Annotated in this window: 56 protein-coding genes and 2 tRNA genes (1 of these 58 cut by a window edge); 27 read left to right on the plus strand and 31 right to left on the minus strand. The window is 70.8% G+C overall.

The genetic code is table 11. The features are described from left to right. Positions 1–457, plus strand: a 457-nt coding sequence (locus MR1_RS02570) for a sensor histidine kinase (RefSeq protein ID WP_409366236.1), incomplete at its 5' end; no start/stop codon positions are given. A 38-nt stretch (positions 458–495) separates the two neighbouring features. Continuing rightward, positions 496–1,164, plus strand: a complete 669-nt coding sequence (locus MR1_RS02575) for a response regulator transcription factor (RefSeq protein ID WP_174522501.1) — start codon at positions 496–498, stop codon at positions 1,162–1,164. Positions 1,165–1,236: 72 nt separating this feature from the next. Here the strand turns inward: MR1_RS02575 and MR1_RS02580 are convergent, their stop codons facing one another. Next, the gene (locus tag MR1_RS02580; protein ID WP_067243128.1) at positions 1,237–1,722 is read right to left on the minus strand and encodes a Dps family protein; all 486 of its coding nucleotides are present in this window, start codon (positions 1,720–1,722) and stop codon (positions 1,237–1,239) included. A gap of 195 nt (positions 1,723–1,917) precedes the next feature. Here MR1_RS02580 and MR1_RS02585 point away from each other — a divergent pair, with 195 nt between their 5' ends. The 3 genes from MR1_RS02585 (at position 1,918) to MR1_RS02595 (ending at position 4,703) form a co-directional block, all read left to right on the plus strand. Continuing rightward, on the plus strand, positions 1,918–4,041 hold the full coding sequence (locus tag MR1_RS02585) for an acyltransferase family protein (protein WP_255218074.1): 2,124 nt from the start codon (positions 1,918–1,920) through the stop codon (positions 4,039–4,041). Then, on the plus strand, positions 4,038–4,583 hold the full coding sequence (locus tag MR1_RS02590) for a gamma carbonic anhydrase family protein (RefSeq protein ID WP_067243129.1): 546 nt from the start codon (positions 4,038–4,040) through the stop codon (positions 4,581–4,583). The genes MR1_RS02585 and MR1_RS02590 overlap by 4 nt, the downstream gene beginning before the upstream one ends. Positions 4,584–4,629: 46 nt before the next feature. Further along, a tRNA-Ile gene (locus MR1_RS02595) sits at positions 4,630–4,703 on the plus strand. A gap of 38 nt (positions 4,704–4,741) precedes the next feature. Here the strand turns inward: MR1_RS02595 and MR1_RS02600 are convergent. The 6 genes from MR1_RS02600 to MR1_RS02625 form a co-directional block, all read right to left on the minus strand. Next, entirely contained in the window at positions 4,742–5,713 is a 972-nt protein-coding gene (locus MR1_RS02600; RefSeq protein WP_067243130.1) for a CorA family divalent cation transporter, read from the minus strand. Between the two features lie 8 nt (positions 5,714–5,721). Next, complete coding sequence (locus tag MR1_RS02605) at positions 5,722–6,030, minus strand: hypothetical protein (protein ID WP_067243131.1); 309 nt, start codon at positions 6,028–6,030, stop codon at positions 5,722–5,724. Beyond that, positions 6,027–6,905: an SDR family oxidoreductase gene (locus MR1_RS02610; protein WP_231820965.1), complete on the minus strand. Its 879-nt coding sequence runs from the start codon at positions 6,903–6,905 to the stop codon at positions 6,027–6,029. The genes MR1_RS02605 and MR1_RS02610 overlap by 4 nt, the downstream gene beginning before the upstream one ends. Before the next feature lie 67 nt (positions 6,906–6,972). Beyond that, a complete protein-coding gene (locus MR1_RS02615) occupies positions 6,973–8,622 on the minus strand; it encodes an alpha-amylase family protein (protein ID WP_067243133.1) in 1,650 nt (549 codons plus the stop codon). Beyond that, positions 8,619–9,575, minus strand: coding sequence for a TIGR03557 family F420-dependent LLM class oxidoreductase (locus tag MR1_RS02620; RefSeq protein ID WP_067243134.1), 957 nt, complete (start codon positions 9,573–9,575; stop codon positions 8,619–8,621). Before MR1_RS02620 ends, MR1_RS02615 begins: the two co-directional genes overlap by 4 nt. After that, the gene (locus MR1_RS02625) at positions 9,572–11,077 is read right to left on the minus strand and encodes an FAD-dependent oxidoreductase (RefSeq protein WP_217996168.1); all 1,506 of its coding nucleotides are present in this window, start codon (positions 11,075–11,077) and stop codon (positions 9,572–9,574) included. The genes MR1_RS02620 and MR1_RS02625 overlap by 4 nt, the downstream gene beginning before the upstream one ends. A 181-nt stretch (positions 11,078–11,258) precedes the next feature. On the opposite strand from MR1_RS02625, the gene MR1_RS02630 reads away from it, so the two are divergent. After that, positions 11,259–11,744 (plus strand): DUF4383 domain-containing protein, encoded by a 486-nt coding sequence (locus MR1_RS02630; RefSeq protein ID WP_231820961.1) that lies wholly within the window; start codon positions 11,259–11,261, stop codon positions 11,742–11,744. A 2-nt stretch (positions 11,745–11,746) separates the two neighbouring features. Here the strand turns inward: MR1_RS02630 and MR1_RS02635 are convergent, their stop codons facing one another. The 3 genes from MR1_RS02635 to MR1_RS19650 are packed head-to-tail and all read right to left on the minus strand — an operon-like array spanning position 11,747 to position 12,774. Continuing rightward, complete coding sequence (locus MR1_RS02635) at positions 11,747–12,424, minus strand: DUF6766 family protein (protein ID WP_067243135.1); 678 nt, start codon at positions 12,422–12,424, stop codon at positions 11,747–11,749. Between the two features lies 1 nt (position 12,425). After that, positions 12,426–12,563: a hypothetical protein gene (locus MR1_RS19645; RefSeq protein WP_157517871.1), complete on the minus strand. Its 138-nt coding sequence runs from the start codon at positions 12,561–12,563 to the stop codon at positions 12,426–12,428. Beyond that, entirely contained in the window at positions 12,544–12,774 is a 231-nt protein-coding gene (locus tag MR1_RS19650; protein ID WP_157517872.1) for a hypothetical protein, read from the minus strand. Before MR1_RS19650 ends, MR1_RS19645 begins: the two co-directional genes overlap by 20 nt. 178 nt (positions 12,775–12,952) lie before the next feature. Between MR1_RS19650 and MR1_RS02645 the strand changes: the two genes are divergently transcribed. Further along, positions 12,953–13,420, plus strand: a complete 468-nt coding sequence (locus MR1_RS02645) for an SRPBCC family protein (protein ID WP_067243137.1) — start codon at positions 12,953–12,955, stop codon at positions 13,418–13,420. A gap of 108 nt (positions 13,421–13,528) precedes the next feature. Further along, positions 13,529–13,888 (plus strand): DUF7882 family protein, encoded by a 360-nt coding sequence (locus MR1_RS02650; RefSeq protein WP_067243138.1) that lies wholly within the window; start codon positions 13,529–13,531, stop codon positions 13,886–13,888. Positions 13,889–13,927: 39 nt separating this feature from the next. On the opposite strand, the gene MR1_RS02655 is transcribed toward MR1_RS02650, so the two are convergent. Next, a complete protein-coding gene (locus MR1_RS02655; RefSeq protein WP_067243139.1) occupies positions 13,928–15,010 on the minus strand; it encodes a carboxylate-amine ligase in 1,083 nt (360 codons plus the stop codon). A 180-nt stretch (positions 15,011–15,190) separates the two neighbouring features. Here MR1_RS02655 and MR1_RS02660 point away from each other — a divergent pair, with 180 nt between their 5' ends. Together MR1_RS02660 and MR1_RS02665 are read left to right on the plus strand one after the other, a co-directional pair. Then, positions 15,191–15,394 (plus strand): hypothetical protein, encoded by a 204-nt coding sequence (locus MR1_RS02660; protein WP_067243140.1) that lies wholly within the window; start codon positions 15,191–15,193, stop codon positions 15,392–15,394. A gap of 36 nt (positions 15,395–15,430) precedes the next feature. Further along, on the plus strand, positions 15,431–15,697 hold the full coding sequence (locus tag MR1_RS02665) for a DUF7218 family protein (RefSeq protein ID WP_067243141.1): 267 nt from the start codon (positions 15,431–15,433) through the stop codon (positions 15,695–15,697). 54 nt (positions 15,698–15,751) lie between these two features. On the opposite strand, the gene MR1_RS02670 is transcribed toward MR1_RS02665, so the two are convergent. The 3 genes from MR1_RS02670 to MR1_RS02680 all read right to left on the minus strand — a co-directional run bounded on the left by MR1_RS02670 (position 15,752) and on the right by MR1_RS02680 (position 19,630). After that, complete coding sequence (locus MR1_RS02670) at positions 15,752–16,267, minus strand: FHA domain-containing protein (protein WP_067243142.1); 516 nt, start codon at positions 16,265–16,267, stop codon at positions 15,752–15,754. Between the two features lie 112 nt (positions 16,268–16,379). Beyond that, entirely contained in the window at positions 16,380–17,636 is a 1,257-nt protein-coding gene (locus MR1_RS02675; RefSeq protein ID WP_067243143.1) for an alpha/beta fold hydrolase, read from the minus strand. Then, complete coding sequence (locus MR1_RS02680) at positions 17,636–19,630, minus strand: DUF262 domain-containing protein (RefSeq protein ID WP_255218075.1); 1,995 nt, start codon at positions 19,628–19,630, stop codon at positions 17,636–17,638. The genes MR1_RS02675 and MR1_RS02680 overlap by 1 nt, the downstream gene beginning before the upstream one ends. Positions 19,631–19,870: 240 nt before the next feature. Between MR1_RS02680 and MR1_RS02685 the strand changes: the two genes are divergently transcribed. Further along, positions 19,871–20,644: a hypothetical protein gene (locus MR1_RS02685; protein ID WP_067243191.1), complete on the plus strand. Its 774-nt coding sequence runs from the start codon at positions 19,871–19,873 to the stop codon at positions 20,642–20,644. Between the two features lie 238 nt (positions 20,645–20,882). Next, the gene (locus MR1_RS02690; protein WP_067243145.1) at positions 20,883–21,386 is read left to right on the plus strand and encodes a DUF3145 domain-containing protein; all 504 of its coding nucleotides are present in this window, start codon (positions 20,883–20,885) and stop codon (positions 21,384–21,386) included. Positions 21,387–21,564: 178 nt separating this feature from the next. On the opposite strand, the gene MR1_RS02695 is transcribed toward MR1_RS02690, so the two are convergent. The 7 genes from MR1_RS02695 to MR1_RS02725 all read right to left on the minus strand — a co-directional run bounded on the left by MR1_RS02695 (position 21,565) and on the right by MR1_RS02725 (position 30,150). Beyond that, positions 21,565–22,806, minus strand: coding sequence for a beta-ketoacyl-[acyl-carrier-protein] synthase family protein (locus tag MR1_RS02695; RefSeq protein ID WP_067243146.1), 1,242 nt, complete (start codon positions 22,804–22,806; stop codon positions 21,565–21,567). A 120-nt stretch (positions 22,807–22,926) separates the two neighbouring features. Then, positions 22,927–23,175, minus strand: a complete 249-nt coding sequence (locus MR1_RS02700) for an acyl carrier protein (RefSeq protein WP_067243147.1) — start codon at positions 23,173–23,175, stop codon at positions 22,927–22,929. A 64-nt stretch (positions 23,176–23,239) separates the two neighbouring features. Then, the gene (locus MR1_RS02705) at positions 23,240–24,238 is read right to left on the minus strand and encodes a beta-ketoacyl-ACP synthase III (RefSeq protein ID WP_067243148.1); all 999 of its coding nucleotides are present in this window, start codon (positions 24,236–24,238) and stop codon (positions 23,240–23,242) included. Beyond that, a complete protein-coding gene (locus MR1_RS02710) occupies positions 24,235–25,155 on the minus strand; it encodes an ACP S-malonyltransferase (RefSeq protein ID WP_067243149.1) in 921 nt (306 codons plus the stop codon). The genes MR1_RS02705 and MR1_RS02710 overlap by 4 nt, the downstream gene beginning before the upstream one ends. Before the next feature lie 88 nt (positions 25,156–25,243). Continuing rightward, positions 25,244–26,452, minus strand: a complete 1,209-nt coding sequence (locus tag MR1_RS02715; protein WP_067243150.1) for a PucR family transcriptional regulator — start codon at positions 26,450–26,452, stop codon at positions 25,244–25,246. A gap of 28 nt (positions 26,453–26,480) precedes the next feature. Next, positions 26,481–29,207, minus strand: coding sequence for a pyruvate dehydrogenase (acetyl-transferring), homodimeric type (gene aceE / locus MR1_RS02720; RefSeq protein WP_067243151.1), 2,727 nt, complete (start codon positions 29,205–29,207; stop codon positions 26,481–26,483). 97 nt (positions 29,208–29,304) lie between these two features. Then, positions 29,305–30,150 (minus strand): methyltransferase family protein, encoded by an 846-nt coding sequence (locus tag MR1_RS02725; protein ID WP_255218076.1) that lies wholly within the window; start codon positions 30,148–30,150, stop codon positions 29,305–29,307. 227 nt (positions 30,151–30,377) lie between these two features. Here MR1_RS02725 and MR1_RS02730 point away from each other — a divergent pair. Both MR1_RS02730 and MR1_RS02735 read left to right on the plus strand, forming a co-directional pair. Then, a tRNA-Val gene (locus MR1_RS02730) sits at positions 30,378–30,450 on the plus strand. A 66-nt stretch (positions 30,451–30,516) separates the two neighbouring features. Continuing rightward, positions 30,517–31,077 carry a dihydrofolate reductase family protein gene (locus tag MR1_RS02735; protein ID WP_067243152.1) on the plus strand — a complete coding sequence of 187 codons (561 nt, stop codon included), beginning with the start codon at positions 30,517–30,519 and terminating at the stop codon, positions 31,075–31,077. A gap of 128 nt (positions 31,078–31,205) precedes the next feature. Here the strand turns inward: MR1_RS02735 and MR1_RS02740 are convergent, their stop codons facing one another. The 5 genes from MR1_RS02740 to MR1_RS02760 all read right to left on the minus strand — a co-directional run bounded on the left by MR1_RS02740 (position 31,206) and on the right by MR1_RS02760 (position 36,408). Further along, entirely contained in the window at positions 31,206–31,727 is a 522-nt protein-coding gene (locus MR1_RS02740) for an SRPBCC domain-containing protein (protein ID WP_067243153.1), read from the minus strand. A 34-nt stretch (positions 31,728–31,761) separates the two neighbouring features. Further along, positions 31,762–32,691, minus strand: a complete 930-nt coding sequence (locus MR1_RS02745; protein ID WP_067243154.1) for an NAD-dependent epimerase/dehydratase family protein — start codon at positions 32,689–32,691, stop codon at positions 31,762–31,764. A 28-nt stretch (positions 32,692–32,719) separates the two neighbouring features. After that, a complete protein-coding gene (locus MR1_RS02750; protein ID WP_067243155.1) occupies positions 32,720–33,514 on the minus strand; it encodes a hypothetical protein in 795 nt (264 codons plus the stop codon). 18 nt (positions 33,515–33,532) lie between these two features. Then, entirely contained in the window at positions 33,533–35,386 is a 1,854-nt protein-coding gene (locus MR1_RS02755; RefSeq protein ID WP_067243156.1) for a flavin-containing monooxygenase, read from the minus strand. A 131-nt stretch (positions 35,387–35,517) separates the two neighbouring features. Further along, entirely contained in the window at positions 35,518–36,408 is an 891-nt protein-coding gene (locus MR1_RS02760) for a cyclase family protein (RefSeq protein ID WP_067243157.1), read from the minus strand. Positions 36,409–36,714: 306 nt separating this feature from the next. On the opposite strand from MR1_RS02760, the gene MR1_RS02765 reads away from it, so the two are divergent. Beyond that, positions 36,715–37,773 (plus strand): ferredoxin--NADP reductase, encoded by a 1,059-nt coding sequence (locus tag MR1_RS02765; RefSeq protein WP_067243158.1) that lies wholly within the window; start codon positions 36,715–36,717, stop codon positions 37,771–37,773. Positions 37,774–37,824: 51 nt separating this feature from the next. After that, positions 37,825–38,451, plus strand: coding sequence for a cysteine hydrolase family protein (locus MR1_RS02770; protein WP_067243192.1), 627 nt, complete (start codon positions 37,825–37,827; stop codon positions 38,449–38,451). A 48-nt stretch (positions 38,452–38,499) separates the two neighbouring features. On the opposite strand, the gene MR1_RS02775 is transcribed toward MR1_RS02770, so the two are convergent. Beyond that, the gene (locus MR1_RS02775) at positions 38,500–39,378 is read right to left on the minus strand and encodes an alpha/beta hydrolase (RefSeq protein ID WP_067243159.1); all 879 of its coding nucleotides are present in this window, start codon (positions 39,376–39,378) and stop codon (positions 38,500–38,502) included. After that, positions 39,375–40,178: an SDR family NAD(P)-dependent oxidoreductase gene (locus MR1_RS02780; RefSeq protein ID WP_067243160.1), complete on the minus strand. Its 804-nt coding sequence runs from the start codon at positions 40,176–40,178 to the stop codon at positions 39,375–39,377. The genes MR1_RS02775 and MR1_RS02780 overlap by 4 nt, the downstream gene beginning before the upstream one ends. Before the next feature lie 215 nt (positions 40,179–40,393). On the opposite strand from MR1_RS02780, the gene MR1_RS02785 reads away from it, so the two are divergent. From MR1_RS02785 to MR1_RS02815, 7 genes are read left to right on the plus strand one after another with little or no spacing between them, the layout of a single operon-like run. Continuing rightward, on the plus strand, positions 40,394–41,428 hold the full coding sequence (locus MR1_RS02785) for a Rieske 2Fe-2S domain-containing protein (RefSeq protein WP_169797641.1): 1,035 nt from the start codon (positions 40,394–40,396) through the stop codon (positions 41,426–41,428). Then, positions 41,428–42,585: an acyl-CoA dehydrogenase family protein gene (locus tag MR1_RS02790; protein ID WP_067243162.1), complete on the plus strand. Its 1,158-nt coding sequence runs from the start codon at positions 41,428–41,430 to the stop codon at positions 42,583–42,585. Before MR1_RS02785 ends, MR1_RS02790 begins: the two co-directional genes overlap by 1 nt. Before the next feature lie 9 nt (positions 42,586–42,594). Continuing rightward, positions 42,595–43,677: an acyl-CoA dehydrogenase family protein gene (locus MR1_RS02795; protein WP_067243163.1), complete on the plus strand. Its 1,083-nt coding sequence runs from the start codon at positions 42,595–42,597 to the stop codon at positions 43,675–43,677. Then, positions 43,674–44,480 (plus strand): enoyl-CoA hydratase, encoded by an 807-nt coding sequence (locus tag MR1_RS02800; RefSeq protein ID WP_067243193.1) that lies wholly within the window; start codon positions 43,674–43,676, stop codon positions 44,478–44,480. The genes MR1_RS02795 and MR1_RS02800 overlap by 4 nt, the downstream gene beginning before the upstream one ends. Then, positions 44,477–46,063, plus strand: coding sequence for an AMP-binding protein (locus tag MR1_RS02805; RefSeq protein ID WP_067243164.1), 1,587 nt, complete (start codon positions 44,477–44,479; stop codon positions 46,061–46,063). The genes MR1_RS02800 and MR1_RS02805 overlap by 4 nt, the downstream gene beginning before the upstream one ends. Positions 46,064–46,111: 48 nt before the next feature. Further along, positions 46,112–48,055, plus strand: a complete 1,944-nt coding sequence (locus MR1_RS02810; protein WP_067243165.1) for a flavin-containing monooxygenase — start codon at positions 46,112–46,114, stop codon at positions 48,053–48,055. Between the two features lie 13 nt (positions 48,056–48,068). Beyond that, on the plus strand, positions 48,069–49,139 hold the full coding sequence (locus MR1_RS02815) for a Zn-dependent alcohol dehydrogenase (protein ID WP_067243166.1): 1,071 nt from the start codon (positions 48,069–48,071) through the stop codon (positions 49,137–49,139). 5 nt (positions 49,140–49,144) lie between these two features. Here MR1_RS02815 and MR1_RS02820 read toward each other — a convergent pair whose 3' ends face one another. Continuing rightward, entirely contained in the window at positions 49,145–50,188 is a 1,044-nt protein-coding gene (locus tag MR1_RS02820; protein ID WP_067243167.1) for a TetR/AcrR family transcriptional regulator, read from the minus strand. A gap of 121 nt (positions 50,189–50,309) precedes the next feature. Here MR1_RS02820 and MR1_RS02825 point away from each other — a divergent pair, with 121 nt between their 5' ends. Then, positions 50,310–50,747 carry a GNAT family N-acetyltransferase gene (locus MR1_RS02825; RefSeq protein WP_067243168.1) on the plus strand — a complete coding sequence of 146 codons (438 nt, stop codon included), beginning with the start codon at positions 50,310–50,312 and terminating at the stop codon, positions 50,745–50,747. A 47-nt stretch (positions 50,748–50,794) separates the two neighbouring features. After that, the gene (locus MR1_RS02830; protein ID WP_067243169.1) at positions 50,795–51,925 is read left to right on the plus strand and encodes an aminotransferase class V-fold PLP-dependent enzyme; all 1,131 of its coding nucleotides are present in this window, start codon (positions 50,795–50,797) and stop codon (positions 51,923–51,925) included. A gap of 22 nt (positions 51,926–51,947) precedes the next feature. On the opposite strand, the gene MR1_RS02835 is transcribed toward MR1_RS02830, so the two are convergent. After that, positions 51,948–54,158, minus strand: a complete 2,211-nt coding sequence (locus tag MR1_RS02835; RefSeq protein ID WP_084344321.1) for a heavy metal translocating P-type ATPase — start codon at positions 54,156–54,158, stop codon at positions 51,948–51,950. 82 nt (positions 54,159–54,240) lie between these two features. On the opposite strand from MR1_RS02835, the gene MR1_RS02840 reads away from it, so the two are divergent. Further along, positions 54,241–54,633 carry a YchJ family protein gene (locus MR1_RS02840; RefSeq protein ID WP_067243171.1) on the plus strand — a complete coding sequence of 131 codons (393 nt, stop codon included), beginning with the start codon at positions 54,241–54,243 and terminating at the stop codon, positions 54,631–54,633. A gap of 36 nt (positions 54,634–54,669) precedes the next feature. After that, positions 54,670–55,422 carry a zinc ribbon domain-containing protein gene (locus MR1_RS02845; protein WP_067243172.1) on the plus strand — a complete coding sequence of 251 codons (753 nt, stop codon included), beginning with the start codon at positions 54,670–54,672 and terminating at the stop codon, positions 55,420–55,422. A gap of 28 nt (positions 55,423–55,450) precedes the next feature. On the opposite strand, the gene MR1_RS02850 is transcribed toward MR1_RS02845, so the two are convergent. After that, on the minus strand, positions 55,451–55,522 hold the 3' end of the coding sequence (locus MR1_RS02850; protein ID WP_067243173.1) for an aldo/keto reductase. It continues 768 nt past the right edge of the window; the window shows 72 of its 840 coding nt (coding positions 769–840); its start codon lies off the right edge, out of view; the stop codon is at positions 55,451–55,453.

Genomic DNA, 55,522 nt, shown 5'->3' on the forward strand with positions numbered 1-55,522 from the left:
CGCGCAGGAGTCGCGCGCGCATGCCCAGGCGGCGCTGGACGAGCTGCGGGCGCTCGCGGGCGGGGTCGCGCCGCCTCTGCTGCAGGACCGAGGGATCGTCGAGGCGCTGCGCGCGCTCGGGACGGCCGGCGCCCTGCCCGTCACCAGCGCGATCGACCCGCGTATCGACGGCGTGCTGACTCCCGAGACCTCGCGCAACCTCTACTTCGTCGTCGCCGAGCTGCTCACGAACGCCGCGAAGCACTCGGGGGCCGCGGGCGTGGAGCTCACCGCGACGCTGGACGGCGCGGCGGTGGAGGTCCGGGTGCGAGACGACGGACGCGGCGGGGCGCTCCCGCGTCCCGGGCACGGCCTGGAGGGGCTGCGTCAGCGCGTCCAGGGGCTCCGCGGCGACATGGAGATCGACAGCCCGACCGGCGGCCCCACCGAGATCCGGGTCCGGGTCCCGGCCGCGTGACGCCAGGATACGGACCCGCGGGTCCGTATCCTGGAGCGGTGACGATCCCCGGCCCTCCCCGCGTGATCCTGTTCGAGGACTCGGTGCTGCTCCGCGAGGGGCTGGTCCGCCTGTTCGAGGAAGCGGGGTTCGAGACCGTGGGCGCGTACGGCGACGTCGACGACGTCGTCGCACGGACCCGGGAGGCGGGCGCGGACGTCGCGGTGCTGGATGTCCGGATGCCCCCGACGTTCCGCGACGAGGGCATCCGCGCCGCCCTGTCCCTGCGCGCGGAGGCTCCGGGGATCGCGATCCTCGTGCTGAGCCAGTACGTCGAGGGGGTGTATGCGCGCGAGCTCCTCGGCTCCGGAACCGGCGGGGTCGGCTACCTGCTCAAGGACAGGGTGGCCTCGCTGGAGGAACTCTCCGAAGCGGTTCTCCGGGTCCGGGCGGGAGGCACCGTGCTGGATCCCCAGGTCGTGCAGCAGCTCGTATCGCGCGGCCCGGATCCGGTGAGCCTGCTCACGCCGCGGGAACGCGACGTGCTGGAGGAGATGGCGGCGGGTCGCAGCAACGCGTCGATCGCCGACCGCCTCGTGATCGGCGTCGGCGCGGTGGAGAAGAACATCAGCGCGATCTTCGGCAAGCTCGGGCTGGAGGACTCGGGGACCGACCACCGACGCGTCCTCGCGGTCCTCACATATCTGCAGCACGGCGCCCGCGCCTGAGCGCTTCTCGCGCGCGCAGACGACGAGACCCCGCACCGGGAGCGGAGCGGGGTCTCGTCGGGTGAGCCGTGGTCAGGCGGCGACGTGGGAGACGAGGAACCAGCGGTCCTTCTCCAGGCCGCGCTGGATCTCGATGGCCACGTCCTGGCTGGTGAGGTCGATCTCGTCGAGCCCCTCCACGGCCGCGCGCACGTCGGCGAGGATCGCGTCGATGTCCGCGATCACGTCGCGCACGAGCTCGTCCGAGCTCGTGAAGCCCGCGGGGACCTTCGTGGCGGCGGCCTTCTCCGCGACCGTGGCGACGCGCGCGTCGATCGGCAGACCGAGAGCCACGATGCGCTCCGCCGCGGTGTCGGCGAAGTCGCCGGCGTGGGCGACGATGGTGTCGAGGAGCTCGTGCACACCGACGAAGTTGGCGCCGCGGACGTGCCAGTGCGCCTGCTTGCCGTTGATGGTCAGCGCCTGGAGGCCCAGCACGACCGGGGTCAGGAACTGCGCGGCGGCGGCGGCGACGGTCGGGTCGCTCGCGGTGGTGGTGATGGTCTCTGCCTTGCTCATTCTGATCGTCCTCCGTAGATCGTTTCCGGCTTCGTCAGGGACAACGCTACTCGTCTCAGAATGTTCCGCAAGCAAGCTGAGGCATGGCTAAGACGCAGATCAGAGGCAAGTTCGGGAAGGCTCGCCTCACTCCTTTCCCGCGGTGTGAGCGCGCGCCGGACCGGGGCGTCCAGGGATCCGCGCTACCGTCGTCTGGTGGCCTCTGCTGGTGAATCCTCCCGCGTCGACCTCCGACGATCCCGTCCTCGTCCTTCCGCGGACGCCTCGACCGCTTCGTCATCCGCCTCCCGGTTCCTGCCGCACGTCCAGGGGCTGCGCGCGATCGCCGTCCTGTTCGTGGTGCTCTATCACTTCTGGCCCGCGCGGCTGAGCGGCGGCTACGTCGGCGTCGACGTGTTCTTCGTCATCTCCGGGTTCCTCATCACCTCGCACCTCGCCCGCGAGCTGACCTCGACGGGGACGGTCCGGCTCGGCCGGTTCTGGGCCCGGCGGGCTCGCCGGCTCCTGCCGGCATCGCTGCTCGTCCTGCTGTTCTGCGCGATCGTCGTGTCGACGCCCTACCTCATGCCCACCGCGGCGCTTCCGGGCGAGATCAAGGAGATCGTCGCCTCCACCTTCTACGTCGAGAACTGGTTCCTCGCCTTCGACTCCGCCGACTATCTCGCGCACTCCGGCGACCCGACGACCGTGCAGCACTACTGGTCGCTCTCGTTGGAGGAGCAGTTCTACGTGCTCTGGCCGCTCATCATGCTCCTTGCCGCATGGGTCGCGGTGAAGTGGTTCCGGGGTGCGCGGCTGCGGGCCGCCGCCATCGCGATCGGGGTCGTGTCGGTCGCGTCGTTCGTCTTCTGCGTGGTCTTCACGATCACGAACCCGGCGCCGGCATACTTCGTCACGTTCGGCCGGATGTGGCAGTTCGGCGTGGGAGCGGTCATCGCGCTGGTCCCGATGCTGCGCGTGCGCGGTGCGGCGCTGAGCTTCGTGCTCGGCTGGGCCGGCATCGTCGCCCTCCTGTACAGCGCGTTCCGCTTCGATGCGCAGACGCCCTTCCCCGGATACGCCGCGGCCCTGCCCACCCTCGGCGCGGCGGCGGTGATCGCGGCCTCGAACACGGACCGCTGGTGGTATCCGACGCGGGTGCTGTCGCTGCGTCCCATGACGTTCACGGGCGACATCTCCTACAGCCTGTACCTGTGGCACTGGCCGCTCATCATCATCGCCCCCTCGGTCCCGTTCTGGGGGCTGACGATCTACCACCGGATCGCGCTGCTGGTGATCTGCTTCGTGCTGGCGTGGCTCACCAAACGCTTCGTGGAGGACCCCGTGCGCTCCTGGAAGCCGCTGACGTCGCGCCCGCCGCGGCTGACACTGTGGGCGTCGCTCGCGGCCATGGTGGTCGTCGCCGGGTCCGCGGGCATCGGCTGGGCGGTGAACGCCCCCGCCTACGACCGGGGCGTCCAGGCGATCAAGGAGCTGCGCGAGAACCCGCCGGAGTGCTTCGGCGCCGCCGTGGTCCTGGACGAGGCGTGCGCGGGCACGGTGAGCGACACGATCCTCCCCGCGCCCGGGTTCGCTCGGGTGGACCGACCGTCCAACGCCGACGGCTGCTTCGTCCAGCTCAACGACTCCCGGCCCGTCGTGTGCGAGTACGGCTCGGACGATCCCGAGGCCCCGCAGGTGGCGCTCATCGGGGACAGCCACGCCTTCCAGGTCCTCAGCACGTTCCAGGACATCGCCGAGCGCGAGGGCTGGCACCTGGTGACGTACTTCAAGGGCGCATGCCCGTGGAACAGCACGCCGCTCGCGGCGGGCGGCGCGTTCGGCCAGGCGTGCGACGACTGGCGCGCCGGGGTGGCCGCGGACCTGGAGAAGCGGGACTTCGACGTGGCGTTCACCGCCGCGCTCTCGACCACCTCGTTCGATGCCCGGGGCTTCGACTCGGGCCACGACGCCGCTGTCGCCGGCTACAAGGACGTGTGGGGCCAGATGATCGCGCGGGGCACGCCGGTGGTGACCGTCGTGGACAACCCCGTGTGGGAGACCGACCCCAACAAGTGCCTGCGCACGCGCGACGCGGCCTCGTGCGACGGCGCGCGCTCGGAGCTGCTGACCGCCGACGACCCGCTGCGCGACGCGGCAGCGCAGACGGAGGGCGTCACCCTGCTGGACTTCACCTCGGTGTTCTGCGACGACGAGATCTGCCGCACCGTCGTGGGCGGCGCCAACGTCTATCGCGACCAGGACCACCTGACCGCCACGTTCGTGGACACCCTGGCCCCGCAGTACACGGCCGCCCTCAAGGAGGCGATGGCGCGATGAGCGGACGGGGGAGCATCCTGTCCCTGCCTGGCCGCTCTCCGCGCATCGATCCGACGGCCTTCCTGGCCGAAGGGTCCCGGATCGTGGGGGAGGTCGTCCTCGGCGAGGGCGCGAGCGTCTGGTACAACGCCGTGCTCCGCGCGGATTCCGATGCCATCACGGTCGGTGCCGGCAGCAACGTGCAGGACAACGTGTCCGTTCACGTCGACGCGGGCCATCCGGTGCGGATCGGAGCGGACGTCTCGATCGGGCACAACGCCGTGGTCCACGGCTGCACCATCGGTGACGGGTCCCTCGTGGGAATGGGCGCCGTGGTGCTGTCCGAAGCGGTCATCGGCGAGGAGTGCCTGATCGCCGGCGGAGCGGTGGTGCTCGGCGGAACCGTGGTGCCGGACGGTTCGCTCGTCGCGGGCGTCCCGGCGAAGGTGCGCCGAGCGCTCAGCGCCGAGGAACGGGCGCGCCTGCGCGAGAACGCCCACGCGTACCGTCGGCACACCACGGCCCACGCCGCCGCGGTCGACGTCCCCGCCGAGACCCGCTGACGAGCACGAACAGCGCGTCGTCACGCCCCGCTAGGCTGGAGTCTCCGGGGCAGTGGCCAAGCTGGTCAAGGCAGTGGGCTCATAACCCAACGATCGCGGGTTCGAGTCCCGCCTGCCCCACGAGCCGTCCGGCGGGCGTAGGGGCCGCCGTTGCCGGGCTACTCCTCGTCCTCCGCGGCACGGCCCTTCCGCCCCTTGCCGAGCCAGCCCCGCCGGAGGAAGAGCACGACCGCGACGACATCGACCACGACGATGGACAGTCCGATCACGAGCCAGCCGAACTGCCATTGCACCAGAGGCAGGTTCTTGAAGTTCATCCCGTAGATTCCGGCGACGACCGTCGGGATCGCCAGGAGCGCGGCGAAGGAGGAGATCGTCCGCATGTCCTGGTTCTGCCGCGTCGAGACGTTGCTCTCGTGACTGGAGACGACGGCGTCGAGGGCGACGTGCTCTGCGGCGGCGAGCCGGGCTACTCCCTCGACATCGTTCACGAGGCGGCGGAAGTACGGGCGCAGCGCCGTCTCCCCGACGGTGGCGGCCTCGATCTCCGCCCGCCCGTCGCGCACTGCCTCAGCGAGCCCCGAGGCGGCCCGGTCGATCGTCCCGATCCGCTGCCGCAGACGGTAGATCCGCCGGTAGTCCTCGTGCACGCGGCTGTCGAAGACCTCGGCCTCCACCCTTTCGAGCTCCCGCTCGATGTCCGCGCCGATCTGGACGAAGTCGGTCACCACGGCGTTGAGCACCCGGTACACCGCGGAGACGGGGGAGCGCACCGGGAGCGCGTCGGCGGCGGTGAGGAGGGCCCCGATGTCGCGCAGGTGCTCCGTCGGCCCCTGCTGGACGAGGAGGAGCCGCTCGTCGTCGAAGACGAACCGCAACTCGGCATCGGAGGCCTGACGCCCGTCCCGTGGGTCGATGTCCCACACGGTCAGGTACCGGACCTCTCCGAAGCGCTCGAGCTTCGGGTGTCGGCGGCGCTGGGTGAGGTCGACCGTGATCAGCGGGTGCAGGTCCCAGCCCTGCGTGGCCCGGGCGAGCTCGGCGGGGGTGGGGTTCGGAAGCAGGGTCCAGAACGTCCCCGCTGCGGCGGGGCGCGAGCCCGCGTGCCCGGTTGCGGTCGAGGATCTCATCGTGGCCCTCATCCGGTCGCCGGCGGGAGGTGGGGGATCGGGACCGGGCGGGTCGACCCGGGCAGCGGGTCCACGTCGCCGAGGGACTCCAGTGCCGAGAGCAGCTCGTCCAGGTCGTGGAAGCGGCGCCGCGACGGACACGGCGAGCGCAGCCAGATGACGTTCAGTGCGCCGAAGCCGTCCCGGTCGACGTAGGCGACGAGGTGCGCGGGATCATGCTCGCCCCGGGTGTCGTCGCAGATGCGCCACCCCGTCTCGCCGAGCGGTCGCAGCCGCCAGCGGGGTCTCGGTCCGGGACGTTCCCCCGAGACGTTCACAGCGGCTTCCCTCCGGTGACGGGCAGGATGGCGCCCGAGACGTACGACGCGTCGTCGGAGGCGAGGAAGACGTAGGCACCGGCGAGCTCGGCCGGCTGTCCGGCGCGCCCCAGGGGCGTGTCGCTGCCGAACTCGGCCACCTTGTCCTCGTCCCATCCTGTGCCGGGGATGAGCGGCGTCCAGATCGGACCGGGGGCCACCGCGTTCACGCGGATGCCGCGGGGCCCGGCCTCCTCCGCCAGCGCCTTCACGAACGCGACCTGCGCGGCCTTGGTCATGGCGTAGTCGATGAGGCCCGGGGACGGCTGGAAGGCCTGGATCGAGGCGGTGACGATGAGGGACGCCCCCGATTCGAGCAGCGGCAGCGCCGTGCGGGCCGAGAAGAGCAGTCCCTCCAGGTTCGTCTGGAAGACCCGGCGCATGTCCTCGGTGTCCAATTGCGCCAGCCCCTCCACATCGTGCTGGTATCCGGCATTGAGCACGACGACGTCGAGACGCCCGAAGCTGCGCCGCGCCTCCTTCACGCTCTCCTCCGCGAAGGCCTCATCGCGCACGTCACCGGCCAGGCTGAGACCGGTGCGACCGGCGTCGCGGATCAATCCGAGCGTGTCGTCCGCGTCCTCCTGCTCCTCGGGCATGTGCACGATCGCGACATCGGCGCCCTCGCGGGCGAAGGCGATCGCGACCGCCCGTCCGATGCCCGAGTCCCCGCCGGTGATGAAGGTCTTGCGGTCCGCGAGCCGTCCGTGGCCGCGGTAGGACTCCTCGCCATGATCCGGTCGGGGACGCATCCGGGACGTCTGCCCCGGCTGCTCCTGGCTCTGCGGGGCGAACTGGTCGTCGTGGAGGGTGCGGGGGTCGGCGGCACGGTTCACGGTGTCTCCTCTCGATGGCCTCGTCCGAGACTGCCGTGCGCGCGACGGCATCACGAGGGGGTTGACATCATCCCTGCCCCCGGTCGCCCAGGAACCAGCGGAAGCCGTAGGCGTCGAGGTCGATGGTCATCGTCCGCTCCTCGGCGTCGGCGGCAGGAGCACCGGTGCCCAGGATGTCGCGCAGCGGGCCGTGCGGGGGCAGGGAGCGCAGGTCCACGCGGACGCTGCAGGCGGACTCGGACAGATTGTGCACGGCGAGGAAGACGCGGTCGTCCTCGATCTGTGCGTGGCTGAAGACGGCGGGGTCGTCCGCCGGCAGCACCTCCGTCCGCCCCCACGCGATCTCGGGCGTCGCCCGGTACCGCGCGATGAGCCGGCGGATGAAGGCGAGCAGGGAGCCGGGATCGTTCTGCTGCTCCTGGACGGAGACATGACGCGGGGCGTAGCCGCCGTCCGGGAGGCGGCGGACCAGGCGCGAGCGCCGGGCCGTGGAGAAGCCTGCGGCAGGCTCCGCCGTCCACTGCATCGGCGTGCGGACGGCGAGGCGGTCGGGCGTCCGGGGGATCTCTCCCATCCCGATCTCCTCGCCGTAGAGCAGCACCGGTGCGCCGGGCGCGGAGAAGAGCAGACTGTAGGCGAGGCGGAGGCGTCGCGGGTCGCCGTCGAGCAGGGGAGCGAGCCGGCGGGTGATCCCGCGGTCGTAGACGCGCTGGCGCTCGTCCGGCGCGAACGCCGCGAACACGTCCTCCCGCTCGTCGGGCTTTCGGAGCTCGACCGTCAGCTCGTCGTGGTTGCGCAGGAACATCGCCCATCCCTGGCTCGCGTCCACGAGCGGACGGCTCCCGAGGATCGCGCGCAGCGGCTCCGCCTCGCGGCGGGCCAGGGCGAGGAACGTGGCGGTCATCGTGTCGAAGTCGAACTGCAGGTCCAGCTCCGTCCCGCGGGTGCCGAAGTACTCCACCTGGTCGGCGTGGCTGAGTCCCACCTCGCCGAGGAGCACGGCGTCCCCGCGCCGCCGCCCGATGAACCGTCGCAGCTCACGGAGGAAGGCGTGCGGATCCGCGTGGTCGGCGGCGCCGGGCGGTCCGATGAGGAAGGGCACGGCGTCGAGGCGGAAGCCGTCGACGCCCAGTTCCAGCCAGTAGCCGACGATGCGCGCGAACTCGGCCCGCACCGCGGGGTGGGCGAGGTTCAGGTCGGGCTGGAACCGGTGGAACGAGTGGTGGTAGTACTGCCCGGCCTTCTCGTCGAACGTCCAGACGTCGTCCTCCTCGCCGGGGAACACGGGATGATGCCCCGCTCGCGGAGGATCGTCGGACCAGACGTAGTAGTCGCGGAACGGGCTGTCCGGCGAGCGACGGGCCGAGCGGAACCAGGGGTGCCGGTCCGAGGTGTGGTTGAGGACGAGATCCATGATCACGCGGATGCCGCGGTCGTGCGCGATGCGTAGGAACTCCACGACGTCGCCCGCCGTGCCCAGGCGCGGGTCGACTCCGTAGTGGTCGCTGATGTCGTAGCCGTCATCGCGGTTCGGGGAGGGGTGGAACGGCAGGAGCCAGACGCAGGTCACCCCGAGCTCGACGAGGTGCTCGATCCGCCTGGACAGGCCGGGGAAGTCCCCGATGCCGTCGCCGTTCGAGTCCTGGAACGTCTCGACGTCGAGGCAGTAGACGACGGCCGTACGCCACCAGAGGTCGCTCACGTCCGCGGGCTTCATGCGGCGCTCCGCAGCGCGGGGAGCAGTTCGCTTCCCGCGCGGTCGATGAAGGCCAGCTGGTCCCTGGCCACCTGGTGGAGCTGGACTTCGTCGAACCCGCGGGCGAGGTCGAGGATCCTCTCCGCCAGTCGTCCGGCGTCGGTGTCGATGACGACGGCGGAGCGGAGGGCGTCGTCGTCCGGGGCGGGATGGGCGTCGAACTCCTCCGGCAGCGCGAGGTCCCACACGCGATCGGCGGGGACGGCGCTGTGACGCCACTGGTCCCTGGCGGCCGCCAGCGCCAGCGACTCGCTCTCGGCGAGGCAGACGTGGACCTGGAGGACTGCGCGTCCTCGTCCCGCCGCATCGCGGAACGCCGCCAGCACCCGCTCGGGCGGATCGGGCTGGGGCGCGACCGTGATCAGCCCGTCGGCCCAGCGGGCGGCCCGGGCGGCGGTCGCCGGGGAGACCGCCGCGGCGAGCAGCGGCGGAGGGGAGAGCGGCAGGCTCCACACCCGGGCACGGTCGATGCGCGGAGGATCGAGCGCGGTGACGACCTGCCCGCGGAGGAGCTCTCGGATGGAGCGGGCAGTGGCCTCCCAGGCGCGGTCGCGGTCGGGCTTCGCGGGCCAGGGGAGGGCGGTCACGTGCTCGTTGACCGCCTCGCCGCTGCCCAACGCGGCCCAGAACCGCCCGGGGAACATCAGCTCCACCGTCGCGACCGCCTGGGCGATCACCGCGGGGTGGTACCGGTAGCCCGGCGCGGTCACGACGCCCAGAGGCAGGGAGGTGGCCTGAAGGACGGCCCCGAGCCATGCCCAGGCGAATCCGGACTCGCCCTGCCGCGCGCCCCACGGGGCGAGGTGGTCCGAGCACATCGCGGCATCGAACCCGGCACGTTCCGCCGCGATCACGCAGTCCCGGAGCAGGTCCGGGCCGAACTGCTCGTGCGACGCGTGATACCCGACGATCACGGCCGCTCCTCGTCGACGCGGGGAAGATCCCGGACGGCGGGCCCTTCGAGGACGGTCCCGTCCGGCGCGAACCGCGAGCCGTGGAGCGGACAGTCCCAGCTGCGCTCCACGTCGTTCCACGTGACGATGCCCCCGAGATGCGTGCACACCGCCGACACCGCACAGCGCCCCTCCCGGGTGCGGGTCTCGGCCACGGGAGGGCCGAGACCCCGTCGCACCACCCGTGCACGCACGACGGAGTCCGGCGCGGGGCGACGGGTCGGCAGCACCCGGCCGCGCAGGGCGTTGACCGCGGTCGCCGCAGCGGCGCCCACGAGCGTGGGCGCGCTCCGCAAGCCGATCCGCGGCCGTTCGAACACCTCGGACCAGGGCGGCGAGCCGCCGTCGACGCGGGCGGCCACGGCGAGCGCTGCGGCGACGGCGTTGGTCATTCCCCACTTCGCGTAGCCGGTGGCCAGAAGGATCCGCTCGCCCGTCCGCGGACGGGCGCCGGCGAAGGGGAGCATCGTCGGAAGGGCGTAGTCCTGCGCGCCCCACCACCGCACGCGTTGCGCGACGCCGAAGCGCTCCTGCGTCCACGCGTCGAGCGCGGCCAGACGCGCGCCGGTGTCAGACACCCGCCCGGGGACGAACGGCTCTCCGCCGACGAGGAGCAGCGTCTCGCCGGATCCGTCGACCGCCGTGCGCAACGACCGGCGCGGATGGTCGACGGAGAGATGCATCCCGCGGGGCAGGGCGTCCTGATCCCGCACCCGGTAGGCGGCGACGAACTCCCGGGACGGCGACAGGAGCATGGTGAAGGACCCGTCCTCCACCGCGGGGAAGCCCGTCGCGACGACGAGGCGGGACGCACGGGTCCTTCCTCCGGTCGTGGTCACGTCGACCCCGCCGGGCAGCGGATCGGCGCCGGTGACGCGGGCGCCCATGCTGAACCCGACGCCGGCACGGAACGCCCGCTCCGACAGGATCCGCAGGACCTCCCGCGGATCGAGAGCGGCCTGGTCGCCCAGCCGCAGGACACCGAGCACCGGGAAGGGAAGCCCTGTGTCGCCGCCGGAGAGCAGCGGGACGCCGGCGATCCTGCTCGCCTCCCGTTCGCGCGACAGTGCCCGCAGCCCCTCGGGAGAGGTCGCGAACGTCACGGCGGTCTCGCCGTGCAGGGCGCCGGGATCCTCGCGCATCTCGCGGCGGAGCCAATCCGCGCCGACGCGGTTCGCGGCCGCGTATGCGCCCAGGGCCGAGCGTCCGGCGCGGCGGTGCACCTCGCCGTACCTCCCGCCCTGCAGCAGGCTCAGCTTGCCGGTGGTTCCTCCGGTCGTGCCCGCGCCGATCCGTCGCGCCTCCACGACGTGCACGCGGTGCCCGCGGCGAGCCAGTTCCAGGGCGCAGGTGAGACCGGTCAGCCCGGCTCCCGCCACCAGGACCTCGACGGCCTGGGGGAGGGGCGTCGTTGGCACCTCCACGGGGCACTCCCGCCACAGCGACTCCGCACGGATCGGCATGGGACCCTCCTCTCGGGCGCGTCGCGGTCCTCTGCGCCCGCCTCGCACCCTCGCCCCGCCTCGTCCGGACCGGCAGGGGGTTGACACCGGATCGGTCGGCGCCGGGACGTTGTCAATCCCCTCGGCGGCCCGCCATGGCCGGGCTAGCGTCGTGCGTCGGGCGACGACCGCAGGAGGAGCCATGATGACGACGGACGACCGATCCGAGGCACGGCCGGGGCAGCCGTACGCGGGCAGCGCGGTGCAGAAGGTGGCGCTCGCCGCCGGCGTGGTCTTCCTCCTCGTCGGGGTGGCCGGCTTCGTCCCGGGGCTGACCCAGGGCCTGGAGCACCTGCAGCCGCTGGGACACGGCTCGGAGGCGTACCTGCTCGGTCTCTTCCAGGTGTCCGTCCTCCACAACGCCGTGCACCTGCTGTTCGGCGTCGTCGGCGTCGTCGCGGCGATCCGCCCGGCGGCCTCCCGCCATTACCTGCTGTGGGGCGGAGTGGTCTATCTGGCGCTGTGGGTCTACGGGCTCTTCCTCGCGGGCCGGGAGGGCGATGTCGTCCCGCTCAATGCCGCCGACAACGTGCTGCACCTGGTGCTGGCCGTCCTGATGATCCTCTCCGCGCTGGTGATCGGCCGACGCGGACGCCCGCGGGCGACGGGCGTCCGCGCACTGGACTGAGGTCAGTCGGACTCCCAGGCGCTGAGCCGATACGGAACGCCCACGGGCTTGGACTCGGCTGACCCGCGCTGGCGGAGATAGATGGACAGGCCCACCATCGCACCCACCGCGAGGAACTCCGACTGCCAGTTCTGCAGCGTGCGATCCCAGAAGTCGGGGGACGCGAGGTACTGCGCCCAGGTGATCGCGGGCTGGCCGTGCTGTGCCTGCTCGGCGTTGTAGACCACCGCGCCGGCGAGGGACTGTGCGAGCCACGACAGGACGAAGACCGCCCCCATCACCAGGACGAGCGAGTTGCCGTAGAGCCAGGTCCGCCAGCCGCCGGCGCGCGCCCATCGCGGTGAGTCCGGTCGCGCGTGCGCCCCGACGAGCTGATCCTCATCGTTCCCGGGGCCCTCGTCCTCCGGCTTCTTCGACTCGGGCGAGCCGCGCTGCACGAGCCAGATGGTCGCCGTGATGAAGAGCAGGAACTGGAGGAACTCGGACTGCCAGTTCTCGGCGACGTCGACGACGAACTCGGAGGAGAGCAGGAAGCCGCCGAAGCTCTCGACGACGCCCCCGTGCTCCTGTTGCTCAGAGGCGTAGCGGGCGTACCCGGCGATCGCCTGTCCCCCGAGCGCCCCGAGGAACAGGAGGAGGAACAGCAGGCTCAGGGCATGGTCGCGGATGAGACGGCGCATGTCAGCGTCCCGTCCCAGCGATGGCCAGCATGGCGACCAGCCCGCCGCCCAGGATCGTGATCCAGGTCCAGAACACGACGGCCATGCCGATGCGAGCCCGCCGCTCCTCGGCGATCCCCTCAGGAGTCGGCGTCGTCATCGGGATCCTCGCCCTCGGCCTGGGACGGGTGGCCGGGGATCCAGGGGTCGGTGCCCTCGGGGGCATCCGGATCCTCGCCCTCGGCCTGGGAAGGGTGTCCCTGCGTTCCGCGATCGCGGGGGTCGGGACGACCGGGGTCGTGTCGTGAACTCATGGTGGCCTCCAGGGGCTGACGGACGGCGATGCGGGGCGCACGCGCCGAAGGCGTCATGCGCGCCTCGTGATGGGAGGCTAGGGCGGCGCGCGTCCCGCGGCGAGGGGGTTGCCCTGGCCGGGCGTCGCGAGTAGCGGGGTAGCGGAGCATACTCATGCCCTCCGGCGGGCGGAACCCTCCTGCGTCGGTGCGGAGAGGGACGTAATCTCGCTCTTCCGAGCGCGAGGAGACGAGCATGTACAGCACAGTGCGGGCATCCACGGTCGTCGACGTCCCGGTGCCGGTCGCCTACGACCAGTGGACCCAGTTCGAGGACTTCCCCGACTTCATGACGGCGGTGGAGAGCATCGAGCAGACGACAGCGGAGCGCACGCGGTGGCGGGTGGAGATCGGCGGCGTCAGACGCGAGTTCACCGCCACGGTGGTCGACCAGGTGCCCGATGATCACATCACCTGGCGCAGCGTCGACGAGGAGGTCCACGCCGGCACCGTCCGGTTCGCGGTGGACCCGTCGGGCGGCACACGCGTGTCCCTGGAGATGAGCTGGCGGCCGGAGACCTTCTCCGAGCGCGCGGGAGCCGCTCTGGGCATCGACGACGCCATGGTGCGCCGGGACCTGGAGAACTTCAAGCGTTTCATCGAGACGCACCACCCCACGGGCGCATGGCGCGGAGAGATCCACGGCGGGGAGCAGACGGACTGATCCGCCCTCGAACTTGCCCCCGCGGCGCGTCGATGCGAGCCTGGGATCACGGGGCGGCTTCCCCCACGGCGGACTCCGGTCCGCCGGAGTCGCGCCCGAAGGAGGAGCATGGGCACTCTCACGTACGACGGGACCGTCAAGAAGGAGTTCGACGACCGGGTGCTCGCCCACCTGCAGGTGGTGATCGGCAGCAAACTGCGCCGCGGCGAGTCGTTCTTCTTCACCTGGCGCGACGACGCCAGCGTCGGGGACGGCCGCACCAGCGTCTGGATGCACCCGCAGGTGCCGATGGTCTACAAGTACTTCGGCAGCAGACAGCCGCGTCTGAACGTCGCGTGGATCGACGCGCTCGCGTACACCGCGAACTCGCCGCACGGGCTGTACCTCGTGCCCGAGCCCGCCGAGTCCTCGTCGGCGGCGCCGAGCACCCAGTGGGAAGAGGACGACATCGACGGCGGAGGGCGCTGAGCACGCGGTCGGGCACGGGGTGCCGCGGGCACAGGGTTCTCAGGGTGCGGCGGTCATCGCGCGGCGGTACAGGGAGGCGAGGCCGGTGTCGCCCTCCTTTCCGGCACGGCGTTGGAGATCCGCTCCGGAGCGTTCGCGCGACGTCGCGTCCAGAAGGTCGTCGATGAGCACGCGCATCGATGCGGTGGCCACGGGGCGGATCGTCGCACGCAGACGGTCGAGGACGACGCCCGCCGTCTCGTGACGGCCGGACACCGGATCGAAGGCGCCGCGGGAGAGCCCGTAGCGGGCCGCGTGCCACATCTCCGCGTCGATCACGGCCGAGGGAATCGGCTCCGGCTCGACGCGGGCGTCGTCGAAGGAGCGGGCGAGTGCCACGAGGAGGGCAGCGAGCGAGACCGACGCCGCAGGGGTCAGCTGGGCGTCGCACACGCGGGTCTCGATGGTGGGCAGGTGCGCGGAGAAGCGGATCGCCCAGTTGAGCCCATCGCCCTTCCGCGTGGCGCCGACGTCGGTCAACCGCGCGTGCAGCCGGTCGTACTCGTCCGCGTCGCGGAGGAACGGGGGCACCCCGTAGGTGGTCCAGCGGCGGGTCTGGATCGCCCGCCAGCTGCGGTACCCGGTGTCCTGCCCCTCCCAGAACGGGGAGTTCGCGGACACGGCCAGCAGGAGCGGCAGCCAGGGGCGCAGGCCGTTCATCACTCGCACCCCCTGCTCCCTGTCCGGGATGCAGGTGTGCACATGCAGGCCGTTCAAGAGGTGCTCCTGCGTCAGCGCGCCGACGTCGCGGGCGATGCGGCGATAGCGGGCGGAGCGCGGCGGCGCCGTCTCCTGCGGTCGACGGTACGGGGTGCCGCTGCCGACGGCCAGGAGCCCGTGCCGGTCGGCCCAGTGCGACAGAGCCCGTCGGAAGGCGTGGAGTTCGTCCGCGAGCTCGTCCCAGCCGGAGCAGACCCGCGTGGAGTGCTCGATCTGGCAGGGGAGGAACTCGGCGGCCACATCTCCGTATCCTCGGCCGCCACGGAGCGCAGCGATGGCCGCCGGCCCCTCGTGCACGGGGGTGAGCCGCGCCGGGTCGACGAGCATGAACTCCTCCTCGACCCCGAACGTGTCTGCGGTCATCGCGTTCTCCTGTCGGAAGGGGCCCCTCATTCTGAGACGGACGCCGCCGACGCGACAGACTCTTGACACGGCGGCGCACTGTCACGCCGAGCGGGGATCGTCAAGGCCCTCGTCCGCTCCGCGTGACCGCGACAGCCTGGCGATGCGGGCCGACGTCCGCCGAGTCGAGAGGAGATCCGGATGGCCGAGTACGACGCGCATCGGTGGTGGCCGACGCTGTCCATGGAGGCCAAGCATCGCATCCTCCGCGACCTCGACGCCCCGTTGTCGGAGGAGGTGCGCCGCGAGATCGCGGAATCCACGGGCACCGACATCCCGGACGGAGCGAGTCTGGGCCCGGAGGACCGACAGTTCATCCGGACCCAGGGCGAACAGGTGGACTGAGGCCGCGAGAACGGATCACACGAGAGGAGCAGAGACATGCCCGGTTCGCGCAGGAACAGCGTGAAGGATGAAGAGGTCTACCAGGAGCTGCGCGAGGACGGCGCCTCCAAGCAGAAGGCCGCGCGGATCGCGAACGCCGCGGCCAGGGACGGCCGTTCCGCGGTCGGTCGCCGTGGCGGCGATGCGGAACCGTACGAGGAGTGGACGGTCGATGAACTGCGCCATCGCGCGAAGGAGATCGGTCTGCACGGCTACTCCGATCGCCGAAAGGGCGAGCTGATCGACATGCTCCGCAACAGCTGAGCTCGCGGGGGAGGACGACGGGGCGCCCGCGCGTCCCGTCGTCCTCCGCGGCCCTCAGCTGTCGTGCACCTCCAGCGGGCGCTCGTCGCCCGGCTCGTCGCGCCGGTAGTCCGGTCGCGCGGGCTGCGGAGGCTGGTCGGACAGCTCGCCGCCTTCGCGCCCGCCGTACGGGCGGCCATGATCCGCGAACTCGTCGCGCTGGAACACGAGGGTCCAGTCGGCCACGGTGAACCGGGCCCCGGTGCGGAGGATCTCGCCCCGCTCCGCGTCCGTCCCCGAGACGTCCGGGCGGGCGTTCATCTCCCCGGCGGCGTGCAGCTCCAGCACGTACTCGTCCCGGTCGTCATGCGTGATCGTCGCGTGCACAGGGTCCGCGCCGTCGAGTCGGAGCTGCGCATCCGGTGCGGAGCCGATCGCCGTGCGGTCGTCGACGAGATCGAAGACCTGGCGTTCGTCCTCCCGGGAGACGAGCAGCCGCGGATTCCCCGCGCCCCAGGCGGCGTGCGTCGTTCCGCCCCTGGTCGGCTCGGGGAGGCCGTGTGCGGGCTCTCGTGCGTCGTCGTGCGACATGTCTGCGCCTTCCGTCGGGTTCGTGGACGATGCACGCTAATGCAGGCGACGACCGATGCTCGAGGGGGTTGACGCCGGCGCCCTGCAACGGCAGAGCCCGGGCGGCGTCGGGTCAGCGCACCCGGCGACCGCGCACGATGTCCTGCAGGCGGGCGAGGACGGGGCCCGATCGCAGGCCGTTGTGCTCGTACTCGCTCGTGATCCACGGGGTCACGCCCGGCAGGAGCGCGGCGGTCTCCAGGGAGAACTCCAGCGGGACGTAGACGTCGTTGACGTACACGGCGGCGGCACCCCGCGCGCCGGACGAGGCGAGGGCCTCGGCGTCGTAGATCCGCGGCCACGGGTGCTCGGCGAGGGCACGGGCGACGGCCGCCCAGGGGCGGAACGCAGGTACGGTCTCGGTCCACTCGCTGCGGATGTGCTCGCCGGTGAACAGGGTGACGTCCTCGCGGAAGTCGTCCGGCTCGACCCGTTCGGCGGACCACGAGGTGGTGTGGCCGCTCGCGTAACTGGACTCGTGGAACACGTAGTAGAGCGGGTTGCGTCCGTCGAACGGCATCGCGCGGGCGAGGTCGTACCGGAAGGCGGGGGAGTCCGGATCGAGCTCGAGCAGGGACCAGATCGACTGCCAGCCGTCGTTGGTGCCGAGGGCGGAGCCGACCGAACGCAGGCGGGACGGCGAGACGACCTCGCCGTCCGGGAGCACGATGCCGCCGGACGCGGCCCGGTCGACGAGGCGGCGCATCCGGTCCCGGTGCTCGGGGAAGCGCCGGTAGTAGCGGTTCGACGCATCGCGCATCTTGTCGTAGCACAGCGCGTAGACCTCGTCCGGATGGCGGGTGACGGTGCTGAGCCCTCCGGTGATGTACACGTGGTCCAGGGCGTCGGGGAAGGCACTGAGGTAGGCGAGCGTGGTGAAACCGCCGAACGACTGGCCGAGCAGGTTCCACCGGTCGGCGCCGAGATGCGCCCGCAGCGCCTCGGCGTCGCGGACGATCGCGTCCGCGCGCAGATGGGTGAGACGCTCGGCGGCCGCATCAGGGCCCGCGTCGAGATCTCGGTCCCCGACCGGCGTCGAGCGCCCGGTGCCCCGCTGGTCGAGCAGGACGACGCGGTACTCCCGGAGGGCGTCGTCCAGCCACAGCGGCCCCGTGGGGGAGTGGAAGGCCCGGGGCGCCTCGTGTCCGGGGCCGCCCTGGAGGAAGACGAGGAACGGGAGCTCCTCGCCGCCGGACCGCGACACGACCGCGGCGAAGACGTCGATGGTGCGGGTGTCGGACCGGTCCCCCCACACGAGGGGAACCGTCAGCGTGTGTTCGTGAACCGTCAGATCCTGCATCCGGCGGACGGTGGTGCGCGCCGAGGTCATCACATCACGTTCCCGATGTAGGAGTACTTGACGAAGACCTCGGGGGCGAGTCCGGACTCCTCCAGCAGACCCTGGATCGCGCCCATCATGTACTTGGAATCCCAGCCCATGTAGAGGAAGTGGTTCTCGTCCAGCTCGTCCCACTGTCCGTTCCACGCCTTCTCCCCGTAGATCGGGCCGCCCCGACGGGCGCTGTACGCGAGGACGGCGTCGCGGGTGTCGGTCCATCCCCGCCGGAACACGCGATTGAAGAGGTACTTGACGTCGTAGACCTCCCAGTGCTCGCCGCGGTACTCCACGTACTCGAACTCGCGGTCCCAGCCCTGGGGCCATCCGCGCCGGCGCACGGCGTCCAGGATCGGGGTCAGTCCGTCGTCGTCGATGTCGGTGACCGCCGGGCGCTTCCACACCGACACGAACGTCTCGGTCAGCTCCACCGTCCGCGCGGCGATGGCGGAGGTGCCCCAGGCGTCGCGCGTCGCGAGCACGCGGGTGCCCGCGGCACGGCTGCGCGCATAGGTGTCGCGCTTGTCGGGGAAGGAGGCCCCGAACACCCGCTCTGCCAGCGGCGCCTCCAGCAGCGTGAGGTTCCCCAGGGTCGGCGCGAGCGCGCGGTGACTGTTCTGCTCGTCCTCCGTGTACTCGCTCCACGGGCGCTCGCCGTCACCGGACCAGGACTCATGCGGCGCCAGCGGGACGATGTGCTCGACGTCGAAGGCCTCCGGATCGTCGATCCCCTCGAGCCGGCCCAGGACGTAGGCCGCGTGGGGGAGCTCGCTGTACTTCAGCGCGACCCGGACGCGCTCGTCGGAGGGGGTGATTCGGGCGATGGCGCGCAGGAGCTGTTCCGGGCCCTGGGCGCGGGCGCGGCAGAGCCGGGCGATCAGGCGGTCCGTCGGGACGCCCACCACGCTGCGCCGCAGCAGGAGCGACTGGACGTTCTCCAGCGTGCCGATGAGCTCGTCCTTGCCGATCAGGCCGAGCGAGTGGTCGCGGTAGGCACTGAGCAGCAGCGGGTACGTCGCGCGCCCGAACGTGTTCACGTACCGGAGCTGACGACGGATGTCGGGATCGGGCTCGCGGGAGGGGTCGAGCAGCACCCGGTAGATCTCCGAGAACTCGCGCCAGACGCCCGCCTGCGTCCGAAGCTCGTCCAGCCCGAGGTGCGGGAAGCTCTGGCGGAAGGCGCTGTACACGCCGTGCTCGCCGGCGACGGCCACTTCGCGGCCGGTCGTCATGATCAGGAAGTGACGCCAGAACGCGCCGATGAGCTCCCCGGTGTTGCGTTCGATCGGCAGCCAGAACTCCGTCTCCACCGCGAGCTGCTCGGCGTGGGACAGGCCCATCAGCACGTAGTTGTGGATCAGCTCGTGGTCGCGAAGGGGCTCTCCGGTCGAGTTCAGGCTCTCGAAGATCTGCTGGGCGTTCGCGTCCGCGCCGAGCGTGATGGACACGTGCTCCAGCTTCTGCAGCCCGCGCCAGATCCGGGGCGCCTCGTCCGCGTGGACCTGACTGCGGAAGAAGGCGTAGTTGTCGTCGAAGCGCGACTCGCGCTCGTCGGAGGGGGAGCGGCGGTCCAGCACGACGGACTCGTAGAGGTCCGCCCACGCGTGGTGCGGGCGCAGCTTCGTGCGCGTCGCGTCGTCGGCCCGCACCAGGACGCGCTCGAGCTCGGCGGCGAGCGCCGGGTCCTGCTCCCGCACCGCGTGATGCAGGGCGGCGACGAGGAGCATGAGGGTGGTGATCCGCTGCTGCCCGTCGATCAGCACGAGGTCCGCGTCGGCACCGGCGTCCTGAGCCGACAGGATCGAGCCGATGAAGTGGCGGTGCGCGTCGTCCTGAGCCGCCACCGCGCGGACGTCGGCGAGGAGCTGCTCGCAGCCGCCGATGTCCCACCGGTACTGCCTCTGATACACCGGGACCACGATGGTCGTGGAGTCGGCGGAGAGCCATTCGATCGTGTTGACTGCGGTCGCCTCGACGTTCGTGGCCATGCTCATTCTGCTGACTCGTCCCTTGCTCTGCGGTCCTCGTACGCCGGCATGCTGCGCGCTCGCCGGCCCTTCCAGCTTAGGCCGTGCCCCTCTCCGCAGCGGGCGTCCGGTGCTCCGGGCGGCCCGTCGGTTTTTCACGGCGCGGGGTCCCCGGGCACGCGCGGAGCCCGATGTTAGGCTGTCCTAAGAAGGGCCTGTAAAAACTTCGCTGGCCCCTTATGAAAGGACATGACTCAGATCATGGGATACATCAAGTCCGCCGCCCTCGAGGACAAGGGCTTCGTCGTCCTCGACAGCTACGCCCAGGAGCTCGACCCCAAGGAGTGGCTCGACATCGAGTACGTCGACTGGAAGTCCTCGGGTGACACGCGCTTCGCTCCCCTGGCCTCGGCCAAGGGCGAGATCGAGTGCAACGGGTTCTGGAACCACGTGCCGCCGCGCACCGACAAGGACGGCGTCTGGATCGACTCGCAGACGGCCAAGGCGCCGAACCTGACCCGTCGGGCGCAGGAGCCGGGTGCGAACGTCGGCCGCTGCCGCGTGATCGAGCTGCAGCCGACCACGTACGGCGAGTGCCTGTACAACCTGCACCAGGACGACAACAACCGCCTCAACCCCGACGGCACCGGCTGGGTCGTTCGCGGCTTCTTCAACCTGACCGACGACAAGGACAGCTACTTCGTCCTGCGCGAGAACCGGACCGACCCGAGCGTCGAGTACCGCATCGCCCTGCCGGCCGGCGCACAGCTGATCGTGGACACGCAGCGTCTGTGGCACGCCGCTACCCACAACGGCACCGAGCCCCGCTACTGCCTCATCACCTCGTGGACCTCGGGCCCCGAGCTCGATGCGTACATCGAGAAGTACCACGGCACGCAGGACGTCGAGAACTATGAGGTCTCGCAGGACGTCCTCGACGCCGGCTACGCCGAGCAGGCGCGGCGCGACGCCGCCCGGGCGGCCTACTACGCCGCCAAGGGCCAGCAGGAGAAGATCGCGATGAGCGAGGCCTGAGCCTCCTCGCACGGTGACCGCCCCAGGGCGGACACGTACCGCGGGCCCCGGCGCGACAGCGTCCGGGGCCCGCGTCGTCCTGTCGGCGGACGCCGTCGCCGACACGCCGGCGACGTCAAGAGTTACATGCTTGTGATTTCGCCGATCATCGGTGAGAATGGGCGCATAACCGCATAGGAACGCCGTGCTTCGCGGATCAGGTCGTAGGGGAAGACGCACCTGAGGAAACGGAGAGAACATGGCGACTGCACACGCACGCGGAGTGGTGTTCATCCACTCCGCGCCACGCGCGCTCTGCCCCCACCTGGAGTGGGCGGTGGGTCGCGCCCTCGGGCGCGCCGTCAACTTCGAGTGGGCGGACCAGCCCGTGCTGGAAGGCGCCCGCAGGGCGGAGTTCTACTGGGACGGCCCGGCCGGGACGGGAGCCGCGCTGGCGACGGCGATCCGCGGCTGGGAGCATCTCCGTTTCGAGGTGACCGAGGACCCGACGCCGCGCAGCGACGGCGGACGCTGGCTGCACACGCCGGGGCTCGGCATCCACTACGCGCAGACCGACGCCGCCGGCAACATCGTCGTCGGAGAGGACCGCATCCGTTACGCGATGGAGATCGCCGCCGGGAACGCGGTCGACCTCCAGCGCGAGCTCGACGTCGCGCTGGGAGCGGCGTGGGACGAAGAGCTCGAGCCCTTCCGGCACGCGAGCGACGACGCGCACGTGGTCTGGCTCCACAAGGTCGGCTAGCCGCGTCCGATTCCGGCGTCTCGTCGGGGTCGGGATCAGGCAGGGGCGCAGAGGCCCGACTACCGAAGACCGGAGAGCAAGGACCCGGCCGGCGGGAAAGGGAATCGGCGCCCCGGACGATACGAGGCCCCCGGGATGATCCCGGGGGCCTCGAGGTCTCGAGACGAGCGGACGGGCCTCAGCCGTCGTAGCTGCGGAACGCGGCGACCGCGTTGTGTCCGCCGAAGCCGAACGAGTTGCTGATGGCGAGCTGCGGGCCCTCTCCCAGCGGCTGCGGCTCGCCGGAGAGCCGGAACGGCACCTCGGGATCCTGCTCGGTCATGTTGATCGTGGGCGGTGCGACGCGGTCGCGCAGCGCCAGGATGGTGAACACCGCCTCCAGCGCGCCGGTGCCGCCGAGAAGGTGCCCCGTCGACGCCTTGGTGGCCGAGACGGGGATCTCGTCCAGGCGGTCGCCGAAGATGCGCTTGAGCGCGACGTACTCGTTCGGGTCGCCGACCGGGGTCGAGGTGGCGTGGGCGTTGATGTGGGTGACCTCGTCGGCGGTGGCCCCGGCCGCGGCCAGCGCCTGCTCGACCGCGCGTGCCGCACCCCATCCCTCGGGGTCGTTGCCGGTGATGTGGTAGGCGTCCGCGGTGACCCCGCCGCCCACGACGTAGGCGTAGATCTTCGCTCCGCGGGCCTTGGCGTGCTCCTCGGTCTCCATGACGACCGCGGCGCCGCCTTCGCCCATCACGAAGCCGTCGCGGTCGACGGCGCCGGGCCGCGATGCGTGCTCCGGGTCGTCGTTGCGCCGCGAGAGCGCCTGTGCGGACGCGAACGCGGCCATCGTGATCGGGTGGATCGCGGATTCCGCGCCTCCCGCGATCACGACGTCCGCGAGTCCGTCCTGCAGGTGCTCGTAGGCGTTGACGATGGACTCCGTGCTCGACGCGCACGCGCTGACCACGGAGCGGGCGTACGCCTTCGCGCCGAAGTGCAGCGAGAGGTTCCCCGCGCCGGCGTTCGGCATGAGCATCGGGACCGTCAGCGGCATCACACGCCGCGGACCCTTCTCGCGCAGGGTGTCCCAGGCATCGAGCAGCGTCCATAGTCCGCCGATGCCCGTCGCCCAGTCGACGCCGAGCCGCTCGGGCTCGACGTCGGGCGCACCGGCGTCCTCCCAGGCCTCCCGGGCGGCGATGAGGGCGAACTGGGTCGACGGGTCGAGCCGCTTGGCCTCATGGCGGGGCAGGACCTCCTCGGGCCGGACGGAGGCCTCGGCCGCGAAGGTCACGGGCAGCTCGTACTGCGCGACCCAGTCGTGCTCCAGGGTGTGGGTGCCGGACGCGCCGGCGAGGAGGTTGGCCCAGTTCTCGGGAGCCGTCCCTCCGATCCCGGAGGTCGCGCCGATGCCGGTGACGACGATGCGCTTGGTCATGTGGGGAGTCCTTGTGGGGCTGGGTGTCCGCGATCGCGGGTCATGTGTCCGTGTGGGGGAGAAGGCGCCATGAGGCGAGGACGCCACGCCCCGCGGACGCGGGGGTGGCATCCACGGGTGTCACTCCTGGCCGGCGACGATGAAGTCGACCGCGTCCTTGACGGTCTTGAGGTTCTTGACCTCGTCGTCCGGGATGGTCACGCCGAACTTCTCCTCGGCGTTGACGACGATCGTCATCATCGAGATCGAATCGATGTCGAGGTCGTCCGTGAAGGACTTCTCGAGGGCGACCTCGGAGGCGTCGATGCCCGTCTCGTCGGTGATGAGCTCGGCGAGGCCCGCGAGGACCTCATCGTTGGTGAAAGCCATGGCTTTTCCTCTTTCTTGGATGGTTTCGGAACCGGTGAACAGTCTAGGAGGCGACGACGGATCGTCAGGGGAGCACGACGACCTGCGCGGCGAACACGAGACCCGCGCCGAACCCGATCTGCAGGGCGAGGCCGCCGCTGAGCTCCGGGTGCTCCTGCATGAGACGGTGACTGGCGAGCGGGATCGAGGCCGCGGACGTGTTGCCGGTGGTCTCGATGTCGCGCGCGATCACCGTGCTCTCTGGGAGCTTCAGCTGCTTGGCGAACTCGTCGACGATCCGCATGTTCGCCTGGTGGGGGATGAAGGCGGCGAGATCCGAGGCCTCCACACCGGCCTTCTCCAGCGCCTCCCGAGCGACCTTGACCATCTCCCAGACGGCCCAGCGGAACACGGTCGGCCCCTCCTGGCGCAGGGTCGGCCACGGAGCCTTCCCGTCGCGGAAGTCGACGAGGGTGTGGTTCATGCCGACGGCGTCGGCCTTGGAGCCGTCCGAGCCCCACACCGCAGGGGAGATGCCCGGCGTGTCGCTCGGGCCCACGACCGCGGCGCCGGCGCCGTCGCCGAGCAGGAACGAGATGCTCCGGTCGGTGGGGTCGACGATGTCGGACAGCTTCTCGGCCCCGATCACGACGGCGTACCGGGCCGCTCCGGCGCGGATCAGGGCGTCTGCCTGGGCGATGCCGTACGCGTACCCCGCGCACGCGGCGTTCATGTCGTAGGCCGCGGCGGGGTTCGCGCCGATCCGGTCCGCGACGATCGCCGACACGGACGGGGTCTGCTTCGGGTTGCTGATCGTCGCCACGATCACGAGGTCGACGTCCGCCGGGTCGATGCCCGCGGTCGCGACGGCCTCCTTGGCGGCCTCGGTGGCGAGGTCGATCGCGTCCGTGCCGGCGTCCGCGCGGACCCGCGTGACGATTCCGGTGCGCTGCCGGATCCACTCGTCGCTGGAATCGATCGGACCGACGAGGTCCTCGTTGGGGACGGCGTTCTCGCCGCGTGCGGCGCCGTATGCGTAGATGCGCGTGTAGGCGGGCCCGGTGGCCTGCGTGAGCCCGGTCATGCGGCTTCTCCGTTCAGCAGCGCCACGGCCGCGTCGAGGTCTTCGGGGGTCTTCACCGCGACGGCCGGAACGCCGCGCAGCCCGCGCTTGGCCAGACCGGTGAGCGCGCCGGCGGGGGCGAGCTCGATGAGGCCGGTGATACCGTGCTCGGCGAACGACGCCATGCAGAGGTCCCAGCGCACGGGGGAGGCGACCTGGTTCACGAGGAGCTCCAGCGCCGCGGATCCGTCCGAGACCACGGATCCGTCGTGGTTCGTCCACAGCAGCGTCTGGGGGTCCTGCGCCTCGACGCCGTCGACGGCCGCACGGAGGGTCTCCACCGCGGGGGCCATGTAGGAGGTGTGGAACGCGCCGGCCACCTGCAGCGGGATGACGCGCGTGCCCCGCACCGGCTCCTCGGAGAGCGCGGCGAGGGCCGGGAGGGTCCCGGCCGCGACGATCTGGCTGCCGCCGTTGTAGTTCGCGGGGGTCAGCTCCAGTTCGGCGAGTCGGGCGAGGACCGCGTCCTCATCGCCGCCGAGCACCGCGCTCATGCCGGTGGGCGTGGCGGCGGCCGCATCGGCCATGGCTCGGCCGCGGATGCCGACCAGACGCATCGCGGTGGTTCCCGAAACGACCCCGGCGCCGGCCAGGGCGGCGAGCTCGCCGACCGAGTGGCCCGCGATCCCGTCCGGCGTTCGGCCGGCGCGCTCGCGCAGGAGCTTGCCGGCGATCATCGACGCGGCGACGATGAGCGGCTGCGCGATCCGGGTGTCCCGGATCGTATCGGCGTCCGACTCCGTGCCGTGCAGAGCGAGGTCCACCTCGGCCGCCTCGGAGAAGGAGTCCAGCAGCTCGGCGACTCCTTCGAGCTCGAGCCAGGGGGAGAGGAATCCGGGGGTCTGAGAGCCCTGTCCGGGACATGCGACGACGATCACGGGTTCCAGTCTGCCAACGAATGCGCGGTTTCGGTGGCACATCCCTCACAAGAATCGGAGGAACAGTTGTGTGTGGCGTACAGCGGGGTCACCGTGGACGGCGCGGATGGGCGCGGCGGCGCACGGGCTCGGCCGCCCCGATCGATCCGAGCACGAGCGCGGTCTGCAGGATCAGGGCCTCGCGCGGTCCGGTCGCGTCCCACCCGATCACCTCGCTCACCCGCTTCAGGCGGTAGCGCACGGTGTTCGGGTGCACGAAGAGCTCACGGGCGGTCGCCTCCAGCGATCGGCCGTTGTCGAGGTAGCTCCACAGCGTGGTGATGAGATCGGTCGAGTGCGCCTGCAGCGGGCGGTAGATCCGCTCGATGAGCGTCTGCTTGGCGAGCGGATCGCCGGCGATGGTCCGTTCGGGGAGCAGGTCGTCCGCCTCGACCGGACGGGGGGCGCCGCGCCAGGCCTTCGCGACGGCGAACCCGGCCAGCGCGGCACGGGCGCTCTGCCCCGCATCGACGAGCGCGGCGACGGCGGGGCCGACGACGACGTAGCCGGGGCCGAACGACGGCTCGAGCCGCCGCGCGATCTCGCTGAACGACAGCTGCTCCTCCTCGGCGTCGCCCTCGTCCTCGGCCTTGGACGCCGACCGCGCCCGCCCGATCACGAGGACCAGACGCGATCCCTGGACGCCGATGAGCACGTCGACCGAGAGCTTGCGAGCGGTGCGCCGCACCTGGTCGACGTCGAACTGCGGCGGCGTGGTGCCCACGATGACGCACACCTCGCCGTGGCCGTGCCAGCCGAGCGCGGCGATCCGGCTGGGCAGCTCCTCATCGGCTTCGCCGGTCAGGATCGAGTCGACGACGAGGGCTTCCAGGCGGGCGTCCCAGAGGCCGCGGGCTTCCGCAGCCCGGGCGTAGACGTCGGCCGCGGCGAACGCGACGTCCCGGGAGTACAGCAGGATCGCCTCGCGCAGATGCTCGCCCTTGCCGGCGACACGCTCCTCGGTGACCTCGACGGTCACGCGGATGAGCTGCAGCGTCTGCTGCAGGCTGACGCTGCGCAGCAGCTCACGCGGGGCCGCGGCGAAGATGTCGGCGGCGATCCACGGCGTGGACGTCGGGTCGTCGTACCACTGGATGAACGACGTGATCCCGGCCTGCGCCACCAGCCCGACGGCGGAGCGTCGGGCCGGTGGCATCTCGGCGTACCAGGGCAGCGACTCCTCGAGCCGCTGGAGCGTCGCCGTGGCCAGGTCCCCGGAGATGCGTCGCAGCCACGTGAGCGTCGACGCCTTGGTCATCGTGGGGGACGAGTCGGTCACGCGGGTGTCAGCTCTCGCCGCCCGCGTTGCCGCTGGTTCCGGCGTTGACGTCGTGCAGGCGGTACTTCTCGATCGCCTGGCCGACGAGCGCACGGTCCACCGCGCCCGCGTCCGCGAGCGCCTGCAGGGTGCGGACCACGATGGACGGGCCGTCGATCTTGAAGAACCGCCGCGCGGCGGCGCGGGTGTCGGAGAACCCGAAGCCGTCGGCTCCCAGCGTGTAGTACGGCTGGGTGACCCACGGGCGGATCTGGTCCTGGACCGCGTTCATGAAGTCGCTGACGGCCACGACCGGACCCTGCGCATCCTTCAGCTTCTCGGTCAGGTACGCGGTGCGCGGCTCCTGCTCCGGGTGGAGGAAGTTGTGCTCGTCCACCGCGAGCCCGTCGCGGCGCAGCTCGGTCCAGCTCGTCACCGACCACACGTCGGCGACGACGCCCCAGTCGTCCTTCAGGAGCTGCTGCGCCTCGTGCGCCCACGGCAGGCCCACGCCCGAGGCGAGGATCTGCGCGCGGTGCCCGTCGCCCTCGCCGACGGAGACGCGGTGGATGCCGCGGACGATGCCGTCCACGTCCACGCCCTCCGGCTCGGCCGGCTGGATCATCGGCTCGTTGTACACCGTGAGGTAGTACATGACGTTCGGGTCGGCGTGCTCGCCGCCGTACATCCGCTCCAGGCCGGAACGGACGATGTGCGCGATCTCGTAGCCGTAGGCCGGGTCGTACGACACGGTTGCCGGGTTCGTCGCCGCGAGCAGATGGGAGTGCCCGTCGGCGTGCTGCAGGCCCTCGCCGGTGAGCGTCGTGCGGCCCGCCGTGGCGCCGATGATGAACCCGCGGGTCATCTGGTCGCCGGCGGCCCACTGCGCGTCGCCGGTGCGCTGGAAGCCGAACATCGAGTAGAAGATGTAGATCGGGATCAGCGGCTCGCCGTGCGTGGCGTACGAGGTGCCCGTCGCCGTGAACGCGGCCAGGGCGCCGGCCTCGTTGATGCCGACGTGGACGATCTGTCCCTGCGGGCTCTCCTTGTAGGCGAGGAGGAGCTCGCGGTCGACCGAGGTGTAGTGCTGGCCGTTCGGGTTGTAGATCTTCGCGGTCGGGAAGTACGCGTCCATGCCGAAGGTGCGCGCCTCGTCCGGGATGATCGGCACGATCCGGTGCCCGAAGTCCTTCGAGCGCAGCAGGTCCTTCAGCAGACGCACGAACGCCATCGTGGTGGCGACCTCCTGCGTGCCCGAGCCCTTCTTGGGAAGGGCGTAGGCCTTCTCGTCCGGAAGGCTGAGACCCACGTGGGTGCTGCGACGCTCCGGGAGGAACCCGCCGAGCCCCTTGCGGCGCTCCAGCATGTACTGGATGGTCTCGTCCTGGGGTCCCGGGTTGTAGTACGGGGGCAGGTACGGGTTCTCCTCGAGCTGCGCGTCCGTGATCGGGATGTGCATCGCGTCGCGGAACGTCTTCAGGTTCTCGAGGGTCATCTTCTTCATCTGGTGCGTCGCGTTGCGCCCCTCGAAGTGCGGGCCCAGGCCGTAGCCCTTGACCGTCTTGGCGAGGATGACCGTCGGCTGGCCCTTGTGCTCGGTGGCCGCCTTGAAGGCCGCGTAGACCTTGCGGTAGTCGTGGCCGCCGCGCTTGAGGTTCCAGATCTGCTCGTCCGAGTAGTCCTTGACGAGGTTCGCCGCCCGCTCGTCCTGCCCGAAGAAGTGCTCGCGGATGAACGCGCCCGACTCGGCCTTGTACGTCTGGTAGTCGCCGTCCGGGGTCGAGTTCATGATGTTCAGCAGGGCACCGTCGGCGTCGCGGGCGAGGAGGTCGTCCCACTCCCGGCCCCAGATCACCTTGATGACGTTCCAGCCGGCGCCGCGGAAGAAGCTCTCCAGCTCCTGGATGATCTTGCCGTTTCCGCGCACCGGGCCGTCGAGGCGCTGCAGGTTGCAGTTGATCACGAAGGTGAGGTTGTCCAGGCCCTCGTTCGCGGCCACCTGGAGCTGTCCGCGGCTCTCGACCTCGTCCATCTCGCCGTCGCCGAGGAACGCCCACACGTGCGAGCCCGAGGTGTCCTTGATCCCGCGGTTCTCCAGGTACTTGTTGGACATCGCCTGGTAGATCGCGTTGATCGGTCCCAGACCCATCGACACGGTCGGGAACTGCCAGTACTCCGGCATGAGCCGCGGGTGCGGGTAGGAGGGAAGACCGTACGGGGCGGCCGAGGCCTCCTGCCGGAATCCGTCCAGGTGCTGCTCGGTGAGGCGTCCCTCAAGGAACGACCGGGCGTAGATGCCCGGAGACGCGTGCCCCTGGATGAAGATCTGGTCGGCGCCGCCGGAGGCGTCCGCGCCGTGGAAGAAGTGGTTGAAGCCGACCTCGTAGAGAGCGGCCGAGGAGGCGTACGTGGAGATGTGACCGCCGACGCCGATGCCGGGTCGCTGGGCGCGGTGGACCGTGATGGCGGCGTTCCAGCGGATCCACGCGCGGTAGCGGCGCTCGATCTCCTCGTCGCCGGGGAAGTCGGGCTCGTTCTCCGGGGCGATCGTGTTGATGTAGTCCGTCGTCGGGACCATCGGGACGCCCAGGTGCAGCTCCTTGGAGCGCTTGAGCAGACTGAGCATGATCTCTCGTCCGCGGCCGTGGCCCTTCGCCTCCACGAGTTCGTCGAGGGACTGCTGCCATTCGCTGGTCTCCTCGGGGTCGCTGTCCAGCGGGCCCTGAGAGTACGGATCCTGATCGTGAACGGTCACGGGGAGCCTTTCGTCTGTCTGGCAGGTCGTGCCAAGGAAACGGGATGAGGCATGAGGAACGCTTGTCGCATTCGTACAGCACGCCTTGTTGGATACCCTAGCCCCGTTCGCGGGGGTCGAGATGCGCATCGGGCGGTGAGGTCGCCGACCCGTGGTGCACGCGGGTCCTCTCCGCGGCGCGCGGGTGCAACCGGGGGATCCAGCAGGAGACCTCCTCCCGATAGTCGAGGAACTCCCGGCCGAAGCGGCGTTCGAGGTCGGCCTCCTCCTGCGGGCGCACCAGGGTGTTCCACACCACCGATCCGGCCAGCGCGTAGGCGACGACGAGCCAGGATCCGAGCATCAGTCCCACTGCGACCCCCTGCGCGATCCCGCCCACGGCCATGGGGTTGCGCACGAACCGGTACGGACCGGTGACGACGAGGCGGTTCGGCATGACGGACGGCAGCGGTGTCCCGCCGCCACGCAGCGAGACGGCGACGCCGGACCAGAGCGAGAGCGCGAGCGCGGGCACGAACAGGGCCGCGCCCGCGATGCGCACGGCGGGCGGCACGGGCGGGTGCAGTCCCCAACGCTGCTCGAAGAAGAGGATGACCAGGGGGACGGCCAGGAGCAGCACGCCGGAGAACACGAGAGTCTGGATCCCGGTGCGGGCGAGGTGGGTTCCGGCCGGAGCCGGGGGAGCGGACCGGAACCGGAACGGTCCGACGACGATCCACTCGACGGGCACGCGGTCGAGAAGCACGAGGATTCCGGCCCCGACCGAGGCGAGCGCGGCGACCGCCATCGCCAGGGCGCCCCATCCGCCCAGCCCGGTCACCGTCGCGTACGTCGCCATGCCGATCGAGACGAGCGCCGTCCAGGGGACCGCCACCCACACGGCGGCACGGACACCGGCGGCGACGAGGACGGAGGCGCCGACGAAGAGCGGGATGTCGAACACCGCGACGAGGACGGGATCGAGGCGTCCCAGTGTGCTGTCGCGGACGAGCGGGGCGGTGAAGACTCCGATCCACCACGCGATCCCGCGAGCGCCTGGAACGCGAAGTAGGCGCGCCCCCACCGCCGGTCGAGCAGGTCGACGAGGCTCCCGCTGCCTCCTCGTTCCGCCATGGCCGCCAGTCTAGGTCCGTCGCCGCGCGCTGTCGGGATCGGTAGACTTCCGAGCGCGGGCCTTTAGCTCAGCTGGTAGAGCGCCACGTTTACACCGTGGATGTCGTCGGTTCGATCCCGGCAGGGCCCACCGCCGCCGACGCCGGCCTCGGGCCCACCCGTGGCGGTCGTCCGATCCGAGGCCTAGGCTCGCGCCATGGGACTTCTGACGTTCTCCCTCAACCTGACGCTCGACGGGTGTGTCGACCACGAGGAGGGGATCGCCGACGACGAGACGCACGCCTACTTCACCGGCCTCATGTCCGAGGCGGGGGCGATGCTCTGGGGCCGGGTCACGTACGAGATGATGGAGGCCTTCTGGCCGGCGGTGGCGCGCGGGGACGAGCCGGCGCCTCCGGCCATGCGCGACTGGGCCGTCGCACTGGAGACGAAGCCGAAGTACGTCGTGTCCTCGACGAGGACGGACTTTCCCTGGACGAACAGTCATCACCTCGCCGGTGACGACCTGCGTGGTGCGGTGCAGAGGCTCAAGGACGAGACCTCGGACGGGGTGCTCCTCGGCAGCGGCGCCCTGGCGGTCTCGCTGGACCGCCTGGACCTCATCGACGAGTACCGCTTCCTGGTCCACCCCCGGATCGCCGGCCACGGCCCCACCCTCTATGACAAGGGCTTGCCGAGGACCCGGCGGCTCGACTTGGTCTCCGCGACACCCCTGCGCTGCGGCGCGGTAGCGATGCACTACCGCCGCGCCGACTGACGCGAGAGAGGCCGTCGGGTCAGCGCCAGGCCGTCAGCAGGCTTCCCACGAGGACGGCCAGCGGCAGGGACCCTCAGACGGGGCCCACGCTCTTGTCAGGAATGCGCGGTCCATCCCGGTGAACGGTGTCAGGCGATCTCGCCGCGGTGGAGCGCCTCGGCACGCCGTTTCAGCGCGCGACCGGTGTCGTTGAAGGCGCGGGTCACCCACGGACCCGAGAACCGCATGACATGGATGGCGTTCGGACCGAGGAACGCGTCCGTCGAGCGGTACCGGGTGAGCTCGGGGCCGACGGACTCCAGGATCTGGTCCCGCCGTGCCGCGTACGGCCACTCCTCGGTGAACGGAAGCTCCCACGACAGCAAGTGATTCGGTTCCACCGCGCAGACGAACTCGACGCCCGGGAAGAGGGCACCGCCGCCGGTGTAGTCGACCAGGCTCATGTGGACCGGCGCGCCGAGCTCGAGGGTGGACTCGGCGCGGACGCAGAACGGGTTCCATTCGCCGTAGCGCGGCATGTCCACCAGCACCTCCCACACTCGCTCGACGGGAGCGGCGATCTCGAAGAGGTCGGAGGAGACGAGCGTGGCGGTGTCGTACTCGGCGAACGGGTCGAAGGTGGTGTGCGACGGTGCGCTCTGCGCGGTCATGGCCGAAGTCCTCACTGTTGTCGTCTCTCGGGGATCAGCGGGTCGATGCGGTGAGCCGCTGCGGGTGCCGCGCGGCGACGGTCCTACGGATGCCCTCGCGCCAGTCGACCGTGCACGGGCCGGTGATCGAGAGCCTGCGGGCGTTGTCGGCGACCGAACCCCGGAGCGTGTTGTCGATCGGGGCGACCACGACCTCGGCGGCCGTCCCCATGAGCTCGGCGGCGTACGAGCACCACTCCTGGACGCTCACTGCCTCGTCGCCGCCCCAATTGACGATGGTCGCGGGAATCGTCGCCGCCTCCAGGAGCGCGGAGGTCTGGGCGTTGATGTCGTCCTCGTAGATCGGACTGTACAGACACGGATCCCAACGGGTCGTGACGGGTCTACCCTCGGCGATCGCATCGACATGGTGAGCGGGCAGACCGCCGTTCGGCCCGTACGAGGCGTTCATCCGGGCGATCGTGACCGGAATGCCGAAGGCGCGGGCCGCCAGTCGTGCTGTCGCCTCCTGGCTGATCTTCGACATCGAGTACGTCGGGCTGTGTGTGGCGTTGCAGTCGCCGAGCGGCGACTCCTCGGTGAAGACGTAGCGCGGGTCGTCCTGCGGACGGTACACGGAGTGCGTCGACATGACGAGCGCGCCCCGGGCCGTCCGGCAGTGCTGGAGCAGCAGCCCCGTGCCCTCCGCATTCGCGCGGATGGCGCCGTCGTAGTCCCAGCCCGGCGCCTGGCTTGCGGCCAGGTGGACGACGTAGGTGACGTCGCTGGGGACTCCGGTGAAGTCCCCGGCCGCGAGATCGCACGCGACCGGGGTGATCCCCGCCTCGCGGACTCGCTCTCGCGCTTGCGGATCGCTGAACCGCGCGAGCCCCCAGACGTCGTTGTCCGCGGCGAGCATGCGGGCGATCGGGAAGGCGATCTGTCCCGCGACCCCGGTCACGAGGATCTTCTCGCCGCTCAGCATGTCGGCGTCCGGTCGTCGTCGTGCACGGTCACCACAGCTCGTCCGTGTAGGTGTCCGTGCCGACGACGGTGGGAAGGAAGGGCGAGGCGAAGGTCACGGTGCCGGCCCCCGACCGTTCGATGTCCGCCGCGTAGTCGATGATCTGCGGCCAGCTCTGGACGGGCTCGTCCTCCAGGAAGAGCATCTGCAGGATGCGCTCCGCGGTGCCGCCGTCGTTGCCCATCTTCATCGGGACGGAATGGTCGGCGGGCCAGGGCTTCATCCGCCAGCTGCTGATCAGGTCGACGGCACCTTTGCTGAGCAAGGCGGCCGCGGGGCCCTTCTCGATCGCCTGGATCGCGTCGGTGCGCGACACGTCCGCTGCGGGCTCGATCATCAGGACGACGAGACCCCCGTAGCGGTGATCGTGCGCGAGCTCCAATGGCACGGAGTCCTCTCCCGCCGACACCGTCGAGTCCGGCAGGTACTGGGCGGTGTGGACGTGCGAGCGCTCCGGGAAGCCTCGTCCGGCAGCGTACAGCTCGCCGACCTGCTTCTGCGCCCACGCGTCCGCGACCTCGGCATCCGGCTCGTGCACCCAGTAGGCAGCGAGATACGAGCCCTCGTCCACGGTGCTGGCCACGGGGCCCGATGCGGGAAAGCGCAGGTCCTTCATCGCGCGGGTGGCCACCCATCGGCTGCCGGCGAACCAGCCCGGGCCGATCATGCAGCCGGAGTATCGGTGGTCCCGTTCGTACCACCGGTTGTACGCGACCTCGTGGCCGCGGTGGGGATCCACCAGGGTGAACAGCGCGTATCCGAGTCGGACGGGCGTCAGCGTCATGGTCTTCTCCTTCTCGGTTCAGCGGGTGAGCGCCAGGCCGTCGAACCGGTCGTCTTCGCGCCACTGCTGCAGCATGTCGAAGTACTCGTACCCCGGGCCGTAGAGGCCTGCCACCAGGGTGCTGCGCTTGTCGTCGAAACGGCCCTCGTTGTTGTACTGGCCTGGCGTGCAGGTCCGGTTCCAGTCCCGGCGCATCTCGGCGTGCCCGGCGATCGTCTCGTTCCACCCGGCCTCGGCCTCGGAGGTCGGCTGGATCGCCTTGATCTGTTCGGTCAGGCACTTGTCGATCATGTAGACCATGTGCCGTGCCTGATGATCGATGAGGTTCGCGATGTTCGAGACCGCCGTGGACTGGACGAAGCCGAGGAAGAAGAGGTTGGGGAAGTCCTCGCTGAGGAAGCCGTGGTACGTGCTCGCGCCGGTGGCGAACTTTTCCGACAGGATCCTGCCGTCGCGGCCGACGACGTCGTATCCGGCCCGGTCGGTCCAGGTCCGGCCGATCTGGAACCCCGTCGCGAACACGATGAGGTCCACCTCATACTCGTGGTCGCCGACCACGATGCCGCGTTCGGTGATCCGGTCGATCGGGGTCTCGGACGTGTCCACGATGGTCACCGAGTCCCGGTTGAACGCCGGGAGGAAGTCATCGCTGAACCCGGGGCGCTTGCACATGGTGCGGTAGTAGCTCTTGAGCTTCTCGGCCTTCTCCGGATCCTCGACGATCGCGTCGACCCGGTCACGGAGCATCTCGTTCCACTCGTAGTCCGAGCGCTCCATCGCGTCCATGAACTGCTCGAGAGTGGGATCCGCGCCACCCGCTTCGAAGATCGCGCCGAGCTGGTACTTCGCGAACTTGATCCAGCCGTCGTCCACCTCGCAGTCCGCGGTCGCGCGGTCCATGGCGCACTTGTCGAAGGTCGCGCGTCGCGCCTGGTGCCATCCCTCCGGCAACGAGCGGAACCACTCCAGGTCGGTCGGCGCGTTCTCCCGCGGGGCGATCTGCGTGGGGGTGCGCTGGAAGACGACGAGCGACTGCGCGTACTCGGCGAGCTGCGGGATCGCCTGCACGCCGGTGGCCCCGGTGCCGATGATCGCGACCCGCTTGTCGCGGAGCTTCTCCAGGTTCCCGGTGATGTCTCCTCCGGTGTAGCCGTAGTCCCACCGGCTCGTGTGGAAGCTGTGCCCCGCGAACGTCTCGATGCCGGGGATGCCGGGCAGCTGCGGGCGGCTGAAGGTCCCGCTCTGCGTCGAGACGAATCGTGCGCGCACCGCGTCTCCGGCGTCGGTCCGGACGATCCAGCGCGCTGCCGCCTCATCCCACTCCATCCCGGTCACGCGGGTCTGGAACAGGGCGCGCTCGTAGAGGTCGAACTGCTTCGCCAGCGACTGGCAGTAGGCGAAGATCTCGCTGCCGCGGACGTAGCGCTCGGTCGGGATGTATCCGGTGTCCTCCAGGTACGGCAGGTACACGTAGGACTCGACATCGCACCGCACGCCCGGGTATCGGTTCCAGTACCAGGTGCCGCCGAAGTCCGCCGCCACGTCGAGGATGAGGAAATCCGTCCGCCCGCGCTTGGTGAGCTCGATCCCGGCGCTCATCCCCATGAAGCCCGCGCCGATGATGAGGACGTCGACCTCCGCGGTGCACGGCGGCGCGGTGCGGGTGCCGGTCGCGTGCGGATCGGCGTCGAAAGCGGCCAGGTCTCCGTCGAAACCGACCGCCTGATAGGTGTCGGCACCAGTGTTCGGCAGCCGCTTGTCGCGCTCCTCGGCATACTTCCGGCGGAACCACTCCAGGTCTTCCACCTTGCGTTGCGGCACCCACAGGTGGGGATCGCGTGTCGTGCTTGTGGTCGTGTCGGTGAGGGTCATCATCGTCCTTTGTCGATAGGTGTGGTGCTCGGCCGGGCGGGGCGACTACCAGGGAGCGCCGGCACGAGGGGGTGCGGGGGACATGCGGCGGCTCCGTCGTCGCGGCGGTCTCGATCCGATGGGGCGTTCGCTCAGCCGATGGCCACCGGGGTGACCGGGCTCGCCGTGGCGCCGGTGACCTTCAGCGCGCCGATCGACAGCAGGAACTCATAACAGCGGTCGGCCGCGAGCTCGCTGAGGTTCATGTTCTCGACCAGGTGGATCCCGTGCTCCACGAGCAGGATGATGTGCCCGCCCAGATACACGTTCTCGTCGAAGGGGATCGGTTCGACGGCTGCGTTGTCCGAGCCCACGAGGGCGACGTCCTTCTCCGCCAGGAACCTGGCAGCCTCCCGCCCGATGCCCGGCTGCGGCATCTGCTCGCCCTGGTTCTTGAGGTAGTCCTCCATCCAGCCGGTGCGGATGAGGACCATGTCGCCCGTCTGAAGCTCGACGCCCTGCGCGTCCAGCGCCTGCTGCAGGTCGGCGGCGGTGATGACGTAGCCGGCCGGGAGGGGGTCTTGTCCCTTGGACGCGGCGACGTCGATGAGCACCCCGCGTCCGGCGATGCCGCCGACCTGGGTGATGTCGCACTTGTCGGCGCCGAGATACGGGGTCATCCCCTCGGCGGGGAATCCGTTGTAGATCTTTCCGTCCGCGTAGACGTGACAGAGCGCGTCCATGTGCGTGGAGGTGTGGGAGGGAATGATCAGCTGATCCTCGTTCGCACCGACTCCGGGCGCGCCGCCGTTGGCCCGGGCCATCGCCTCGTCGTCGTGGTTGGTCAGGGTGAGCCGCTGCGGGGCGCCTCGGTAGTCCAGGTTCGGGACGCCACTGCGCTGGATCGGGATGCTCAGGCCGTACGTCTTACCCGTCCTGGGCAGCTGCAGGGCCGCGAGGACTCGCTCCGGTGTCAGGAGGTTCAGGGCACCGCGCTCATCCGATTCGCCCCAGCGGCCCCAGTTCGACCTGTGTGTGCTCACATCATCCTCCTCGTTGAAGACGGGTGCGATCCGTGACCGCCGAGCTCTGTGCTCGACGACGATCGCATGACCTCGATCGTTTCCGGGACGGCGGCAGCGGCGCCGCCGCCCCGATGATCGATGACGATCGCACCGACTGTAGCCAGTGGCCACGTCAGCGTCAACTCGGCCGTCGCGGCGCGTCCGTGCTGGCATGCGATCGTCGATATTGACTCGACTGTGGCCACTGGCTACAGTCGAGGCGATCGCCCGTTGATCTGCGTCGCTGCCCCGCGCCCATGACGGGCAGGCCCGAAGGAGGACCCCATGGCTGAGCCGGCACGGACCGCACCGGCGGAGCTGCGCATCGTCGACGTCATTGAGGAGACGGCGGACGCACGCTCGCTCGTCTTCGGCGTCCCGCCCGAGCTGTCGCGAGTGTTCGACTACCGCCCGGGGCAGTTCCTCACGTTGCGCATCCCCAGCGAACGCACCGGTGCGGTCGCCCGCTCCTACTCGCTCTCCAGCACGCCCGGCATCGACGCGCATCTCAAGGTCACCGTGAAACGGACCGACGGCGGATACGCATCGAACTGGCTGTGCGACAGCATTCGCGTCGGGGACCTGCTCACCGTTCTTCCGCCGTCGGGATCCTTCGTGCTGAGGAGGCTCGACGCGGACCTCCTGCTCTTCGCCGGCGGCAGCGGCATCACCCCGGTGATCTCGATCCTCAAGGCGGCGCTTCGCGACGGCACGGGGCGCATCCGACTCGTGTACGCGAATCGGGATCGGGACTCGGTGATCTTCCGCGCCGAGTTGAACGCTCTGGCGGAGAAGCATCCCGACCGGCTGAGCATGCTGCACTGGTACGACGACGAGCACGGCTACCCGGACATCCCGCGGGTCGCGGACGCCGCGGCGAGCCATCCCGATGCGGACGCGTACCTGTGCGGGCCGCCGCCTTTCATGCGCACCGTCGCAGACGGTCTCCGTCACGCCGGGTTCGGCGCCGACCGGGTCCACCGCGAGGTGTTCTCCTCGCTCTCCGGCAACCCGTTCGACGAGGTGGCAGCCGTGCCCGAGGAGCCTGCCGACCAGGACGCCGGATCCGCGGGTGCTGCGAAGGGTGTCGTCCATCTCGACGGGGAGACGCACGAGGTCGCCTGGCCGCGCGATCGCACGCTGGTGGACGTGCTGCTGGCCCGCGGAATCGACGTGCCGTACTCGTGCCGCTCGGGAGAGTGTGGCTCGTGCGCCTGTCGCCTCGTCTCCGGGGAGGTGTCCATGGCTCCGACCGAGGCGATGGACCAGGAGGACATCGACGAGGGATACCTCCTCGGCTGCCAGACGCGACCGGCCTCGGACGAGGTCGAGATCGCCTTCTGACGCGTGGCGGTTCGGCTGGTCGGCGCATCGACGAAGAGCAAGGAGAAGGCGATGGACCTCAGAGAGCTCGTTTCTCGGGACCACACGGCCGTCGTGCTCATGGAGATGCAGCGCGGGGTGGTCGGCGACCTCTCCGGTCCGCTTCTCGCTCCGCTGGTCGACGCCGCGCGCGAGCGAGGGATCGTCGCCGCGCTCGCCGAGGTCGTCCGGGCGGCGCGCGAGGTCGACGTGCCGGTGGTCCATGCGGTGGTCCGCTTCCGCGCGGACGGCGTCGGCACTCCGATCAACACGCCGACGCTGGCTCGGCTGCAGCGCAGCGATCCGGACCGGCTGCGCGAGGGGGCGGCGGACACCGATGTCCTCCCCGAGTTGAGGCCGCGACCCGGCGATGTGCTCTCCTGGCGGCGTCACGGGATGTCGGCGTTCACCGGAACCGATCTCGACACCGTACTGCGTTCGCTGGGCGTGCGCACCGTGGTCCTCGGCGGCGTCTCGCTCAACGTCGGCGTGATCGGGACGGCGATCGAGGCCGTGAACCTCGGGTACAGGGTCGCCGTGGTCCGTGACGGGGTGGTCGGAGTCCCGCTCGAGTACGGCGACGACGTGCTGCGGCACTCGCTGCGGGCGCTCGGGGCCCAACCGACCGCCGCGGAGATCGCGGAGGCGTGGGCGGGCTGATGCTGCGCGCTGTCCGCCGGGGCGTCCGACCCGGCGGACAGCCCGCGCTCACCCGGTGGTGGTGCGCGCGAGGGCGTCCGCGACGATGCGGACGGCCCGAGCGGACTCCGCGCGGGCCGGATCGACCGTCGGCCAGGCGTGCGGGAGGTCGGCGAAGACCTCCGCCCGCACCGGCACCCCTGCGCGCGCGAGTCCTGCGGACATCGCGAGGGTGTCGTCGAGGAGGCACTCCGAGGAACTGGCGAGGAGGAGCGCCGGAGGGAACCCGCGGAGATCGCCGAGGACCGGCGAGGCCAACGGATCGTCGTCCGGCCAGCCCTGCAGGTATTGCGCCGCCGCTGTGCGGGCGTCTGCGTGCCCGAACAGGGGATCGGTGTCGGCGCGGGTGCGATAGCTCTCGGCGGTGCAGCGGAGATCCACCCATCCCGAGAGCAGGACGAGCGCGCGAGGACGGGGGAGCCCGAGCGCGGCCCCGGCGGCGGCGAGCGCGGCGGCCAGCCCGCCCCCTGCGGAGTCGCCGACGAGAGCGGGCGGCGTCGGCGACGATCCCGCGAGCGCGCGGTAGACGTGGATCGCGTCGTGCAGGGCTGCGGGATACGGATGCTCGGGGGCGAGGCGGTAGTCCACGGCGATCACACGCTCGCCGCTGGCGAGCGCGAGCTGTTCCGCGAAGGCTCGGAACAGTTCGGGGGACCCGAGGCGGTAGCCTCCGCCGTGGAAGTAGACGGTGGTCGGCTGCGGCCCGTCGTCCGGTCGTCGCTGCGCGGAACTGCTCAGGCAGCGCACGCCGCCGATCCGGACTTCGGTGGTCTCGACACCGGGGAGCGGAGGCGCCTCCGGCGCGGAGGCGATCCGCTGACGTCGATCCAGGAGGCTCTGCGGAGTGGCGAGGGCACAGGGGCGCTCGGCGGGGATCGCGGCGCTCATGACAGCAGGCTCTCGAAAGGGTCGATGATGCTGACGCCGCCGTCGACCGCGATCGTCTGACCGGTGACGAAGGCGGAGAGGTCGCTCGTGAGGAAGAGAGCGGCGGAAGCGACGTCGGAGGGGGAGCCGTTGCGCTTCAGGGGCGCGACCGCGGCGGCGCGCTCGCGCAGGGCGTCCGTGCCTGCGGCGAGGATCCTCGGGGTGAGGATGGAGCCCGGCGCGACCGCGTTCGCGCGGATGCCGCGAGGGCCGAGCTCGCTGGCGAGCGTCTTCACGAGCGACACCAGCCCTGCCTTCGCCGCCCCGTAGGCGGCATGGTGCACGGAGGCGGTCAGGCCGTGCAGCGATGAGATGAAGGTCATCGTCCCCGCCGTTCCCGTCTCGATCATGTGCCGGCCGATGTGCCGACTGAGCAGATGCGCGTGGCGGAGGCAGATCGAGAACTGCGCATCCCACGTCTGCGGATCCATGTCCAGCACCGCGGCCCATTCCGCCATGCCGACGATGTCGACGAAGCCGCTGAGCGGGCCGTCCAGGAGCCCGACGGCGTCGTGCACGAGCCGGGCGACCTCGTCGTCCTGCGTGACGTCGCCGGACCAGGGGATCCCGTCGACCTCCGCGGCGACCTGCCTGGCTCGATCCGCGTCGATGTCCGCGCAGACGACGCGGGCGCCGCTCTGGGCGAGGGCATGGCTGGCCTCTCGTCCCATGCCCTGGCCGGCGCCCACGACGACGAGCGTGCGCCCGTCGAGTCGCAGTCGTCCCGGATAGGTGCGGGTGGGGGGATCTGTGCGCGTCATCGTGGCCTTCCTCCGATCAGGACCCGGGCGGCGTTGCCTCAGGTTGACGCAAGTGTAGCCACTGGCTACAGTGATTGCAGTCACCACGGCGGGTGACCGCGCGAGGCCTCATGGAGGAGGTCCCGCGAAGGACCGGACCGCATCGGACGCATCGCGGGTCCCACCGTTCCGCGAGTGCCCGCCGCCAGGGTTCAAGGAGGACGACTGTGACATCGATGGCCCTTTCCATGAAGCCGACCGGCTGGTTCCAGATCGGATGGTCGAGCGATTTCGAGGTCGGCGACGTCAAACCCCTCCGGTACTTCGATCGCGATCTGGTGGCGTTTCGCACCGAGAGCGGGAAGCTCGCGGTGCTCAACGCGTACTGCGAGCATCTGGGCGCGAACATGGCGTACGGCGGCACGGTGTGCGGCGAGGACATCCAGTGTCCGTTCCACGGCTGGCGCTGGAGCATCGCGGGCAAGAACACCCTGATCCCGTATCAGGACTCGGTGAACCGGGCACGGCGGATCGGGGCCTGGCACACCGCCGAGCGGGACGGGATCGTGTACCTCTGGCACAACCACGACGGCGGTGCGCCCCTGTACGAGGTGCCGAGCGTCTTCGATCTCTTCCCCGGCAGCGGCTCCGAGGACGACTACCACGTCCCCGACGAGGGCGCGCGGTTCCAATCCGAGGCGCTGCCGATCCACCCCCAGTACGTCGCGGAGAACGGCGTCGACTTCGCGCACTTCAAGTACGTGCACCGTGCCGAGGAGATCCCGACCGTGGTGAGCCGTGAGTTCGGCGAGCACGACTTCCGTTCCGAGCTGGCGCTCGACTTCTCCGTCCGCACGGCGGACGGCGGGACCGAGACGGTCGAAGGCCGGACGTTCGCCGGTCTGCTGGGCCTCGGGCTCGGCTTCTCGTACGCCTACGGCGTCGGTGCCATCTGCAGCATCACCGCGGTCACCCCCGTGGACGACGAGACCTCGATCCTCCGCTTCACCGCCTGGGCCAGCAAGGAGGACGGCGAGAGTGAGGAGCGCGTCGCCAAGCGGCAGCGCAGCGCCATCGGGCAGTTGCGCGCCGACCTCGCGATCTGGGAGCACCAGCGGTACACCGAGCCTCCCGGGCTGGCGACGGCCGAGGCGGCCGGCTTCCGGGACATCCGCCAGTGGGCGCGTCGCTTCTACCCCACCGGCCACAAGGGCAGCGGCGCCGAGGAGCAGCGCGCGGGGACCGACGAGCTCGTGGCGGAGAACGCCTGATGCGCGGGAAACTGGGGGAGGATCTCGAACGCTGGCGTGCCGAGATCCGGGCGTTCCTCGACGCGGAGCTGCCCAAGGAGCACGCCTTCAACCCGGAGTTCGACGATGCTCCGGAGCAGTGGGCCATCGCACTGGAGTTCAGCAGGAAGGTCGCCGCGAAGGGATGGATCGGCCTCACCTGGCCGGTCGAGTACGGCGGCAAGGGACTCCCGCCCGTGGCGAACCAGATCCTGCTGGAGGAGCTGTACGCGGCGGACGCGCCCATGATCAACTCGGTCGGCATCTTCCTGGCCGCGGGCACCATCCTGGTCGGCGGCACGGAAGAACAGAAGAAGCGACTGCTGCCCGAGATCGCGAACATGCGCGTGCTCTGGGCGGAGGGGCTCACCGAGCCCGAGGCCGGGTCCGACCTCGGGTCGCTCCGGACGAAGGCCGTCCGTGACGGCGAGGAGTGGGTGATCACCGGCCAGAAGGCGTTCACCTCCTGGGGGCCGATGTCGGACGTGCTCTACGTCGCCGCGCGCACCTCCACCGATGAGGCGGCGCGCGACGCGATCAGCATCTTCGTCGTGGATCTCAAGAGCCCCGGAGTCACGCTGCACCCGATGCGCAACTACGGCGGCGGAGTGCAGTCCACGACCTACCTCGATCACGTCCGGGTGCCGGCCGACGCGCTGATCGGCGAGGAAGGCATGGGGTGGAGCTACATCATGCGCGCCTTCTACGCGTCGGGAACGGTGGAGCCGATCTACGCGATGCAGGAGGAACGGCTCCGCGCGCTCATCGCGCATTGCCGGAGCATCCCGGGCCTGCTCGACGACCCCCACGTGCGGGCCGATCTCACCGAGCTCGCCGATATCGTGCAGACCCAGCGCCTGATGGCCTACGAGATCATCGGGGACAACGCGGCGGGACGCCAGACGCCCTGGGGCGGGGGCGTGCAGCAGGTGATCGCCAAGGAGTCCGAACCGCTGTTCGCGCAGATCTACGATCGCGTGCTCGGACCCGCGAGTCAGCTCCGTCCCGGCGCGCCCGGAGCAGTGCTCGACGGGAGACCCGAGGCCTGGTACCGGCAGTCGTTCGCGAACCACGCCGGAGGGACCTCCCAACTCAAACGCATGGTGCTGGCCACGCGCGGACTCGGTCTGCCGCGATAGGAGGACAAGATGGATGTGGCATGGGGCGAGGACTACGACGTCCTCGCGGATGTCGGCAGGGCCGCGTTCTCGCGGTGCTCGCCGTTGGAGGATCGCGCGAGCAGGTTGTCCTTCGAGGAGCAGGTGGCGCAGTTCGCCGACCTGGGCTGGTTGCAGCTGGGGGACCCGACGGGCGCGGATGAAGATCGTGCGCCTCTGGGCACGATCGCGGCGATCTTCACGGAGATGGGGCGCGCACTGGTGGACGGGCCGCTCCTGGACCTGATGACGGCGCGCGACGCCTCGCTGGCAGCGGGCACGGCAGACGCCAGGGAACTGGCGGATCGCATCGGCGATGGCGCGACGATCGTCGTCCCGGTGTTCTCCTCCGCCGACTGGGGAGAGCACGTCTCCGTCCGGGACGGCGCGCTGAGCGGCACCGCGCTCGCCGTCGGCTTCGCGGACCGGGCGCATGCCTTTCTGGTCCACGCGCGAGGTGCGGAGAACGTGCTCGCACGGGTCCCGTCCGGGGACTCCGTCGAGGTCGAGGCGATGCCGAATCTGGGGGAGCGTCCGCTGTTCGCAGTGAGGTTCTCGAACACGCCGCTCGCGTCCGAGGACGTGCTGGCCCGGGGCGCGGGCGCGGATGCCGCCGTGGAGCTGGCCGACGCCCGCGCCGCGGTCCTCCGAGCGGCGCAGGTGGTCGGAGCCGGGCAGCGCCTGCTGGAGATCACCGTCCGCTATGCGCGGGAGCGGCATCAGTTCGGCGGTCCCATCGGACGGTTCCAGGCCGTGCAGTACCTCTGCACGGACATCGCCCTCGCCGTGCATCGGACCTCGGTGCACGTGCGCTCCACGGCCCGGGCCCTCGATGCCGGGGAGGACGTGCAGCCGCACCTGGGCCTTCTCCGCCGACAGGCCGCGCGCACGGCGCAGGTGATGGTGCACGGTGCCCACGAGGTGCACGCCGGCATCGGCTTCATGGTCGAGTCGTCCGTCCACCTGTTCACGAATGCCGCGAAGCGCTGGCAATTCGACTTCGGATCGGATGCCCGCAACGAGGCCGACGTCGTGTCGGCCCTCGACCGACGGTGGGCGGAGTCGGCCGCGTGAGCTACATCGACTACCGCGTGGATGACGCCGTGGCCGTCATCAGCCTCGACCGGCCGGAGAAGCACAACGCCCAGGACGAGTCGATGCTGCGCGACCTCGACGCACGATGGCAGCAGGCCGCCGCCGACGACGCGGTGAAGGTGATCGTGATCCGGGCCAACGGCGACAACTTCTCGGCCGGGCACGATCTCCGCACTCCCGCGCCGGGATACTTCCGCGACGGCAAGACCGTGATGGAGAGCGCCTACGGATGGGAGAGCGAGCACTATCTCGGCTTCTCCCAGCGCTGGCGCGACATCCCCAAGCCGTCCATCGCCGCGGTGCAGGGCGCCTGCATCGCCGGTGCACTGAACGTGATCTGGCCGTGTGATCTCATCGTCGCGGCGGAGACGGCGTCCTTCAGCGACCCGGTCGTCAAGTTCGGCGTCGGCGGGGTGGAGTACCACGCGCATCTCTGGGAGCTCGGCGCTCGCCGCGCCAAGGAGATGCTGTTCACAGCGCGCACCTTCAGCGCGGCCGAGGCGTACGACGCCGGGATGGTCAACCGCGTCGTTCCCCTGGACGAGCTGGACGCCCACACGATGGCGCTCGCCCGCGAGATCTCGGAGATGGACGCATGGGGGCTGGCCACGACCAAACGCGCCATCAACCAGGGGCTCGACGTGATGGGGCAGCGCGCCGCGATCCAGGCGGCCTTCGACATCCACTGGCACGGACACGCCAACGCGCTGCTGCGCACCGGATACCCCCTGCTCACCCCGGATCCGCTGCGATCCGCGTCGGACACCAAGGAGGACTCGTGAGCCCGACGGTCACGCCCCGAGACGTCTCGACAGCCGATGCCGTCTCCCTCTGGCACCTGCTGAGTCTCCGGGCCGCTGCCACCGGAGCTGCGGTGGCGCTTCGCGACGAACACGGCCGGACGGAGACGTTCGCGGACGTGGCCGGCCGCGCCGAGCGGGTCGCCGCCGGACTGAGGGATCTCGGCATCGGGCCAGGAGCCGTGGTGAGCTGGCAGCTCCCCACGAGGATCGACACGATCGTGCTGAGCCTGGCCCTGTCGAGGCTCGGCGCCGTGCAGAACCCGATCATCCCGCTGTACCGGGAGCGGGAGGTCACCGCGATGGTCGCGCAGTGCGGCACCGAGTGGCTGATCACGATCCCCGAGTTCCGCGGTTTCGACCACGCCGCCATGGCGCACGGCGTCCGCGCCGCCACCGGTGACCGGGTCGAGGTGATCGTGCTCGGCGAGACCCTGCCCGACGGCGACCCCGCGTCGCTGCCGCCCGCGCCGGAAGGACGTGACGAGGTGCGGTGGATCTACACGACGTCGGGCACCACCTCGGCGCCCAAGGGCGTCTGCCACGCGGACGGCACGCTGATCGCCGGCGGAAGCGCGCTGGCTGCGGCGATCGAGGCGACGGCGAGCGACGTCGCGACGGTGCTGTTCCCGTACGCGCACATCGGCGGCCCGGACATGCTCGTGGCGTCGCTCGTGAGCGGCATGTCGCTCGTGCTCATGGAGGTCTATGAGCCGGCAGCCGCGGTCGCGCTGATGCGGGACGCCGGCGTGACGGTGACGGGCGGATCGACGCCGCACTACGCGCTGCTGCTCGAACAGCAGCGCAAGGCACCCGGCACCGTGCTCGTGCCCACTCTGCGGATCCTGGCGGGCGGAGGCGCGCCGATGCCGGAGAGCCTGTTCCGCGACGTGCTCGCCGAGATGGGAGTGCCGGTGCTGCACGCATACGGGATGACCGAATGCCCGATGATCACCTCCGCACGCGTGGGCGACAGCGTCGAACACCTCGCGACGACCTCCGGGCGTCCGGTGCAGGGGTGCGAGGTGGAGATCCGGTCGGAGGAGGGCGACGCCCTGGCGGCCGGGGAGGCCGGCCGGGTCTGGCTGCGCGGGGAGATGCGCTTTCTCCACTACCTCGTGGACGGTCAGCCGGTCGCGCCGTTCGACGCGGAGGGGTGGCTGTTCACCGGCGACGTCGGGCGTCTCGACCCGGACGGACATCTCGTCCTCGTCGGGCGCGAGAAGGACCTCATCATCCGGAAGGGGGAGACGATCAGCCCCGCGGAGATCGAGGACGTCCTGGCGGCTCACCCCGGCATCGCCGACGTGGCGGTGCTCGGCCTTCCGGACGAACGGACCGGGGAGCGGATCTGCGCGGTGCTCGTGGCGGCACCAGGAGGCGAGGCGCCGGATCTGGCCGCGGTGCGCGAGCACTGTCGCGCCTCGGGCATCTCACCGGCGAAGTTCCCCGAGCAGGTCGTCCTCGTGGACGAGATGCCCAAGACCCCGACCATGAAGATCCGCAAGCAGGTCCTCCGCGAGTCCGTGTCGGACGCGGCCCTCGCGGTCCCGACGGCCGGCTGACGCAGTCCCCGGCGGCCCAGGCCGCCCATCGAGCATTGGAACCTAGACATGCCTGAACGGAGCTTCGTCGAGCGCGCGGTCGCGCACGCCGACGTCAACGCCTTGCGGCTCTCCCTGTACCAGATCACCCGGGACCCCGAGATCGCCTCGATCGTGCCGCGTCGGGTGTACGGCGCCGTCGCCGACACGGTCTCGTTCGCGGTCGAGGACGAGGAGCTGATCCGGCGCAAGGCCGTCGATCTGCTGCTGACCGGCGCCCCCGCAGAGGAGGAGCTGCCCGAGCCCACGGCTTCTGAGATCGACGAGCTGATCCAGATGCTCGAAGGGCGCCGGCTCGAACCTCCCGAGCTGACGCTGCGGCGTCAGATCCCGAGCTTCGGCGACATGCCGTTCCAGGCGCGCTGGACGGCGGACCCCTCGGTCCCGGACGGGTACCACGTGGCGATCGTGGGCGCGGGCATCGCCGGGATCGCGATGGGGGTCCAGCTCGCCCAGCTCGGCATCCCGTTCACCGTCTACGAACGTCGGTCCGAGGTCGGCGGCGTCTGGAGCATCAACACCTATCCGGATGCCGGGGTGGACACACTCAGCGCCACGTACGAGTACGGGTTCGAGAAGAAGTACCCCTGGCCCGCGTACTTCGCCCGCCAGGCGGACGTCCGGGCGTACGTCGAGCACGTGGCGCGGCGGCACGGGGTGTTCGATCGGGTCTCGTTCGGCAGCGACGTCCGCGTCGCACGATTCGACGACCGGAGCCAGGACTGGACGCTGACGGTCTCCCGGGAAGGGCAGCCCGACCAGATCGTCCGCGCCGATGTCGTCGTCGCGGCGAGCGGCATCTTCGCGACGCCGCGCGATCTGCCGATCGAGGGCGCGGAGGGGTTCGCCGGTGATGTGGTGCACACCGCGCGGTGGCACGACGGAGTGGACTGCACCGGCAAGAGGGTGGCGGTCATCGGCAACGGGTCGACGGGGGTGCAGCTCCTGTCGAAGGTCGCCGAGACCGCCGAGTCGGTGACGGTGTACCAGCGCACCCCGCAGTGGATCTCGCCGCGCGCCAACTACGGGGTCCCGATCCCCGACGAGCTCCAGTGGCTCATCGGCGCTCTGCCGTTCTACTGGAACTGGAACAAGTACGTCGCCGCGATGGGCACGATCGAGCTGCGCAACGTCCTCACGACCGATGCGCGATGGATCGAGGACGGGGGCGCGGTCAGCGAGCGCAATGACGACCTGCGCGCGCTCCTGACCCGCTACATCGAGCGTCAGGTCGGCGGCCGGCGCGACCTGGTGGATCAGCTCGTGCCCGACTACGCGCCGATGACGCGGCGCCCCGTGGTCGACAACAACTGGTATGCGTCACTGACGCGACCGAACGTCGAGCTCGTGTCGACCGCGATCGATCGCATCGAGGAGACCGCGATCGTGACCGCGGACGGGACCGCGCGCGAGACGGAGGTGATCCTCGCGGCGGTGGGCTTCCAGACGGAGAAGTACGTCTGGCCGACCGCGTACTACGGCGAGGGCGGGGTGAGCCTGGAGGAGGTCTGGCGTCCGCAGGGGGCACAGGCCTACCTGGGCATGACGGTCCCGCGCTTCCCGAACCTGTTCCTGCTGTACGGGCCGAACTCGCAGCCGGTCGCCGGAGGAGCGGGGCTGCCCACCTGGTTCGAGATCTGGAGCCGGTACGTCGCACAGGGGATCGTCGCGATGCTCGAGGGCGGTCATGCTTCGATGGCGGTGCGCCAGGACGTCTTCGACAGATACAACGAGGATCTGCACGCGGAGGCGCAGAAGCTCATCTACCTGTCCGAGCACAGCACGATGAAACGGAACTACTACGTGAACGAGTTCGGGCGGCTGCAGATGAACGCGCCCTGGACGGGCGAGCGGTTCTTCGAGATGTGCGAGGCGCTGCAGGTCTCCGACTACCACTTCACCGCGGCGTCGACAGCGTCGCCGCGGGAGCTCCTGACCGCACGCATCCACTGAAAGGCGGAAGACCATGAGAGCGATCGTCTTTGACGGTACGGAGAACACGCTCGTCGACGATGTCGAGCTCCGCGACCCGGGACACGGCGAGGTGATCGTCCGCATCGTGGCGAGCGGGCTGTGCCAGAGCGACCTGAGCGTGATGCGCGGCAAGATCCCGTTCCCCTCGCCGGTGATCCTCGGCCACGAGGGCGCGGGCGTCGTGGAGGCGGTAGGGCCCGGGGTCACGGCGCCGCAGGTCGGCGATCACGTGGTCCTGGCCACGTTGGCGGCGTGCGGGCGATGCCCGTCGTGCGCGGCGGGTCACCCGACGATGTGTCGTGAGTCGTTCGGCAAGACCGCCACGCCGTTCCGGCGCGGCGACACCGCCGTCCACAACTTCGCGACGCTGTCGACCTTCAGCGAACGGATCGTGGTCCAGGCGCAGCAGGCGATCCCGATCCCGAAGGACGTCCCTCTGGAGACGGCGTGCCTGATCGGCTGCGCGGTGCTCACCGGCGCGGGAGCCGTCTTCAACCGTGCGCGCGTGCGACCGGGCGACTCGGTGGCGGTGATCGGCGCGGGCGGGATCGGACTCAACGTGGTCCAGGCGGCCCGGGTGGCGGGTGCCGCCCGGATCATCGTCGTCGACACCAATCCGGGCAAGGCGGCCCAGGCGGAGCGCTTCGGGGCCACCGCGTTCGTCGACGCGACGGATGGCGACGCGGCGGCACGCGTCCGCGAGCTCTCCGGCGGAGGCGTCGGCCATGCGTTCGACTGCGTGGGCGGCGAGGCCGTGACCAGCCAGGCCATGGAGATGCTCGACTGGGGCGGTCAGCTGATCATGCTCGGAGTGGCCGGCCCGGAGACGCGGCTGTCGGTGCCGGCGAGCGCGTTGTACATGGATCGTTCGGTGCTCGGCTGCCGGTATGGCTCATCCCGGCCGGGAGCGGATGTCCCGATGTATCTCGAGCTCTATCGCCGTGGGCTCCTCCTGCTCGACGAGCTGGTGACGCGGACCTACGAGCTCGACGACTTCGAGATGCTCTTCGACGATGCTCGCGCGGGGGTGCTCGACCGCGGCGTGCTGCGGATGCCCGCCTGATCCCGTCAGGATCCGTCCGCGGGTCGCGTCGCGTAGACGAGGAGCTTCAGCATGTCAGCCACCTCGCGTCGCAGGCCCTCGCGGCTGGCGGGGTCGTCGGCGCGGTCCGAGAGAGCGCTGAAGTAGGGCTCATACATGTTCCAGACCGAGCCGATGAGCGCGATCAACGACGCCAGCACCTCCGCGTCGAAGCGTCCGGGCGTCGTCGGCCGGGCGGGGTCCTGCCACAGCGCTTCGATCTGCGTGCGGTAGCCGCGCGACCGGGCGCCCCCGAGCAGGCGTTCCGGCGGGGTGCCCTCGAACACGGCCCAGGTGAGCATACGGCCGAACTGCCCCGCGTCGAGGTCCGCGCCGAAGGAGTTGTCGATGGCGGCGTAGATGTCCTGCTCCCCGGAGAGACGCTCACCGCCGTAGGCCACGAGGAGCTGCATCACCGCGACGAGGAGGTTCTCCTTCGTCTGGTAGTGACGGTGGATCAGTCCGTAGGGCACGTCGGCGGCGGTCGCGATCTCGCGGAGCGAGGTCTTCGCCGGTCCCTTCCGCGCGAACAGCTCGGCCGCCGCCAGGAGGATCGCCCGCTGGGCCTCGCTGGACTCGGCGCGGGCGGGCATCCAGCCGGCGACGTCGTCGGGAACCTCGTCGGCGTCCTCGGCCCCGGGCGCGGGAAGCGCCTCCGGCTCGAGAGAGCGCGCGCGGCGCAGCGCCTCGGCCTTCGTCGCCGGGCTGCGGAGGAGGTCTCCCGGGGGCTCGGCGTCCGGCCCGGGGGAGACGGACCATCGCGCGATCGCCTCCGCCGGGATCCCGCTGTCCACGGCGTCCAGGAGCTCGGCGACCTCGGGCCGGACGGCGCCGGTCTGCTCGTCGAACTGCCATGCCGGGAACAGGGTGACGCCGTGGCCCGGCGCAGCGAGGAGCTTCCGGTTGCGCACGCGGGCGTTGATGGCTTGGCGGCTGATGCCGAGGACCTCCGCGACCCGCGGAGTCGCCCACCACTGGGCCTCGTCCGCCGCCGATGCGGGAGCCGGGGGACGGTCGCGTCGTTGAGCCATAGCTATACCACCATACTTGCGTTCCGGGCCTCGGCGGAGGTGATTCGTTGACGGCGTGGCCTCTGGCCTCGAAGGACGATCCCGTCACGGCGACGCCGGTGGCGAGGCCTAGGATCGACGGATGACCACCCTCGCCCCGCTGACCGCGGCCGACCACGACGACTGGCTCGCGCTGTGGACCGGTTACCTCGACTTCTACGAGGCCACGATCGCGCCCGACGTCACCGCTCACACGTTCGAGCGGCTCGTGGCGGGGATCGACATGCACGCGACGATCGCGCGGGACGACGACGGCGCCGCGGTGGGGCTCGTGCACTGGCTGGCGCACCCGGCGACCTGGACGCGCGGCCCCTACTGCTACCTCGAGGATCTGTTCGTCGTCCCGTCGGCGCGCGGGGCGGGGACCGGTCGCGCGCTCATCGGCCACGTCGCGACCTGGGCGCGCGAGAACGGGTGCGCGAAGGTGTACTGGCTGACGCAGTCCGGCAACACCGCGGCCCGCGCACTGTACGACCGGGTCGCGCGCGACACCGGCTTCGTGCAGTACGCGATCCCCTGAACGGCATCGGATCGGCGTCGCGCGCGCGGGTGTGCCAGGCTGGCCCCATGACCCTTCCGCACGATGACGTCGATCCGGGTGGCCTGCTCGAATACTCGGTGGTCTTCACCGACCGCTCCCTGAACCACATGTCCGCGCGCTTCGTCGGGGTGATGCAGGAGATCCTCGCCATCCTCCGTGCCGCCTACAGCGCCCACAGCGCGGCGGTGGTCCCGGGAGGCGGGACCTATGCGATGGAGGCCGTGGCCCGTCAGCTCGCGACAGGCCGTCGCTGTCTCGTCCTGCGCAACGGGCTGTTCTCGTACCGCTGGTCGCAGATCCTCGAGACTGGACGGATCTCGGACGACGTCACCGTTCTCACGGCGCGCCCCGTGGACGGTGCGCCTCAGGCGGCCTGGCAGCCCGTGCCGCTGGAGGAGGTGGTGGAGGCGATCCGGACGCAGCGCCCCGAGGTCGTCTTCGCGCCGCACGTGGAGACCGCATCGGGCATGGTGCTCCCCGACGACTACGTCCGTGCCGTGGCGGATGCGGTGCATGGTGTCGGCGGAGTGTTCGTCCTGGACTGCATCGCATCGGGGGCGCTCTGGGTGGACATGGGCGACCTGGGCGTCGACGTCCTCCTCAGTGCGCCGCAGAAGGGGTGGAGCGGCTCGCCGGGTGCGGGATACGTGATGCTCAGCCCCGCCGGGCACGCGGCGGTCGGCGCGGGGACGGCGTCGAGTTTCGCGATCGATCTCGGCCGATGGCTGTGGATCGCCGAGGAGTATCGGGAAGGACGCGCGCCGTACCACGCCACGATGCCGACCGACACGTTGGCTCATGATGCGCGTCTGATGGCGCAGACCCGGGATCGGGGGTTCGCGGCGCTGCGGGGCGCCCAGGTCGAGCTCGGACGACGGGTCCGTGCGCTCCTCGCCGAACGGGGCCTGCCCTCCGTCGCCGCGCCCCAGTTCGCGGCCGCCAGCGTCGTCGTCGTGCACACGGACGACCCCGCGCTGCAGAGCGGCGCCCGCTTCCGCGAGGCCGGTGTGCAGATCGCTGCCGGCGTCCCGTTGCACTGCGGCGAACCGGACACCTATTCGACGTTCCGCATCGGCCTGTTCGGACTGGACAAGCTCGACGACGTGGATGGGGCGGTCGCACGTCTCGCGGCGGCTCTGGACCGCGTCGGTCTCTGACTCCGACCGTCACCGGTGGCGGTCAGCGCGTGAACCGCTCCGGGCGCAGGTCGAGTCGGCGAAGGAGCTGCGCATTGAGCGCGACGACCACGGTGGAGACCGACATCAGGACGGCGCCCACCGACATCGGCAGGAGGAATCCGATCGGGGCGAGCACGCCGGCCGCGAGCGGGACGGCGGCGAGGTTGTACCCCGCGGCCCACCACAGGTTCTGCGTCATCTTCCGGTAGGCGGCCCGCGACAGCTCGATCGTGGCGACGACCGACCGCGGATCGTCGCTGGCGAGGATGACCCCGGCGGAGCCGATGGCGACATCGGTCCCCGCGCCGATCGCGATGCCGACGTCGGCCCTGGCAAGGGCGGGGGCGTCGTTCACTCCGTCCCCGACCATCGCGACGGCGCGGCCCTCGGCCTGCAGCTCGGCGACGCGCGCCGACTTGTCCTCGGGGCGCACCCCCGCGAAGTAGCGGGAGATGCCGAGCTCGCGGGCCACGGACGCCGCGACGGCTTCGGCGTCGCCCGTGATCATCACCACCTCGATGCCGCGAGCGGTGAGGGCCCGGACGGCGTCACGGGACTCGGCGCGGATCGCATCCGCGAGGCGGAGGGCACCGGCGACCCGCCCGTCGACGAGGACGTGCAGGATGATCGCGCCTTCGGCACGCCATGCCTCGGACGCCGGCAGTTCGTCGGCTCCGGCCTGCGCGAGGAGCGCCGGTCCGCCGACCTCGACGGTCCGGTCGCCCACCCGGGCGCGGACGCCGAGGGCGGGCTCGGAGCGGAACTCAGACGCGGTGGCCCGGGAGAGCTCCCGGCTCTCCGCGGCGGTCACGATCGCGCGGGCGAGGGGATGCTCGGAGTCGGATTCGGCGGACGCCGCCAGAGCCAGGATCTCGTCCTGGTCGTAGCCGTCCGCCGGGACGACCGCCGTCACGGCGGGCGCGCCCTCGGTGAGCGTTCCGGTCTTGTCGAACAGCACCGCGTCGACGGTGCGCATCCGCTCGAGCGCCATGCGGTCCTTGACGAGGATGCCTCCCCGCGCCGCGCGCTCCGTCGCGATCGAGACGACCAGCGGGATCGCAAGGCCGAGCGCGTGCGGGCAGGCGATCACGAGGACCGTGATGGCGCGTACGACCGCGGCGTCCGGGAGCCCGACGGCCGTCCAGACGACGGCGGTCACGACCCCGGCGATGAGTGCGAACCAGAACAGCCACCCGGCGGCGCGATCCGCCAGACGCTGGGCGTGGGAGCTGGAGCTCTGTGCGTCCGCCACCAGGCGGCCGATGCCCGCGAGGGCGGTGTCGTCGCCCACCGCGGTCACCCGTGCGCGGATCCCCGAGTCGGTGGCGATGGTGCCGGCCACGACCGTGTCGCCGACGGTGCGCTGCACGGGGCGGGACTCCCCGGTGATCATCGATTCGTCCACGCTCGCCGACCCCTGCTCGATCACGGCGTCGGCCGGGACCCGTCCGCCCGGACGCACGAGGACGACGTCGCCCACCTGCAGCTGTGCGGGGGAGACGGACTCGGTCTCGTCCCCGACGATGCGCTCGGCCTCGTCGGGAAGCAGGGCGGCGAGCGAGTCCAGCGCGGAGGTGGTCTGCGCCAGGGAGCGCATCTCGATCCAGTGCCCGAGCAGCATGATCACCACCAGGAGCGCGAGCTCCCACCAGAAGTCGAGCTCGTGGTGGAGGAGTCCGAGCGTCGCTCCCCAGGAGGCGAGGAACGCGACCGTGATGGCGAGGGCGATCAGCAGCATCATCCCCGGTCGGCGTCCGCGGAGCTCGTCGACGGCACCGGTGAGGAACGGCCGACCGCCCCAGAGGAAGACGACGGTGCCCAGCACGGGCGGGATCGCGCGGATCACCGGGTCGTCGGGGACGACGTAGCCCACGAGCATCGCGAACATGGGGGAGAACGCGACCACCGGGACGGCGAGGACGAGCATGATCCAGAACAGCCGCCGGAACTGGCCGACGTGATCGCCGTGGCCGGCATGTCCGCCGTGGCCCTCGTGACCGCCGTGGTCGGTCGGGGCCCCGTGGCCGGCGTGGTCTCCGTGAGCGGCGCCGTCACGGGCGTGATGCGCTGCGGGTGCCGAAGGACTCAGGTGGGCTCCGTGGGCTCCGTGGGCTGCGTGCGCGTGGCCCGCGTGGTCCGTGCGCTGCGGCGCGCCCGAATCGGAGGGTCGTGGGGCGGCGTGTCGATGTGTCTCGTGCGCTTCGTCGTCCATATCCCCGCGAACACTATACCCCATTGGGGTATTCCGAAAGGGGGTCGAACGGCGGCGCTATGGTGGTGGACGAGGAGGGCGTATGCGGCGGATACGGGAGGACCAGCGCTGCCCGTGCGGGACGGGCGACGTCTACGGATCGTGCTGCGGCCCGATCCTCGCCGGATGCCCCGCCCCGACCGCGGAGCGTCTGATGAGATCGCGGTTCACCGCCTTCGCGGTCGGCGACGAGGAGCACCTGCTCCGCACCTGGCATCCGGACTCCCGACCCGCGCGCGTGGATCTCGACGCCGACATGGACTGGCTCTCCCTGGACGTCCAAGCGACGGAGAGCGGCGGTCCGTTCGACCGCGAGGGGACCGTGCAGTTCGTCGCGCGTTACCGCGATGCGGGCGGGCGTGGCGCACTGCGCGAGCGGAGTCGCTTCGTCCGGGAGCCGAGCGGATGGCTCTATGTCGACGGCACGACGGCCTGACCCCGCACGCCGCGGTTCCTGGCGTAGGTTTGAGACGTGAAAGCCAACCCCGCGCACCAGATCGTGCTCCTGGACATCGCCGACCTCGACCGACGGATCGCCCGCGCCGAGCACGCGCGGACCCATCCGCCGCAGGGGGAGCGGATCAACGAGCTCGCCGCGCTCCGTCAGGAGCAGCTGCGCGAGCTCACGGTCCTGACGGGGCGGCGCGACGACGTGCAGGCAGAGCTCACACGGGTGGAGTCGGACGTCGCGCTGGTCGAGCAGCGCCGCGACCGCGACGCGCAGCGTCTTGCCGCCACGGCGAACCCCAAGGACGCCGTCGCGCTGGAGCAGGAGCTCGCGAGCCTCGCACGCCGCCAGAGCGACTTGGAGGACATGCAGCTCGACGTGATGGGGCGCCTGGAGGAGGCGGAAGCGGCGCGAGCCGCGCAGCAGGCTCTCATCGACGCCACCGTCGAGGAGGGGACGCGCCTGACGGCCGAGGCCAAGGCGCAGGTGGCCGCCGCCACGACGGAGGGTGAGCAGCTCGCGCGGGACCGTGCCGCGCTCACCGATTCGGTCCCGCCGTCGCTCCTCAGCGAGTACGAGCGCCGCGCGCAGCGCACGGCCGGAGCCGCGCTGCTGCGTCGTCAGACGTGCGAGGGGTGCCGCATGGTGCTCTCCGGGACCGACCTCAACGTGATCCGCCAGGCGGACCCGGAGGAGGTCGTGTCCTGCCCGGAGTGCGGCTGCATCCTCGTCCGCACGGAGGAGTCGGGTCTGCAGGCGACCCCCGCCGCGGACTGACGACCGGCGCTGATCGCGCGCTCGGCGCTCAGAGCTCCTCGTGCGTGCGCGGGTCGGCGCCGAAGAGGCGTCCGTCCGCGCGCCCCAGTGCCGTCACCGC

Origin of the sequence: Microbacterium resistens NBRC 103078, assembly GCF_001552355.1 — a bacterium.
Lineage (GTDB): Bacteria > Actinomycetota > Actinomycetes > Actinomycetales > Microbacteriaceae > Microbacterium > Microbacterium resistens.

Bases quoted from the DNA above. Each gene is read 5' to 3' on its own strand.
- MR1_RS02715 (WP_067243150.1), bottom strand. From the start codon at position 26,452: ATGACCAAGGCGTCGACGCTCACGTGGCTGCGACGCATCTCCGGGGAC.
- MR1_RS02735 (WP_067243152.1), top strand. From the start codon at position 30,517: ATGGGACTTCTGACGTTCTCCCTCAACCTGACGCTCGACGGGTGTGTC.
- MR1_RS02660 (WP_067243140.1), top strand. From the start codon at position 15,191: ATGGCCGAGTACGACGCGCATCGGTGGTGGCCGACGCTGTCCATGGAG.
- MR1_RS02750 (WP_067243155.1), bottom strand. From the start codon at position 33,514: ATGACGCTGACGCCCGTCCGACTCGGATACGCGCTGTTCACCCTGGTG.
- MR1_RS02835 (WP_084344321.1), bottom strand. From the start codon at position 54,158: ATGGACGACGAAGCGCACGAGACACATCGACACGCCGCCCCACGACCC.
- MR1_RS02695 (WP_067243146.1), bottom strand. From the start codon at position 22,806: ATGACCAAGCGCATCGTCGTCACCGGCATCGGCGCGACCTCCGGGATC.
- MR1_RS02755 (WP_067243156.1), bottom strand. From the start codon at position 35,386: ATGACCCTCACCGACACGACCACAAGCACGACACGCGATCCCCACCTG.
- MR1_RS02590 (WP_067243129.1), top strand. From the start codon at position 4,038: ATGAGCGGACGGGGGAGCATCCTGTCCCTGCCTGGCCGCTCTCCGCGC.
- MR1_RS02690 (WP_067243145.1), top strand. From the start codon at position 20,883: ATGGCGACTGCACACGCACGCGGAGTGGTGTTCATCCACTCCGCGCCA.
- MR1_RS02785 (WP_169797641.1), top strand. From the start codon at position 40,394: ATGGCCCTTTCCATGAAGCCGACCGGCTGGTTCCAGATCGGATGGTCG.
- MR1_RS02600 (WP_067243130.1), bottom strand. From the start codon at position 5,713: ATGAGATCCTCGACCGCAACCGGGCACGCGGGCTCGCGCCCCGCCGCA.
- MR1_RS02625 (WP_217996168.1), bottom strand. From the start codon at position 11,077: ATGCCGATCCGTGCGGAGTCGCTGTGGCGGGAGTGCCCCGTGGAGGTG.
- MR1_RS02700 (WP_067243147.1), bottom strand. From the start codon at position 23,175: ATGGCTTTCACCAACGATGAGGTCCTCGCGGGCCTCGCCGAGCTCATC.
- MR1_RS02830 (WP_067243169.1), top strand. From the start codon at position 50,795: ATGACCCTTCCGCACGATGACGTCGATCCGGGTGGCCTGCTCGAATAC.
- MR1_RS02650 (WP_067243138.1), top strand. From the start codon at position 13,529: ATGGGCACTCTCACGTACGACGGGACCGTCAAGAAGGAGTTCGACGAC.
- MR1_RS02665 (WP_067243141.1), top strand. From the start codon at position 15,431: ATGCCCGGTTCGCGCAGGAACAGCGTGAAGGATGAAGAGGTCTACCAG.
- MR1_RS02770 (WP_067243192.1), top strand. From the start codon at position 37,825: ATGGACCTCAGAGAGCTCGTTTCTCGGGACCACACGGCCGTCGTGCTC.
- MR1_RS02670 (WP_067243142.1), bottom strand. From the start codon at position 16,267: ATGTCGCACGACGACGCACGAGAGCCCGCACACGGCCTCCCCGAGCCG.
- MR1_RS02810 (WP_067243165.1), top strand. From the start codon at position 46,112: ATGCCTGAACGGAGCTTCGTCGAGCGCGCGGTCGCGCACGCCGACGTC.
- MR1_RS02815 (WP_067243166.1), top strand. From the start codon at position 48,069: ATGAGAGCGATCGTCTTTGACGGTACGGAGAACACGCTCGTCGACGAT.
- MR1_RS02745 (WP_067243154.1), bottom strand. From the start codon at position 32,691: ATGCTGAGCGGCGAGAAGATCCTCGTGACCGGGGTCGCGGGACAGATC.
- MR1_RS02775 (WP_067243159.1), bottom strand. From the start codon at position 39,378: ATGAGCGCCGCGATCCCCGCCGAGCGCCCCTGTGCCCTCGCCACTCCG.
- MR1_RS02825 (WP_067243168.1), top strand. From the start codon at position 50,310: ATGACCACCCTCGCCCCGCTGACCGCGGCCGACCACGACGACTGGCTC.
- MR1_RS02630 (WP_231820961.1), top strand. From the start codon at position 11,259: ATGATGACGACGGACGACCGATCCGAGGCACGGCCGGGGCAGCCGTAC.
- MR1_RS02780 (WP_067243160.1), bottom strand. From the start codon at position 40,178: ATGACGCGCACAGATCCCCCCACCCGCACCTATCCGGGACGACTGCGA.
- MR1_RS02615 (WP_067243133.1), bottom strand. From the start codon at position 8,622: ATGAAGCCCGCGGACGTGAGCGACCTCTGGTGGCGTACGGCCGTCGTC.
- MR1_RS02820 (WP_067243167.1), bottom strand. From the start codon at position 50,188: ATGGCTCAACGACGCGACCGTCCCCCGGCTCCCGCATCGGCGGCGGAC.
- MR1_RS19650 (WP_157517872.1), bottom strand. From the start codon at position 12,774: ATGACGCCTTCGGCGCGTGCGCCCCGCATCGCCGTCCGTCAGCCCCTG.
- MR1_RS02680 (WP_255218075.1), bottom strand. From the start codon at position 19,630: ATGGCCACGAACGTCGAGGCGACCGCAGTCAACACGATCGAATGGCTC.
- MR1_RS02685 (WP_067243191.1), top strand. From the start codon at position 19,871: ATGGGATACATCAAGTCCGCCGCCCTCGAGGACAAGGGCTTCGTCGTC.
- MR1_RS19645 (WP_157517871.1), bottom strand. From the start codon at position 12,563: ATGACGACGCCGACTCCTGAGGGGATCGCCGAGGAGCGGCGGGCTCGC.
- MR1_RS02655 (WP_067243139.1), bottom strand. From the start codon at position 15,010: ATGACCGCAGACACGTTCGGGGTCGAGGAGGAGTTCATGCTCGTCGAC.
- MR1_RS02765 (WP_067243158.1), top strand. From the start codon at position 36,715: ATGGCTGAGCCGGCACGGACCGCACCGGCGGAGCTGCGCATCGTCGAC.
- MR1_RS02790 (WP_067243162.1), top strand. From the start codon at position 41,428: ATGCGCGGGAAACTGGGGGAGGATCTCGAACGCTGGCGTGCCGAGATC.
- MR1_RS02675 (WP_067243143.1), bottom strand. From the start codon at position 17,636: ATGACCTCGGCGCGCACCACCGTCCGCCGGATGCAGGATCTGACGGTT.
- MR1_RS02705 (WP_067243148.1), bottom strand. From the start codon at position 24,238: ATGACCGGGCTCACGCAGGCCACCGGGCCCGCCTACACGCGCATCTAC.
- MR1_RS02795 (WP_067243163.1), top strand. From the start codon at position 42,595: ATGGATGTGGCATGGGGCGAGGACTACGACGTCCTCGCGGATGTCGGC.
- MR1_RS02740 (WP_067243153.1), bottom strand. From the start codon at position 31,727: ATGACCGCGCAGAGCGCACCGTCGCACACCACCTTCGACCCGTTCGCC.
- MR1_RS02635 (WP_067243135.1), bottom strand. From the start codon at position 12,424: ATGCGCCGTCTCATCCGCGACCATGCCCTGAGCCTGCTGTTCCTCCTC.
- MR1_RS02840 (WP_067243171.1), top strand. From the start codon at position 54,241: ATGCGGCGGATACGGGAGGACCAGCGCTGCCCGTGCGGGACGGGCGAC.
- MR1_RS02645 (WP_067243137.1), top strand. From the start codon at position 12,953: ATGTACAGCACAGTGCGGGCATCCACGGTCGTCGACGTCCCGGTGCCG.
- MR1_RS02580 (WP_067243128.1), bottom strand. From the start codon at position 1,722: ATGAGCAAGGCAGAGACCATCACCACCACCGCGAGCGACCCGACCGTC.